This window comes from Streptomyces sp. SA15, from assembly GCF_002291145.1.
Taxonomy (GTDB): Bacteria; Actinomycetota; Actinomycetes; order Streptomycetales; family Streptomycetaceae; genus Streptomyces.
The window spans coordinates 1-54049 of record NZ_NTGE01000207.1 but is presented as its reverse complement, the minus strand read 5'-3'; the positions used below and the strand labels follow the sequence as shown (position 1 = coordinate 54049).

Sequence of the window (54049 nt, the reverse complement as noted above, 5' to 3'; positions counted from 1 at the left end):
GGACTCCGGCGAACAGCACGCGTTGCCGCCCGCGCTGCCCGCGGCTTCCGCCGCATCGGCCCAGGGTTCCGGCGACGACCCGCAGCAGCCGACCGGACGGCGTCGGCGTGCCCTCGCCGCAGCGTCGGAGCGCGCCGCCGCGCAGGAGGCGGCGCCTCGTACGGTGTTCGCTCTGCCGCCTGCCGAGGCGGACCGGTCGTCCGGTGACGGTGGTTCGGAAGAGGTCGCGGACGAGCAGGGGCCTGTGGCTGCTGCCGCGGGGCAGGTGCCGGTGCCTGGCCAGGGGGTTCCCGGCCAGGGCGTTCCCGGTGAGGGACTCGTCGACGACGGTCGGCACGACGCCGTACCGCACAGCCAGGCCGACGACCACACTCCGCCGCAGCCGCATCCGTCGAGTGCGCCGACGGGCCGCCGTCGGCGGGCGGTGGGGCAGCAGCGTGTGGAGGCGGAGGCCGGTGGGGCGCCTGCGCAAGGGGCTCCGGTGCAGCAGGCTCCTGCGCAAGGGGCTCCGGCTCAAAGGGCTTCGGTTCCGCAGGGGACTCCGGTGCAGGAGGTTCCTGCGCAGAGGGCTCCGGTTCAGGCGAGCGTGCCTCAAGCCCAGGGCAATGCGCCGGGTCAGCCCGTTCCGTCCGGGCAGCCGGTACAGCCGGGTGCTCCCGTACCCGCCCACGGTGCCGTCGCTCCTGGCGTCCAGGCCGCGCCCGGCCAGCCGGTTCCGGCGCCGGGCCAGGGCGTCGTCGCAATGCCGAACCCGGCTGCGCAGAACGGGACGGCGCAGAACGTATCCACACAGAACGCGCCCGGTCAGATCGGCCTGCCCGCCGAGGCCGCACCGGGCCACCCCCAGCCCCACCCGGGTCACCAGAATCCCCAGGGCATGCCCGCTCCCGCCCCGACCGGCGCCGGTCAGCCGCTTCCGGCCGAGGCCGCTCCCGGTCAGGGCACCCCGCCGCAGGGCACGCCCGCACCGGGCACCCCCGCCCCGCAGCCGTGGCCCACCGCCGACGACACGCCCGGCGCCGGTACGGCCGTATCGGCGAACGGTGCCGCAACCCCCGTACCTCCGCACACGGCCGCGGCACCCGCTCAGCCGAACGGCGTCGCCAGCCCCGTACCGCCGAACCCGGGCACCCCGCAGAACCCGCATGCCGCCCAGGCACCGCAGCCCCCACAGGCCTCTCAACCACAGGCCCCGCAGCTGCCACAAGCCTCTCAAGGCCCACAGGCCCCGCAGAGCACCACGCCCCCCGGCGCCCCCCTCCCCCCGGAGGCCGCCGCCACGCAGCCCCGGGCCGCTCAGCCGTTGCCTGCCGAGGCCGCCGCCGCGCCGGTCGATCCCAACTCCACGCAGGGTCGGGCGATCAGCGTGCGGACGCTGGGACAGGGTGTGCCGTTCACGCGGCAGGCGGCTCAGGTGCAGCAGCCGACGACGGCGAACGGCCCGCTTCCGTCGGCCACGCCCGCCCCGCATCAGCCGGGCGGTTCCGGCCGTCGCCGCAAGCTGGGTACGCGGCCCGATCCGGCCGCCGCGCCCGCCGAGCAGGCGGCCCGGCCGCATCCGCCGACCGAGCAGGCCCCCGCGCAGCCGCAGCCCTCGCTGGCCGGGCAGTCCCGGCTGGCGCAGGCGACCGAGGGGAGCGGGCGGTCGTACGCCATAGGGGCGCCGGACGAGAACGCCGCCGAGGGGCCCGAGCCGTTGGACGGGCCGGGCGGTGCCGTCGAGGTGTCGGACTCCCCGAGGCCGCAGCCGATGGACGACGAGCTGCCGCCGGAGCCGCTGGACAACCCGCGTCGGCTGCTGGTGTGGCCCGCGCCGGATGTGACGACCCAGCAGGCGCTGAGCGACCGTGGTTACCGGCCGGTCATCGTGCACTCGCGCGAGGAGGTCGACGCGCAGATCGCGGCCTTCCCCGCGGCGCTGTTCGTCGACCCGCTGACCGGGCCGATCACGCGTACCGCGCTGCAGTCGCTGCGGCAGGCGGCGGTCGCGGCCGAGGTGCCGGTGATGGTGACGGCCGGGCTCGGGCAGGCCTCGCGCGAGGCGGCGTACGGCGCCGACCCCGCCGTACTGCTGAAGGCGCTCGCGCCGCGCGACAGCGAGCAGCACCCGCCGCGCGTGCTGCTCATCGAGGAGCACGCCGAGATCGCGCTGGCGCTGACCGCGACGCTGGAGCGGCGCGGGATGCAGGTGGCGCGGGCCGCGAGTGATGCCGACGCGGTGACGCTGGCGGGGCAGTTCCGGCCGAACCTGGTCGTGATGGACCTGATGCAGGTGCACCGGCGCCGGGCCGGGATCGTCGACTGGCTGCGCGCGAACGGGCAGCTCAACCGCACCCCGCTCGTCGTCTACACCGCCGCGGTCGACCAGGCCGACCTGCCGCGGCTGGCCTCCGGCGAGACGGTGCTGTTCCTCGCGGAGCGGTCTACGAGCAGTGAGGTGCAGTCGCGGATCGTGGATCTGCTGGCGCGGATCGGGACGAACTAGCCGGCCTGGCCGGCTGGGGGCGCGCCGGGCGGGATCCTGGGAGTCCTGCCCGGCGCGCCCTTCTTGTACGTCTTGTACGGGCCTGGGTCAGAGCTGGGTGACGTCCAGCTCTCCCTCCGCGTACTTCCTGCGCAGCACCTTCTTGTCGAACTTGCCCACGCTCGTCTTCGGCACCGCCTCGATGATCGTCCAGCGCTCCGGGAGCTGCCACTTGGCGATCCCGCCCTCGTCGGCGAGGAAGGCGCGCAGGGACTCGAAGTCGGCGGTGGCGCCCTCCTTGAGGACGACGGTGGCCAGCGGGCGCTCGCCCCACTTCTCGTCGGGGACGGCGACCACGGCCGCTTCGGCGACGTCGGGGTGGGACATGAGCGCGTTCTCCAGCTCGACCGAGGAGATCCACTCGCCGCCGGACTTGATGACGTCCTTGGCGCGGTCGGTGAGAGTGAGGTAGCCGTCGGGGGAGATCGTCCCCACGTCGCCGGTCTTCAGCCAGCCGTCCTCGCTGAACTTGTCGACGGGGCGCAGGGGTTCGGCGTCGGGGCCGTTGTAGTAGGCGCCCGCGATCCACGGGCCGCGCACCTCCAGCTCGCCGGCGGACTCGCCGTCCCAGGGGAGGCGTTCGCCGCCGGGGCCGGTGAGGCGGGCCTCGACGCTCGTCGGGAAGCGGCCCTGGGTGAGGCGGTAGGCGAACTCCTCCTGCGTGCCGACCGCATGGGCCGGCGGGCGGGCGACCGTGCCGAGCGGGGAGGTCTCCGTCATGCCCCAGGCGTGACAGACCCGCATGCCCAGCTTGTCGAACGCCTCCATGAGGGAGGGCGGGCAGGCCGAGCCGCCGATGGTGACCTGAGTGAGGGAGGAAACGTCGCGCGGCTTGGCGTTCAGCTCCGAGAGCAAGCCCTGCCAGATGGTGGGCACGGCGGCCGCGTGGGTCGGCTTCTCGCGCTCGATCATCTCGGCGAGCGGGGCGGGTTGGAGGAAGCGGTCCGGCATCAGCATGTTCACGCCGGTCATGAAGGTGGCGTGCGGCAGGCCCCAGGCGTTGACGTGGAACTGGGGCACTACGACCAGCGAGGTGTCCTGGTCGGTCAGGCCCATCGACTGGGCCATGTTGACCTGCATCGAGTGCAGGTAGATCGAACGGTGGCTGTACACCACGCCCTTGGGGTCGCCGGTGGTGCCGGAGGTGTAGCACATGGCGGCGGCCTGGCGTTCGTCCAGCTCCGGCCAGTCGTACGTGGCCGGCTTGGCGGCGATCAGGTCCTCGTACTCGTGCACCTGGACGGAGACGTCGGCGCTCGCCAGCAGGGAGCGGTCGCCCGGGCCCGACACGACGACGTGCTCGACCGTCTTGAGGTGCGGGAGCAGGGGGGCGAGCAGGGGGAGCAGCGAACCGTTGACGAGCACCACCTTGTCCGCCGCGTGGCCCACGATCCAGGCCAGCTGCTCGGGCGGGAGACGGAGGTTGAGCGTGTGCAGGACCGCGCCCATGGAGGGGATCGCGAAGTAGGCCTCGACATGCTCGGCGTTGTTCCACATCAGGGTCGCCACCCGGTCGTCGTCGACGACCCCGAGGTCCTCGCGCAGGGCGTGCGCCAGCTGGGCGGCGCGGGCGCCGACCTCGGCGAAGGAACGGCGGTGCGGCTCGTCCTCACCGGTCCAGGTGGTCACCTGCGACTCGCCATGGATGGTCGAGCCATGCGTCAAGATCCGTGACACAAGCAGCGGGACGTCCTGCATCGTGCTCAGCACCGGGGGCCTCCTCGTTGAAGCGGCTACGCGAGGGTAGTGTCCCGCGATTGTGCTGGCATACCGGGCAGTATGTCACTAGGCGGCGGTGGATTCGTTCGCCGATGTCGCGACATGAGCCGGCGTGGCTCGGACGTCCGGGCCGAGCTGGCCGACCGGGCCTCAGCGACCTCGGTCGGCCCCACAGCGCGGCTGCCCGGGCGCGGGCGGGCTACATGAACGGAACGTTCACACAGGCGAGCCGCGCACCAGCCGTTCCGGCGTGGCCTTCATGTGTAGAGGTGGCCATCTCATGGATCACCACGGAACGGGCTCCTCCCTCACGGAAGCGCCAGTCCACCGTGGCTATCGAGCGGGCCGAGCCGTCCTTGTTGGTGGTCAGGTCCAGCCATACCTCGTTGTGCGGGTTGGCGAAGTCGGGGTCGACCGAGGGCTGCACGGGGTCCAGCTCGTTCTGGTAGTGCGGCCCGGCGTCCGCGGGCAGTTTGCCGCAGGGCTTGGTGTGGACATGGGCGCCGTAGACACGGTTCTCATCGAGGTCCCGCACGCGCAGCTCGATCCGCGTCCCGCCGCTGCGGCGCAGCTCCTCCTTGACCTGGACCCGGGCGGCCACCGGCACCAGGTCGGTGTTGTAGGTCACCGCCTGCGCGTAGGGCGCAAGGCTCACAGGGGCGAACACCGTCCCTACGACGATCTTCGGCACCGGCCCCTTCGCCTCCTGCGGTTCGGCGGCTCCGGCGGTCGCCATCAGACCGGCACCGGTCGCGACGGCGAGGACGCCCGCGGACAGCAGGACGCCCTTGTTCATGACGGTGAATTTGTGCCTGGGCATGGTCGGTCTCTCCAGTACGTGCGCGGTGGGGGGTCCGGGCGGGGCGGTCGCGGCGGCATCGGAGGCGCCGGTCGGCGACAAGGCACAAGTCCAGGCGTTTTACAGGAACTTGGTGAGCCCGGGTGTTTGGTCTGCACAGTACAACGAGGGACAAGCCATACCAGAACGCCTACCGACGGGTACTGGGGAGACCCCGTGGAGGGTTCGGCTCCGTCTCGGAAAGGCACGGCGCGCGCTGTGTCCGCACGCCGCGTACGGTTACCGCACCGGCTCCAGCTCCGGGTCCTCCCTCAGCTTGCCCAGCGCCCGGGAGACGGCCGACTTGACCGTCCCGACGGACACCCCGAGCACCTCGGCCGTCTGTACCTCGCTGAGGTCCTCGTAGTACCTGAGGACGACCATGGCCCGCTGTCGGGCGGGCAGCCTCATGATGGCCCGCCACATGGCGTCATGGAGCGCTTGCTGCTCCGCCGGGTCGTCGCCGCCGGTCACGGGCTCCGGCTCGGGCAGCTCATCGCAGGCGAACTCGTCGACCCTGCGCTTGCGCCACTGCGACGTGCGGGTGTTCAACAGCGCCCGACGGACATAGCCGTCCAGCGCGCGGTGGTCCTCGATGCGCTCCCAGGCGACGTACGTCTTGGCGAGCGCGGTCTGCAGCAGGTCCTCCGCGTCGCTCGGGTTCGCGGTCAGCGACCGGGCGGTACGCAGCAGCACCGGCTGGCGGGCCTTCACGTACGACGAGAACGACGGGTACGGGAGGGTCTGCGTCGCCGGTGAGGCGGCCTTCGAAGCGCTGGTGCAGACGGGTGTGGTCATGGCTCCACGCTATGAGTGGGGATATCTCCGGCGGATCGGCCGCAGGTCCCGAAGACGGATCCGCCTCAGGTTGTAGGGGTGGGGCTTGCTGCACCTCCTGAAGGTGGACTGGGGGAGGACATGTACTGCGGGTTTACCCCTGGGGGCTCATCCGTCGGCTGTCCTTTCACCGATCTGAGGCGCCCTGGCGCCCATCCGTCGGCTGTCCTTTCACCGATCTGAGGCGCCATAGCGCTCATCCGTCGGCTGTCCTTTCACCGGTCCGGGGCGCCATGGCGTCCATCCGTCGGCTGTCCTTTCACCGGTCTGGGGCGCCGTGGCGCCCATCCGTCAGCGGTCCATTCACCGGTCCGGGGCGCATGGCGCTCATCCGTCGGCCGTCAGCACCAGGCCTGACGTCGGCACCCCCGTCCCCGCCGTCACCAGGACGCGCTCGGCCCCGGGTATCTGGTTCACCGCCGTGCCCCTGAGCTGCCGTACCCCCTCCGCGATGCCGTTCATACCGTGCAGATACGCCTCCCCGAGCTGTCCGCCGTGCGTGTTGAGGGGAAGCTCGGCGAGGCGTACGAACTCCGCCGCCTCCCCCTTGCCGCAGAACCCGAACTCCTCCAGCTGCATCAGCACGAACGGCGTGAAGTGGTCGTACAGGATCCCTACGTCGATGTCGGCGGCCGTGAACCCGGAGGTGCGCCACAGCTGGCGGGCCACGACGCCCATTTCCGGCAGGCCGGTCAGGTCGTCGCGGTAGAAGCTGGTCATCTGCTCCTGCGCCCGCCCCGCGCCTTGGGCGGCGGCCCTGACGACCGCGGGCGGGCGGGGCAGGTCGCGGGCCCGCTCCACGGACGTGACGACCATCGCCTGGCCGCCGTCCGTCTCCTGGCAGCAGTCCAGCAGCCGCAGCGGCTCGACGATCCAGCGCGAGGCCGCGTGCTCGGCGAGGGTGACGGGCCGACCGTGGAAGTACGCCGCCGGGTTGGTCGCCGCGTACGCGCGGTCCATCACCGCCACGTGTCCGAACGCCTCCGGGGTCAGGCCGTACGTGTGCAGATACCGCTGCGCCGCCATCGCCACCCAGGAGGCCGGGGTGAGCAGCCCGAACGGCAGGGACCAGCCGAGCGCGACCCCCTCGGCCGACGGCTCCCGGTGCTGCACACCCGAGCCGAATCTCCGCCCCGACCGCTCGTTGAAGGCGCGGTAGCAGACCACCACCTCGGCCACCCCTGTGGCTATGGCGAGCGCGGCCTGCTGGACGGTGGCGCAGGCCGCCCCGCCGCCGTAGTGGACGCGGGAGAAGAAGGACAGCTCTCCCATCCCGCAGGCCTGGGCCACCGTGATCTCCGGGCTGGTGTCCATCGTGAACGTCACCATCCCGTCCACGTCCGCCGGCGTCAGACCCGCGTCGTCGAGTGCCGCCCGCACCGCCTCCACGGCCAGCCGCAACTCGCTGCGGCCGGAGTCCTTGGAGAACTCCGTGGCCCCGATGCCGGCGATCGCCGCCCGTCCGCCGAGGGTGTCCCGCGTGCGTACGCTCATCCCGCGCCCCCCGTCGGGAGGGTGACCGTCACCGTGCCGGTCACGTGTCTGCCGGTCGCGTTGGCTCCGATCACCCGGACGATGACGGTGTCGCCGTCGACCTCCTCGATCGTGCCCGTCAACACCATCGTGTCTCCGGGGTAGTTGGGCGCGCCCAGTCTGATGGCCACCTTGCGGAGTACGGCCCGGGGACCGAAGTGGTCTGTGACATACCGGCCGACCAGGCCGTTCGTTGTCAGGATGTTCATGAAGATGTCGGGGGAGCCCTTCTCCCGGGCCAGTTCCGCGTCGTGGTGCACGTCCTGGTAGTCACGTGAGGCGATCGCCCCGGCGACGATCAGCGTGCGGGTGACCGGGATCTCCAGCGGGGGCAGCACGTCACCAGCCCTCAGCCCGTCTGCGTCGGCCCTCAGCCGGTCTCCGTCCGCCTTCATACGGCCGCCTCCCTTCCGGCGCGGAAGACCGGCAGCACCAACTCCTTGTCGTACGCCTGGAACTCGATGGTGACCGGCAGGCCGATCCGCACCTTGTCGTGCGGCACCCCGGTCACGTTGCTGATCATCCGCACGCCCTCGGCCAGCTCGATCAGGGCGACCGCGTACGGAGGGTCGAAGGCGGGGAAGGGCGGGTGGTGCATGACGACGTACGAATAAACCGTGCCCTCGCCGCTCGCCTCCACCGTGTCCCACTCAGGGCCGCCGCAGGTGTTGCAGCCGGGCAGCCAGGGGAAGCGCAGGGTCCCGCAGCCGGTGCACCGCTGGATCAGCAGCCTGTGTTCCTGGACGCCCTCCCAGAAACCGGCGTTGTCCCGGTTGACGACCGGGCTGGGGCGCGGGGGTTTCTCGCGTCGGCGGGCGGGGGCGTACTTGAGGATGCGGAAGCGGTGGGTGCCGGCGAGGTCCGCGCCCACCCGGACGTCGGTGCGGGTCGTGACGAAGTACCCCGTGCCCAGTTTGGTGGTCTTCCGCTCCGACACCGCCTCGATCACCGTGTCGAAGGTGATCTCGTCGCCGGGCCGGAGCGGTCTCAGATACTCCTGCTCGCAGTCGGTGGCGACGACCGAGGTGCAGCCCGCCTCGTCGAGGAGGGTGAGGAGATCGTCGTACGCCTCCGTCCGGCCGGAGCGGCCAGTCCGGTCGGTGTAGCCAGTCCGGTCGGTCTGGTCGGTGTAGCCAGTCCGGTCGGTGTAGCCAGTCCGGTCGGTCTGGTCGGTAGGGCCGCGGTGGCCCGAGAGGCCGCCCATGGTCCACGCCTGGAGCATGGTGGGCGGGGCGATGGCGTCCGGGCCGGTGTACGCCTCGTTCGTGTCGCCCATCGCCTCGCACCAGTGCCGGATCATGGGTGCGTTGACGGGGTCCTTGCCGACACCTGCGACGGTCGCGGGCCGTCCCTCGAAGGCCTTCAACCGCGTCCCCAGCTCGTCCCTCACCGTCGTCCCCCTGGTCATCCCGTGCCGCATCGTCTTGACATTTCTGGTACACCGCAGCCGCCGGTCCGGTTCCCACTTGTCCTCACGAAGATTTCTGACTGTCCGTCAGATAGGGCGAGGTGTCAAGGTCGACGAGCCGCACGAGAAAACGCCTGCGCGGCGATGCCGTAGCACCGCCGCGCAGGCGCGTTGTCACCCCAAAGCACCCCATGCACAGAAACCCGGAAGACCGATGCCGGAGCACCGGCCCCCTCAGATCACCACCACAGCGGGGTGAAGTTGACGGCCGTGTTGTCGTTCCCCTGCTGGACGGACGTGAACGCGGAGCCGTTGACCTGGGCGGTGTTGCTCTGGTTCGAGGCACCCGAGCCGGTCGCCTGCTGCTGCGTGGTGGACGAGTTGCCGTAGTTGTCACCGCCGACGCCGCTGCCGACGACAGCCGCGGTGGCGTCCGTCGCCGTCGCGCTCGATCCGTTGTCCGCGATCGCGCCGCTGTCCGCCGTCGCGACACCGGTGAACAGCGCGGCTGCCAGCGGAAGGGCGGATACGGCGGCGATGACACGGGCGGTACGGATGCTTGCCATGTTGTTCCTCCAGGAACGAAGTACGCACCGGCTGTACTGCCGGATACACGTGAAGTACGGCTGCTACCAGGGAAGTTGGCCGACCACCCCGGCGATTGGTGCACGACGTCGCGAATCCAGAGTTGCCCACCGAATCCCCGGCGAACCACCCCGGAAGCCGTGATTCGCACTGAAGTGTGATGACAAGTCGATAAACCCCTTTCGTTACTCCAGTCCCAGCTCAGAGCGTGTACGGACACCTCCATCCCAAGCGGCACAAGAGAGGAAGCGTTCCGGCATATTTCCAGCCAATCCACCCAGCCCGGCGAGTCGCACCCGCCCCCCTTCCCTTTTTCGAACATACGTACGAACATGGAGGTATGGCCACCACCGACCGGCAGGCCACGACGCTGGCCCTCGCACACGCCCTGTCAGCCGCCGAACGCGGACTGGCCGTCATTCCCCTGTCCCGGACGAAGCTCCCGGCCCTGCGCTCCCCGCACCGCGACGACCCCTCCGCCCCGCCCTGCCACGGCGAGTGCGGGCGCTTCGGCCACGGGATCTACGACGCGGCCACCGACCCGGCGCGCATCCGCGAACTGTTCGCCGCCGCGCCCTGGGCGACCGGCTACGGCATCGCGTGCGGCCTCCCGCCCCACCACCTCATCGGCATCGACCTCGACACGAAGTCCGGCACGGACTCCTCGGCCGCCCTGCGCGAACTCGCCCTGCGCCACCTGTTCACGATCCCCGACACGGTCGTCGTGCTCACCCCGAGCGGCGGCCGCCACCTCTGGCTGAGCGGCCCGCCCGACGTCGTCGTCCCCAACTCGGCCGGCCGCCTCGCCCCCGGCATCGACATCCGAGGCGCCGGCGGCTACCTCGTCGGCCCCGGCTCCCGTACGGAGCACGGCCTCTACACCACGGCTCCCGGCACCGCCCACCTGGCGCCCGCGGCCTGCCCACCCGCACTGCTCCGCCTCCTGCTGCCCCCGCCCCGCTCCCACCACCCCACGCCCCCTTCCACGGGCGGACACGGCCAGGGCCTCGTCCAGTTCGTCCTCGCCGCGCACGAAGGCCAGCGCAACACCCGCCTGTTCTGGGCGGCCTGCCGCGCCTACGAGGACGGCATCGGCCCCGCCCTCGTCGACGCCCTGGTCGACGCGGCCCTGAACACGGGGCTCAGCGAACGCGAGGCCCGCGCGACGATCGCGTCGGCGGCGCGGATGACAGGGCATCGGCCCTGAAGACCTGGCCGGCATCGGCCGTACGAAGCGCCACCGGGACACCGCCGGCAAGACCCAGAGGAAGACCATGCACCACCGCTCCAGAGTGCCGACCATGTCCCTGACCCGCGTGGTCCTCGCGTCCGGCCGCTCGCTCGACCTCAGGGACCTTCGGCTGTCGTCCACGTACGGCGGGACGCTGGAGGGCTATCCGTGCAAGCCCGTCAACGAAGTGCGGATCAAGAGCCTGCTGCGGAGTGCCGAACAGGCCTTCCCCATCGCCCCGGTGCACCTCGTCCCGCCCCCGCGCGAGTATCCCGACCAGTACGCTGGCGGGTTCGGCCCGGTCGAGGTGCTGCCGGCCGTGGCGTGCTTCGGCGTCTTCCGCTCCACGGCACTCGACCCCGCCCACGATCCGGTGCTGTACCGCTCGGCCCTGACCATCGTCTGGTTCCAGCCCACGGCCCAGGTGCCCTCGGGCTGCGACACGGAACCCGCGCTTCGTGATGTTCCCTGGGAGGAACTGGCCCGAGACTACGAGCTGTAGCCCCGAGACCCCTTCCACCACAGCCCCGGAAATCCCGTTTCCGGGACGCGGACGGGTGTGCCAGGGTCGCACGGTGACCGTTTCCCGATCCGATCTTCTGCGCCGGCAATTCGACCTGACCTGGTCGCTGTTCGAATACCACCTCGCCCGGCTCGAACCCGACGACTTCCTGTGGGAACCGGCACCCCACTGCTGGACGGTACGCCGGGCCGCCGACGGCACATGGACACCGGACTGGTCGGACACCGAGCCCGATCCCGTCCCCGTCCCGACCATCGCCTGGCTGAGCTGGCACATCGGCTGGTGGTGGAGCGTCACCCTCGACCACATGGCCGGCCGCCCACCCCGCGAGCGCACCGACATCACCTGGCCCGGCGCCGGCCAGCCCACCGTGGAGTGGCTACGCGGCTTACGCACGGACTGGCTGGCAGCCCTGGTCCGCCTCACCGACGCCGACCTGGACACCACGGCCCCGTTCCCCTGGCCGGACGATCCGGAGTACACGGTCGCCGACATGGTGGCCTGGGTGAACGCCGAGCTGATGAAGAATGTTGCGGAGATTGGGCAGTTGCGGTTGTTGCGGGTGGCGTCGGCCCCCCAACAGACCTAGTCGGCACGTGATCCTCAATGCAACAACCCCTGACCGTCTTGCCTGGTCAGGGGTTGTTTCATGCGCGGAGGCGGTGAGATTCGAACTCACGGTGACATCGCTGCCACGACGGTTTTCAAGACCGGCCGGATCCGCGCGGTCAGATGCGGCTTGACCTGCGCATACTTCCTCTCACTGAGCACCACCTACGCCTGGGTGGCCGGAGGTTGGCCGTGCCGCCGCTGGTTGGCGCGTGTGGATCCACGCCGTAGCCATCCCTATGGGGCACGACCTCTTCGTCCCGAAGCAACCCGGGCGGGCGTGCTGCCTTGCACTCGTGCGGCTCTCACCTGCGTTGATAGTCCGCAGGTGTACGTGGCCGTCCGCCAATGTACGTCGGCGTTGTCACGCAGTTAGACACTCAGACGAGTTCGGTTGTGCCACAGCGCAGGCGTCATAGCCGTGGTGGTGGGACGAAGCTCGCATCTCGTCGTACCAGCTCCATTCCAACTGGCGTCCAAACCCTCCAGCGGGAGCACCAGAGGTGAGCAACGCGCCACCTTCCGGCACGACATCGACCAGACGCCGCTTTCCCGCCTGGACAACCTCGATCTTCAACCACCATGAGCACCTGACGCTCTCCGCTCGGCCAGTGATAAGCAGAGACTGTGACTCTCCGGGGGAGAGCGTGATGACGTTGTCATCGAAGTATGGGCGATTACCGGACCGCGTCAGGTCCCCGATCGAGTCCTCGTAGGCGGCTTCCCAAGCTTCGGGGATGGGCTCGTCAAGAAGGAAGTCCAAGACGACAGCTCCCGCCGCGCCGGCAGGCGGGTACCTGACCCATACAGCGCTGAAGGGCTCGCCTACCTGTTCCTTGTGGACTTTGATGTTGGTGATCGTGAGTTGCTGCTCTGTCCGGTTCTCCACCAACAGTCTGGCTGTCGTCGCTTTGAAGTCGGCTGCGCCCCGGTGGCGCAGCAGCCTGTACATGGGCACGTAAGTGCGCTTGTCCTGAGGTACGTGCTGGGGCAACGCATCGTCTGACGGCAAGGCCATCTCCCAGGCCTTGGGCACGAGTACCTCTCCCGTGACAGCTAGTGGATCACCACGTTTCAGCCAGCGTCGAAGGCACACGCCAGCACCGATGATCATTGCAACAACCAAGGAACCAACGATGCCTTCGATCACGGTAGCGCTCCTCACAGGCCAGCCCTTCGGCGCACCATATGTCGCTGTGGGCGAGGCTAGGGTTACGGCTGCGGCCAGTCTGTCACCGTCGGTCGTAGTCGCGCGCTTCGGAAGGACGGCGCAGCAACGGCCTAAGACGTCATCTCATTTGGTGAGTCTGCGGTAGCAGATCAGAGTGCAGGCGATGCTGGTGAAGGCGAGGAAGTGGTCGGCCTTGCGTTCGTAGCGGCGGTGCAGGCGTCGGCATCCGGCGAGCCAGGCCATGGTGCGTTCGATGGTCCAGCGGTGACGGCCGAGTCGTTGCGAGGTCTCGATGCCTTTGCGGGCGATGCGGTGCCGGATGCCTCGGCCGGCTAACCAACGCCGCAGGTGGTTGTAGTCGTAGCCCTTGTCGGCGTGGAGTTTGTGAGGTCTGCGCCGCCGGCGTCCCCGGCGGGAGCGGATCGGCGGTATGCCCTTCACCAGCGGGATCAGTGCCTGGCTGTCGTGCGTGTTCGCGGCCGAGATGCCGACGGACAGGGGCAGGCCGGTCCGCTCCGTGATCAAGTGGATTTTCGACCCGTACTTGCCCCGGTCTACAGGATTCGGGCCTGTCAGCTCCCCCTTTTCAAGGCGCGCATGTTGACCGAGTCGATCGCGCACCGGGACCAGTCCAGCTCGCCGCGGGATCCCAGTTCGTCGAGGACCAGGCGGTGGAGTTTGGCCCACACACGGGCCTTCGTCCATTCAGTGAATCGCCGGTGGGCCGTCGCACCGGACGGCCCGAACGAGGCGGTCGGCAACTGCTGCCACGTGCAGCCCGATGTCGCCACGAAGACGATCGCGGCCAGCACTTCGCGGTCGCCGTGCCGACGCCGGCCACCGCCCTGAGGCCGCGACGGCGCCTCCGGCACCACCCGCTGGAACAGTTCCCACAACTCGTCCGGCACCAGCCGCGCAACGATCCCTGCCACGACCGGCAGCTTACCCAGCCAAATGAGATGACGTCTAAGGGTGACCACCACGTGCAGTCGCGATCCCCGCCTTAGGAGTTCGATCCGAGCCCGCTCCGGCTGCTGTCGTCGACTGGAGCGACGGCCGGACAGAGTCACTGGTGTGCGCCCCCGTCCGGGGTCGTTGATGTCAGCCTTGGATGTCAGAAGCCTTCTGATCCGTAGCTCTAGCCGGATCGGTCACCGACGGTCATTCCGGTCGCTGCGAGTCCCGTAGGGACGCTACCGGACGGGGGCGGTTGCTGGGTTGCGGTACGGGGGTGCTGTACATCCCGGCCGATCGTTCCCGGCTTACGTGCGGCTGCCGCGGCTGGCGGGGCGCTCCCATTGCCGGGCGGCCTGCCCCGCAGCCACCGCGATCATTCGCCGCAACACCGTGCAAGCGCTGACTCGTCCGGCGTAGCTATCAATGCTCAGGAGAGGACCTACGCGGAGACTGGAGTCGGCGAATTAGGGCCACCGTCAACGCCTCCACGCGCAGGGAGCGGGGTGCTGCTACCTGGCCTAACAATTGTGCGATTTCGTGCAAATGAGGAAACACAGCCGACGGTCGGAGACATGCGAGGTATCCGTGATCCCTTCAGCGAATCGGGACTCCGAACATAGTCCCCGCCGAGGTGGGCGCATAATTACACCTGAGCGAGCCACCATCATTGCGGCGTTGATCGCGTTTATAGGCACACTAGCAGCCATCCTGTTGACGCATGTTCTCGAACCTGCGGAACCGCCCCCGGAGCCGACACCTCACACCGCAAGCCCGGAGGCAGATACAAGCGGATTGTCGAAGCTAGAACTTGTGGACGTCAGCACAGAAGAGCGCGGAGTGGAGGCCGTGTTCCTGGACGTGAAGATTCGAAACATCGGCAAAAAAACATCCGTACTAAAGAGGGTGATCGCGCAGGTAAGTGACTGGCGAAAAATCGACCCCTGCCTCGAGGGAGCCCCCCTTCCGGTATCGAGCACGTACAAGATGACCTTTCCAACATCTCCCAAGAAGTCGAGATTTGAAATATCGACGGAAATGCACGACTATCTGAAGCCGAACGAAGCGACCCGCGTCAGGATTGAAGCCGGATTGGACACTGAAAACCCATACGCCGACGGAGTCATCTTTCGGTTCACGCTTGAGCTGCATTTTGATGCGAAAGCGTCAGTCAGATCAGATGTGATTCTCATCTCGCTTCCAGGGGAACTATCTCCTCCGGGCCATTGGGAGACTCTACGGGAAGATCCCGAAGTGAGGGAATGCGCCGAGGTCAACCTAAAGAATTTGAGATATATGCTCGGCCTGCCCGGAAGGCGCAGTAAGGACCTTCAAGCGATCACTGATGCTCTTTAATGCTTGATATCGCGAGGTCTGGCCCCTCGCGCTGGCTGCTGACCCCCGTACCCCTGCCCACCGCCTTCCCCAAGCTGCTATCCCGTGTGCCGTCGACCCACACGTACGTGGAGCGGGCGCGGGTCCTGGCGTCCAGGTGGAGCGCGCCACTGTACGAACGACCTGGACGCCAGGACCCGTGTCTGCTCGGCTTCGCCTGGGTCGACGACACACGGGATAGCAGCTCCCCACGCCCGCCACGACGTGCCCGCACCCGCCTGCAGCCCCCGTCCATCCCGGCGTCGTTGCGCCCCCGCCGGAGGCATCGTTCTGACGTGCACGGAACTCGCCGCCCGCGCCCCCGCGGGGTTCACCCCCGCCACACCCACCGCTGAGCGCGTGGCCGACTGCCGGGCCGGAGCGGGGCGAAGACAGGAGCGGCGGCCAGGACGACGGGCCGCGCGCCGCCGCGCCGCGCGCGGCAGGAGCGCCTTGATGAAGTAGGGAGAGTCTTACCGCGCGCGGACAGGGTGGCCTCTAAGACCAGCCGGTTCTCCACACCAGAACCTTGCTTGACCTGCGCCTATCGCTCTGCAGAGCGCGCGTGGCACCCCATGCTGGCCAGGAGGTGGCCACAGCGCGCACCACAGGCTCACTCGACGCCGTCATTTCCGTTCTGCGGTGTCCGGCACGAGTCGGCTCGTGAAACCGGCGTCGCGCAGGCGCTCGTACGCTGCGGCCACGTCATCGGGAATGTGCTGCTCGATCATGAATCCCTGCTGCGGGTAGATCATGAGCCGCTGCTGCGCGCCGACCAACATGTCGATCACTAGACGCGCGTCCCCGATGGAATCGACGTACTCAGTCAGGGTCATGCGGGTGGACGCGCTGAGCCACTCGACTCCAGGCCACAGCTTGCGCGCGGTCGCATAAGCCCGTCGTTCCTCGTACGGCTTGCTGATCAGCAGGACGGATGACACAGGGGCCTGGCGCTCTTCGAGTAGCGCGCGGGAGAAGCGGATGTTCTCCCCCGTGTTCCGGGCCCGCGGCTCAACGAGGATCGCATCGGCCGGCACCCCCAGCTCCATTGCACGCTTGCGGTAGTGCTCGGCCTCTCCACGAGGCATGCGCTCGCGCGTGGTGCGGCTGGTCGCCCCGGTGAAGACGATCAGCGGCACCATGCCGCGGTGGTAGAGATCAGCGGTTGTGTCTGCGACTCCGAGGTCATGACTGCCGAGTCCGATCGCGACAGAGCATGGGCGCACGTCGTGGCCCATCTGCTGGAAGTCCCAGAGCCGTTGAGCGTCGACCCATGCCTGTGCTGAGATCACTTGCTCTCGTCCTCCACTTTCGCTGAGTCGGGAACCTTGAAGTCGTACGTCCATGCGAAGCGTGTCGCCGCGTGAACGCCGATCGCGAATTCCACCACGGTGCCGTCGGCCGTGTAGGTCGTCCGGTGGAGCTCCACCACCCATTCGCCCGGCGCGAGCTGAAGGAGCTGGGCTTCATCCGCCGTGGGGATCCGCGCGAACAGCGTTTCCTGCATGTGGTCGATCTCGTATCCGGCGTCGTACAGGACACGGAAGCCACCGCCCCGGCCGGCGGGCCCCGGTGTCGGGTCGACGATGCGCGTCCCTTCCACGTGCTCAAGACGGTAGTAGCTGGTCAGCGTGTGCGTCGGCTGCGAGCCTTCCTTGACCACGCGCGCACGTGCGTAGACCTCCGCACCTTCCGGCAGACCGTGCGCCTGAGCGACGGCGGCCGACGCCGGCACACGGCTGACGGTCTGAGTCTGTTCGTTCCGCTTGTATGTACGTCCGGACGCCACGCGGTCCGCGATGAACGCCACTTCATCGCCGTCCCGCCACTTGGCCTTGTCGTATCGCGCGATACCGAGCCGCTTGAGCGGGGCCCGCTCACGGACGACCGTGCCGTGTCCACGCGACGACGTGACCAGCCCTTCGGCTTCCAACGCCTTGTAGGCCGCATGGACCGTGGACTTCGAGCCTTCGCCCGCTTCCACTAGGTCCCTGATCTGCGGCAACTGGGCACCGGGCGCGTACTCGCCATTCCTGATCTGTTCGGCCAGTCGGTCCGCAAGCTCTCGCCACTTAGGCGCCATGCAGCACTCCTCTCGACTTCGACCAGTGAAGCACAGTCCCAGGACTGTTGACAGTCCTGGGACTGTGCGGCATGGTCTTACTCAACAGCCCGCAGTCCTAGGACAGCGAGCCCGGAGCGTCCCTATTGGGCTGCTCCTATGTCGACCGGAGGGCTCCGTGAAACGGGCTCGAAGGAAGCGCAAGCGCCTTGAGAACTTCACACAGGGAACTGCCGGTAACCCGTGGTCCGCCTGCCCGAAGGGGTCGGAAACAAGGCGGAGAAGACCGGCGTGCCCCGTACGGCAACCCGATCGGTTCGAGTCCGGTCCGGGGCACTTCGGCCGCTGCTCAGTGGCCGCACCGCGTGTGACACGCGGCTTTCTCCAAGAACGGCGCGCACCCCCCGGAGGGGCAACTCCGGGGGGGTGCTGTTCGGGCCGTTCCACCTGAGAGGAACACGACCCAATGAGCCACATCGTCACTGTTCAGGACGCTGTTACCGCGTTCGCCGACTTCATGGAGCCGACGAATGCGGAGCTGGACGCGATCGAGCGGGAGATGCCCGTGATCCTTGCGGACGTTGACCTGCTGGACGCGCAGATCATCACGCTTGACCGCACCCCCACGGAGCTGGACATCCGGCGTATCCGCCGGGCCCGCCGTCGGCTCCTCACCGCGCTGGCGAACCAGGCCACCGAGGCGCACCGGGGCGGCGCGGCGTGAGCGGACAGAAGAGCGCGCGGGAGTTCACCGCGCAGATGTCCGTTCGTGAGGGCCGCTGGCGTCTGTACGTGGTGCTGATGAACACCACCGAGAGGTGGCCGGAGCACCGGTTCGGGCGCACGGTGCCGACGTTCACGGACCGCACGGACGCGCTCAGCGTGCTCGGGTTCGAGCCGGTACCGGGCGCTGAGTGGACGTGGACCGAGGACAGCGAGAACCCCGACGACCCCGCCTCCCCGGTCGTGCTGATCGCCGCGATCCGGGTCCGTTCATGGTCGGAGGTGAGCGCATGAACGCCGTTCAGATCCGTTCAGCGGAGCGGGCGCTGTCGGCTGGCACGTGGCTGATCGTGGCGGGCGCGATGCTCTACTCGATCCTCACCGTCACTCCCCTCGCGGCCGAGCACACCCCCGACAAGTGGGACTGGACCGCGCCCATCCTTCCCCTCGTGGTGGATGCCGCCGTGGTCATCGTGGTCCGGCTGGATGCGGTGCTCGCCCGGCTGGGGGGCAACGGCGGACGGTGGCCCATCGCCCTGCGGTGGATGACCGGCTGCATGACGCTCGCCCTCAACGTCGCCGACTCCGCACTGAAAAACGACCTGGTGGGCGTGGCTGTGCACGCGGTCGCGCCGCTGCTGCTGATCGTCACGGCAGAGACCGGACTCGCCTACCGGCGCGCGATCACCGCCGCCGTGGTGGCGCTGGAGGCCAAGCAGCAAGCCGAGCGGGAAGCCCGCGAACGCGCGGCTGCCGAGCGGCGTGACGAGGCCGCGCGGCGGGCCCGCGAGGAACGCGAGCACACTGCGGCGCTGGCGCGTGAACAGCGTGAGCACGAAGCGCTCATGGCCCGTGAACAGGCCGAGCGGGAAGCTGCCGCACGGCGCGAGGAACGCGAGCGCGAGCAGGCTCGCGAGCGTGCCGAGCGCGAGGAGCGTGAACGCCTGGAGCGCGAGCGTGAACAGCGTGAGCGGGAGCGTGAACGCCGTGAGCGGGAGGCCGCCGAACGCGCTGAGCGGGAGCGGGCCGAGCGTCTGGAGCGGGAGCGTCGTGAGCAGGCTGAGCGGGAGCAGCGGGCCGCGCGTGAACGGGCCGCGCTGCTGTCCGGCGGCCCCGCCACGGAGAAGCTGCCCGAGGACGACGCGCGCGCCATCGTGGCCGCCGCCCATGCCGAGGGCCTGTCGGTGCGGACCGCTGCCGAGCTGTGCGGCTGGTCGGTCGGGTGGGTCTCTTCCCGGTACGCCGAACTCCGTGGGCCCGTCAACGGCGTTCCGGTTGATCTGGCCGGCACGGGTCGCTGATGACCACGGCATCGGCCAGTGGGTCTCTTCCTGTGTACCGGTGGCGGCTCGCCCCTGACGGTCTGGCTACCCGTCGGCAGCTCCGCGCGATGGGGCTGCGTCCGGGTGGTCAGGACGTGGCCGCCGAACTCCAGCGTCCCCGCCGACGGCGGGGCCCGCTGGTCGCCTACCTCTACCGCATCGACGCGGCCAAGCCCGTCCGGCCGATGACGCCGGGACGGTGGGCCGCGCTCGCCCGCGCCAACCGTGCGCGGCGGATCTGCCCTTCCTGTCGGCGCGATGCCGGATACGTCATCCCCACCTCGCTCGGTGCCTGTGTCCCCTGCGCCGACTCCAACTGATCCCGAGGGAGAGCCCTGATGGCCCACCGTGACCCGCCGGGGATCGTCGCCCCGCACATACCCGCCGACGCCTACCGCCGCGCCGAGGCCACCGGACAACCCGTCGTCATCGTCGTTCACGCCACCGACCCGACCGGACGCGCGCTGCGCCACTACCTGTTCCCGGTCGTCGTCGCCGGGGCAGCCGCCATGGGCGGCTGGGGACTGGTCGCCGCGCTGTGTGCGCTGCTCGACGCCGCCGCACACACGGTCACCGTCATCGCCCAGACCGCCGGGCCGATCGGCATCGGCGGCATCACCCTCAAACTCGCCCGCTCGAAGAGCAACTGATCCATGCCCGAGCGTCCGCCTACGGCTTCCGCCCGCCCTGGAACGGGGGCGGGAGCCGTAGGCGGCGCGTAGAGCGCCTGACACCCCTTCCGTATGGGTTGACACCCCCCGAAGCGTGCCGGGCCGCGAGAGACCCCGTAGCGACGCTGCGTGACGGAAGTTTCCGTCCTCGCGCGCACGCGCTTAGGGGCCGCCTCGGAAACCGAGGAAACCGGAAACACGCTCACTCCGCGTAACGCGCGCGTGTGGTGACGGGCCGTCGCAGGGCCCGTCACCACCGACCCACCATCCCGGAAATGAGGAACCCGTGAGCCACTCCCAAGTCTGGCGGACCCACCGCCAGTACGCAGCAACCGCCGCCCGCTGGACGGCCGATCACTGGCGCAAGGAAGCCGAGCGCCGCCGCGCCCTGCGCGCCGACCGCAAGCCCCTGGTGCGCGACGCCAAGCGCGCGCTCGCCACCGCACGCGCCATCGACCCCGAGGGCGTCACCCCCATCCGCCACCGCGCGGAACGGGAGCTGCGCAGCGCCAAGCGGCGGGTGCCCGACCCGCTGTGGCTGTTCGCGTCCAAGACCGCGATCGGTGCGGCCGTCGCCGGATACATCTGGCTGCCGTCCGTACCGGCTCGGGTGTGGCTGTGGTCAGCCGTCGCCGTGGCCGCCGCCATCACGGCCGCGATCGTGTGGGCCATCGTGCGCGACCGCGACGACGACGGGCTCAAGCCCAACGCGGAAGAGGCCGCGCTGCTCAAGCGACTCCAGCCGCAGCACTGGAAGGAGCACGCCGAACAGCGCGGCCTCACCGGCACGCTGACCGGACGGCCGACACTGACCGAGTCGGGCATCGTGTGCGCCGTCCGCCTCGAAGGCCAGTGGACCCCCAGCAAGCTCCGCAGTGCCGAGGAGCACGTGCGGGCGCTGCTCGGGGCCCGCACCACCCTGCGCATGCAGATCAAGGCAGGCAAGCGCGGCGGGTGGGCGGAACTGATCCTGCGCACCCGCAGCGCGGCCGACGGCGACGACCTGGCGTGGACGCCCGAACGACGCTCCCTCGGAGTCGACACCGTCACCGGCGACGCGGTCACGGTGCCGCTCGGGGAACGACTGCTGATCGCCGGACGCTCCGGCGCCGGTAAGTCGGTCGCCTCCCGGCCCCTGCTGTTCGACGCTTCCGAGGGGGAGGCGAACGCGCTGGCCATCATCGACCTCAAGCGGGTGGAGGGCCGGTTGTGGGACCACCGTGCCCGCGTCGCCTCCACGCCCCGTGACGTCGTCGACCTGGTTGACGAGCTGGAGACGGAGATGCTGGAACGGCTCAGCATCCTGCCCAAGGGCCAGGACACGTGGACCCCCACGGCGGACCGGCCGCGCATCACGGTCGTCGTCGACGAGGGTGCCGAGGTCATGACGGCCGCCGACAAGGTCCCGTACGAGACCGAGACCAGTGACGGCAAGACCCGCACCGTGAACCGGTCGGCTCTGCCGGGGCTGGAGTCCATCGCGCGGATGGGCCGCGCGGCGTGCATCGATCTGTGGTGGATGACGCAGAAGCCGACCATCGGTGACGGCATCCCCAAGCAGATCGCCCCGCAGATCGGCATTGCCATCTGCCTCTCGGTGCGCACGCCGGCCGAAGCCCGCGTGGTGCTCGGGGAGGACGCACAGGCCAAGGGCTGGAACGCCGACGAACTCCCAGTGCCGGGTGTGGCGTTGATCCGGGACGGCAAGCGCAAGCCCGACCCGGTCAAGGTCCGCTACATGGACAAGGCCGTCGTCATCGCCCTGCCCGACCGCACCCCCTGGTCCCGCACGGTCGCTCCCACAGTGAAAGCCGCGGGCGCCCCGACGCTCACCCTCGTCAAGACCACGGCGCCGGATGAGCCCGCCACGGACAGCGCCGTCGCCCGCGTCCTCAAGGCCATCGAGACCGCCAACGAACCGGTCCTCCAGAAGGACCTGGCCACGATCACGGGCCTGTCCAAGGGCTCCGTGTCCAAGGCCGTCAAAACCCTCACCACCGGCGGCATGGCCGTCCGCGCCCAGGACGGCCGACTGACCACCACGCGCGGCGACGACACCGCCGCCGCCTGAACTCCCCGACGCACGACAACGGCGGCCCCCTTCCGCCAAGAACCGGGGCCGCCGCCAATCCAGCACGCTCAATCGAACTGGAGACATCCAGCATGCCCCAACCCGGCACCTTCATGACCGCAGATCCGGCCCGTCTGCCCTTACTCGCCTCCGCGCTGACCGCCGCTGAGCGCGACTGGCCCGTCATCCCCCTGCACCCGTGGGCGAAGCGTCCGGCCGGACACCCCGAGCGCGCATGCCCGCGCACCGGGCGTTGTGCGAACGGGCACCGCAAGCCCGAGCAGCGCGCCACGACCAACCCTGAGTTGATCCACGCCACATGGGGCGCCCGCCCCTACAACGTGGGCATCGCCACGGGACCGGCCGGACTGCTCGTCATCGACCTGGACGTACTCAAGCCCGAAGAGCCAAAAGGAGCGCCTGACGGCGCAACTTCCCTTGCGGCGCTCTGCGAGCGCACCGGGCAGACCGTCCCCACCACCTACCGGGTGCGGACCGCACGCGGAGGATCGCACCTGTACTTCACCGCCCCCACCGGGGTGCGGCTGAAGAACAGCGCGAACCGGCTCGGGCCGCACATCGACACCCGCGCCTGGGGCGGCTACGTCGTCGCCCCCGGCAGCACCACCCCCGACGGGACGTACGAGGTCACCGACGACGCTCCGGTCGCACCGCTCCCGGCGTGGCTGGCCGCGCTGCTCACCGAGCCACCCAAGCCCACCGTCGTGGACCTGGCCCCTCTGCGGGACGGCACGCGAGCCGCTCGCGTGGCGCTGGAACGGGAATGCGCGGTCATCGCCGCGACGACCGAGGGCGGGCCGAACGGCCGCAACAACACCCTGCACCGCAGCGCCTGCAAGGTGGCCCGCTTCGTCGCGTGGGGCGACCTCCCGCGCGATGTGGCAGAGCAGGCAATCCAGGGGGCGGGGGAGGCGAGCGGACTGCCGCCGGCCGAGTGCCGCACGACCATCCGCAGCGCCATGGACTGGGTCATCTCCCACGCCACACCACGGCAGGCAGCCTCATGACCGCCCCCGACTCCCCCCGCCTGGATTGCCCCACCGACACCACCCACCGGCCGCCGGTCGCTCCACAGCCTGTGGACGCATCGGCCGTGGGCGAGCCGAAAGGCGCCGCCCGCAAGGGCGTCGTCACTGCACTTCGTTCGAACCGGTCCCCGGTGCGACCGGCCGCCGACCCGACACCGGACACCCCCGGTATCCGGATCTTCGCCCCGCCGGTCTACCGGCACCACTACGACGGCGCCCGCTGGTCCACCCGCCCCGGCGCCCTGCCCACCGCCGCCTACGCCTGCGCCTGCGGGCAGACCGGCACCGCCACCGGCCCTGACTCTGTGGCCGCGCTGGTCGCCGAGTACGACGCCCACCGATCCGCCTGCACGGGAGTTCTCGCCGCACCCACCGAAGGGAGGGCCGCCGCATGACCGCCCCCATCGACGGCGCCGCGCTGCTCAACGAGGTGGAAGCCTTCCATCGCCGCTTCAACGTCTTCCCCACCGAGGCCGCCTACGTGGCCGTGGCGTTGTGGGACGCGCACGCCCACCTGCTCGACTGCTTCGACTCCACCCCCCGGATCGCCTTCCTCTCCCCCGAGCCGGGGTCGGGCAAGACGCGGGCGCTGGAGATCGTGGAAACCCTCGTGCCACAGCCCATGACCGCCGTCAACGCCTCCGCCGCCGCGCTGTTCCGGTCCGTCTCCGGGGGCAACGGCAAGCCGACGATCCTGTTCGATGAGATTGACACCGTCTTCGGCCCGAAGGCGGGGGACAACGAGGAACTGCGCGGGTTCCTCAACGCCGGACACCGCCGTACCGGGGTCACCTACCGGTGCATCGGAGACGGCGGACAGCAGACCGTGCAAGCCTTCCCCTCCTACTGCGGCGTGGCCGTCGCCGGTCTCGGATCGCTGCCCGACACGATTCTGAGCCGCTCCGTCATCATCCGCATGCGACGCCGGGCACGGAACGAGAAGGTAGAGCCCTTCCGGGCCCGCATCCACGAAGCCGAGGGGCACAAGCTCCGTGACCGACTCGCCGAATGGGCGGAGCAGGCACGCGGGTTCGTCATGGGCGCATGGCCGGACATGCCCGACGGGGTGACCGACCGGCCAGCGGACGTGTGGGAACCCCTGCTCGCCGTCGCCGACGCCGCTGGCGGCCAGTGGCCCGAGCGGGCGCGCGCAGCATGCGTGGCCCTGGTGACCGCATCCAAGGTCAACGACAAGGGCAGCCTGGGTGTCCGGCTGCTGACCGACCTGCGCGATCACGTCATGGTCGGCATCGACCGCCTGCCCACCGTCGCCATCCTGGACAGGCTCAACGCCCTGGACGACGCCCCATGGGCCGACCTCCACGGCAAGCCGCTCGACAACCGGCGCCTGTCGAAGATGCTCGCGGAGTACATGACGGCCGACAACGAGCCCATCACCTCCCGCAACATCAAGACCGCCGGAAGCGTCCTCAAGGGCTACTACGCCGCCGATCTCTGGGACGCGTGGGCCCGCTACTGCCCCCCACCCCCGGAAAGTCCGCTACCTCCGCTACCCGGCACGGAAAACATGGCCTGACCAGCAACGGGGGGGTAGCGGCAACCGGCATCGCCAGCCGCTACCCCGCCGCTACCCATCCGCTACCGCTACCCCTTCCCGCTACCTCAAACAGGCCCCTGACCTGCACGGTAGCGGCGGTAGCGGACGTAGCGGCCCCTGAGAGAGGCCCCCGGGACAGCTCCCCCTGAGAAGGAGTCACGACCTTGCCGAGCACCGAGAAGCTCGAACTCCGCGAAGTCCTCAAGGAGATCAAGATGAGCCGAGCCGCGTTCTACCGCATGCGCGCCCGTGGTGAGGCTCCCAAGCTCATCAAACTGCCGAACGGGCAGCTCCGTTGTCGACGCAGTGACCTGGATGCGTGGTGGGCGAAGCACGAGATGAGCGCCTGAACGTTGCCCGACCCCGAGGGACCCCGCTGTACTGCGGGGTCCCTCTCTCATGAGGAGACCAATGCACAGCTACGACGTGCGCGTCTGGAGCATCCGCAAGCGTCCCAGCAAGGCCGCTCCGTTCCAACTTCGCTGGCAGGTGGACGGGACAGAGCACCAGGAGAAGTTCGCAACCAAGACCCTCGCGGACGCCCGGCGGGCAGAGCTGCTGACGGCGACCCGTAAGGGCGAGCCGTTCGACACGGAGACAGGTCTCCCGGTCTCGGAGGTGCGCGAGCGGAACCGTACGAGCTGGTACGCCCACGCTCGCGCGCACGCCGCACGCAAGTGGCCGACTGCGGCGGCCAAGCACCGGGCGAGCATCGCGGAGAGCCTGACCATCGCAACGATGGCTCTGTGTCCGGCAGGAAAAGGGCGCCCGGCAGACGATCTCTTGCGCCGCTCCCTCTACCAGTGGGCTTTCAACGCTGGCCGCCACGATCAGGAGGTGCCGGGAGCGGAGGCCAAGGCCCTGGCGTGGGTGGAACGGAACGCGCCGGCCGTGGTCGACCTGGACAACGCCAAGCGCGTGCGCACGGTGCTGGAACACCTGGCCAAGCGGCAGGACGGGAAGCCAGCCGCCGCGAACACGTTCCGGCGTCGCCGCGCGGTGTTCAGCAACTGCCTGCGCCTGGCCGTCGAGCACGAGTTGTTGCCCGGGAACCCCCTGCTCCGCGTGCATTGGGAGACGCCCAAGGCGGTGGAGGAACTGGACGTGCGCAGCGTCGCCACGCCTGCACAGGCACGGGCGCTGCTGGACGCGGTCCGTGCGCAGGGACCGCGCGGTGCTCACCTGGTCGCGTTCTTCGGGTGCATCTACTACGCGGCGATGCGCCCGGAAGAGGTGTCCATGCTGAGCGCTGACCAGTGCGAACTACCCAACGAAGGGTGGGGGCGGCTCATGCTCGCCGGCGCCCGTCCGCAGGTGGGCTCCGCGTGGACCGACGACGGGAAACCGTACGAGGAACGGCAGTTGAAGCACCGTGCCCACCGCGCAGTGCGGCCCGTGCCGATTCCGCCTGTCCTGGTCGCCATACTGCGGGCCCACCTCGAAGCGTTCGGGACCACGCCCGAGGGGCGACTGTTCAGTGCCGTACGCGGCGGCCCGGTCCGGTCGCAGGAGTACGGCGCCGTGTGGAAGGAAGCCCGCCGTAAGGCGCTCACCCCCGCACAGGTGACCTCTCCGCTGGCAGCCATCCCGTACGACCTGCGGCACGCCTGCGTGTCGTTCTGGCTCCGCTCAGGGGTGAGCCTCGCCGAGACCGCCCGGCGAGCCGGTCAGAGCGTGGCCGTTCTCCAGCGCTACTACGCCAAGGTGCTGGACGGCGAGGAAGCGAAGATGAACGCGCTGATCGAGCAGGGGTTGGCAGAGCACGAGGGGGAAGCCGAGACGCCGTGAATCCTGGCCGCAGGTTGGCCGCACGCACTGGTCAGAGGTGGGATACCGCCGAATCAGGGTGAGACAGGGTGCATGCAGAAGGGGTGCCGCTCCGGAGAGTGGCACCCCTTCTGACCTGCATGCTTCTGACCTGCTGCGGAGGCGGTGAGATTCGAACTCACGGTGACATCGCTGCCACGACGGTTTTCAAGACCTTTCGGCGATCAAGGGCGCCGTGGTCTCCACCGCAGGTCAGACGGGTACGAGCGCCCCCGCCGGGCCGTCGTCATCGTCGTCGTGCCCGCTACGTGCCCCATGGTCCCTCCGGTCGAGATCGTGCCCGTTGAACCAGGAGTCCGACGCTGCGGCCACCTGATCATCACGACCGGCGACCGGCCGGGCGTAGTGGCGCGTGGTCACGCTCGCGTTCGAGTGGCCGAGCCGATGAGCGGCCGTCATTACGCCGTACCGGTCGGCGACCCAAGTTCCGTGCGAGGCGCGGAGATCGTGCGGGGTCACGTCGGACAGACCGGCCGCCGACACCGCCGGATCGAAGTACGCCTTGCGCCACTGGTTGTAGCGCAGGGGCTTGCCCGCAGGCGTGGTGAACAGCAGCGCGTCACCCCCGCCGGGCAATGTCTCCACGTGCTTCCCCAACCGCTTCGCGAGCGACGGTGCGATGCGCAAGAGCCGCTTCTGATGAGACTTGGGGGTGTCGAAGACCAGGGCGCCGTTCGCCTCGGCAAGGTTCTCATCCACGAGAACGAGGCCGCCCGGCACGTCGATGTCCGTGCGCCGCAGGGCGAAGGCCTCACCTACGCGCAGGCCCGCGAAGGCAAGAAGAGCGATCAGCAGGTCATGCGGTTTCTCGGCGCTCCGTACGAGCCGAGAGGCTTCGAGCGGCGTGAGGATGTGCGGCTCTGTCTGCGGCATCCGGGGCAGCTTCACACCCCGGCAAGGGGTCTGCGCGATCATGTCGTTGTCGGCTGCGGACTGCATGATCTGGGACAGGACTCGGTACGCCTGCCGGATACGCGACGGGCTGAGTCCCTTGGTCCGCATGCCGGCGACCCACTCAGTCACAGTGATCGGCCGGAGGCTCGACAGCTCACGGTCACCCAGTGCGGGATTGACCAGCGAGTTGATCAGCGACCGATATGACGCTTGCGTCTTGTGCTTGAGCTGAGGAGAGACCGCAGCCAGCCAGCGAGCCGCCCAGTCTCGTACGGTCGTCTGACCTTCAAGGGGGTCCAGCCAGCGGCCTTCCTCGATCTCCATCCGCTTCTTCGCGAGCCAGCGATCAGCGTCCGTCGACGTGGCAAACGTCCGGTCGGCGGGACGGAGCACGCCGTCAGGCCCCGGATAGCGAGCCTGGAAGCGACCAGAGGGGAGCTTGCGAATCCTGCCGAAGTTCCGACGGGACTTGCGCTTGCCAGCCATCAGGCGACCCTCCTGAGCCCCGTCGGCCGCAGTACGACCGGTTCCACCGTGTTGGCGTCCACGAACGCGTCTACAGCCTGCTCAGGGATGCGGACGTGTCGGCCGACCTTCACGAAGGTGATCCGTCGTTCCTCGATGAGACGCCGCGGGAAACGGACGCCCGTGCCAAGCCGTTCGGCAACCTGCTGCACGGTGAGCAAACGGTCCATGGTCACCACTCCCCCTCGACAGGTAGGGCCGCGAGTGCTTCGCGGGCGGTTTCGCGGTTGGTCTGCAGATTCCGGGCGATGGTCGCGGCGAGGGCGGATTCACCGGGGGTGTGGCCGTGGCCGACGTACTGCCAGTCGGCGAGGACGAGCACGGTGTCCGGTTCGCGGTCCTCCAGGCCGAGGGCTTCACGCTCCTGGGCGGCGCGGAAGTCGGCGCGGGCCTGGCGGAGTTCGCCGAGGGTGGTCGAGTAGCGGCGGGATTTGGAGCTGAAGTGGCCCCGGAAGCCAAGCATGTGGGCCCAGGCCCAGAGGCGGCGGTCTGGATAGAGCGCATCGAGCGCCTTGCAGGCTTCGATCAGGCGGCGGGTGTGGTCGGGGACCTGGTGGCGGTCGAGTTCGGAGAGTTCGCCGATGCGGCGGTCGAGGGTGCCGGTGTTCTCGGCCGCCTTGGTGGCGTACTTGGCGACGTAGGAGGCCACGGCTTGTTCGGTGATGTCGGAGCCGTCACCGAAGGCCTTGACCGGTCGAACGTCCAGCTGCGCACCCCAGCGGAAGGTGCGGGTGGGCTGGTCGTCGGCGGCCGGAGTGGAGACCGATGTGTACGAGTGCGTTGCGGCTGCCCGGATCGCGTCGGCGAGGAGGTCGACCGTTGCCCAGGCGGGCGGAGGGGTGTCGGGGCCTTCCGGGCCGTCGAGGCGAATGACGGCGTGGAAGTGCAGGGCGCCGCGCTTCTGGAACTCGGCGACCTTGCCGTACGAGACGCGGGCGTGGTCGGCGAGTTCGCGGCGGGTGAGTCCGGCGCGGGCGGCGATCTCGCGACGCAGGCGGGTGGTGAAGCGCTGCCACAGATCGCCCGCGTGGTTGTTGAAGAGGACCGCGCCCGCGTAGTCGTACGACGCCGGGTCCAGGGCGGTGCCGAGTGCGGGGTCGTCGGCGGGGTGGTGGGTGCCGCAGCGGCAGGTGCCATGGTCGGGGCGATTGTGGACCGGGCCGAAGGAGGGGGCGGTAAGGGTGGCGAAGACGCGGGGGTGATCGCGGACCGTGGCGGGAATGTCGCGGCGGTCGTCTCCGCCCAGGCCTGCGCGGATCAGGTGGTAGGTATCGCCCGCGTACGTCCAGGCGCAAGCCGGGCAGCGGGAGGCCCGGCGGTTGCCGCAGGCGACGCGGAGACGGCCGCCCGGCTCGTTCTCGGTGGAGTAGTGGTGCAGGGTCTCGCCGGTGGTCTTGTCCTTGTGCAGGGTCCAGCCGGTCAGGTGGATCGGGTCGGAGCAGCCGCCGGTGCGGCGGATCTGGTCTTCCCAGCGGGCGTAGTCGTCGGCCGAAGCTACCCTCAGCAGGTCGCCGAGGGTGGTCGGGTCGAGCAGCGTGTCAGGCACGGGCGCCCTCCCACGTGCGGCGGGTGCGGGTGATGCCGGTGCCGTGGCAGGCCGGGCAGTGCGCGGCGATGGTGCGCACGTGGCCGTGCCGGTCGCGGCCGCCGAGGGTGACGGCGGCGGAGGCGAAACCGTCGCAGTGGGGGCAGATGAGGGGCAGCGGTGTGGTGCGGTCGGTCATGCTGGGGGTTCCTTCGGTTCCACGGGATCGGAGTGGGCACGGCTCCCGGGCGGTGGATGCTTGGCGGTATCGAGGCCGCCCGGGGGCCGGTCAGCGGTGCTTGTTCTCGGTCGCGAGCATCGAGCGGAGGACGACGGCGCATACGGCGACCGAGGCGCCGGTGATGGCGACCGCGAGGAGCATGGAGACGAGTACGGCGCCGACGACCAGGACGACGGCGGTGCCGCTGCCGACGAGGGCGATCACGGCTCCGGGGGTGAGCTGCACCGTGGGACGGGGCGACGCGGGCACGGCCGGAGCGGGGGCCGGTGTCGGCGCCACCGGGGCGGACTGATCGGTGACCGGTGCGGGCGGTGTGACGAGGCCGGTCGGTTCAGGCATGGTCGGGATCTTGGGGCGGAGCATGGTTGAACTCCCTTCTGAGGCGGGCTACTTGACGAGGCTGTTGATGGCGGGGGCAAGGATGCTGTCGGCGAGCAGGAAGCCGCCGAGGAGAAGCACCGCGATAAGCCACGCGGGCGGGCGGATGAGCTTGACGCCGAGGTAGCCGATGACGAGCAGGGCGAGCCAGAGCGGGACGTCCATGACGGTGGTCTCCTAGCGGACGCGGCAGCGGTGGGTGCGGGCAGCGAGCTGGGCGGCGGTCTGGCTGGTGTAGTCGGCGGACCAGCCGCAGCGGTCGGCGGTGCACACGGCGGCGTGCTTGGTCTGGCCGTTGCGGTCGCGGTGGGTGCCGATCTGCACGGGGCCGATCTGCATCAGCGAGTGGAAGTGGTCGCGGGCAGGCATGGCGGGTGGTTCTCCTTCCTGTCAGGTGAGTTGGGCGGCGATGGCGTCGGCGAGCTGTGGCGGGACGCCGAGGCGGGCACGCAGGGTGTCGGTGTCGATCGGGGCGCCGGTGCGGTCGCGGTACTCGGCGGCGACCTTGCGGGCGTGCTCGACGAGGACAGGGGGAACCGCGGGGGCAGGCGCCCGTGCGGCGGCCGGGAGGGCCGGGGCTTCCTCGGACGGAGCGGGTGCGGGCTCCGGCTCAGGGTTCGGCTCGGGGTCCGCGATGGCGTCGGGTTCCGGGGCCGGGGCAGATGCCGGCGGATCCGGCACCCGGTGTTCGGCGGAGTGGGCCAGGAGCGTTCCGCCCAGGAAGGCCAGGGCGGGCCATCCGGCGACGCCGAGGCGCAGCAGGGCAGGCGGGTCGGCCAGGTCGAGGAATCCGGCGGTGGCGACGTTGGCACCGAGTGAGGCGAACAGGGCGATCAGGAACCAGCACCAGGCCAGCCGGGACGGCCCCTCCGAGCGCAGCCGTCGCCAGGCGGCGACCAGGAGCAGGTCGACCGAGACCGGGTAGGCCCAGGCTTTCCAGCCGTCCTGTCCGGCAGCGGCGGCCAGGTCGTGCAGGTGGGCGAAGGACAGGGCCCCGGCGATGACCGCCTGGACCAGGACGGCATCCACGCGCAGACCATGACGGGCGGCCATCAGGAGCCCTCGCCCGGGTAGCCGGGGCCGTCGTTGGGGTCGTAGCCGGGCGGGAAGGTGCCGGGCGGCGGCTCGGGCAGCGAGACGGCCAGGGACGTGCTGACGGCTTCGACGAAGTCGAGGTCTGCGCCGGTCATGTCGGCGTACAGGGCGAGTTGACCGAGCAGCAGCACGGTGCGGGCGAAGTCCTCGCAGTCGGGGCACATGGCGGGTGCTCTCCCTTCATCGGGCATGGCGGAGGTAGGGACCTGGCGAAAAGCGGTCGCGCCGACCGTGGAGCGGGGAAGGTCAGGCCGTGGCGGGAGCCGTCTTGGACAGCGGCACCGGGGCCTCGGAAATGCTGGTCAACGCGGGCCGGAAGGGCGCCAGTTCGGGCAGGTCCGGAGTGCGGTCGGCGTGCCGGTTGCAGACGTTCACGGCCTGCCGGAGCGAGGTGTGCGGGGCGCGGATGCGGTGCCAGCCGCCGGTGGAGTCGCCCGCGATGGCGACGCCGCGCATGTCGGCCGGGATCTGGACGGCGGCCAGGACGGCGTCCGGGGAGATGTCGCCGAAGGCCATGTTGGCGGATGTCTCGTCATTGACGCGGTGCGCGGTGCGGCCGGTGAGCTGGGCGCGGAGCATGGTGATGCTCTTGCCGAGTTCGGAGCCGAAGCGCTGGCCGCAGATCTCCAGGTAGATCCCAGCGGCACGGCCGAGCTGGGCGAGGCGGGCGAGCGCGGTGATGATGCGGTCCCGCCGCTTCTCCTGCTCCTTGCTGGCGAACAGGGCGAGTTCGGCGACCTCGGCGACCAGGACCACGATCGGCACCGGCCGCAGGTGTTCGGGCAGGTCCCAGATGTCGGCGGCGATCTTCGCGTCTGGGACGTCGGAGGTGATGCGCTGTTCGGCGCGGATGAGCTGGTAGACGCCTTCCATGTGGGACACCAGCGCGTCCAGCAGGTCGGCGGCGGTGTCGGGGTTGTCGGCGAGCGCGGAGAAGCGGCGGGCCAGCGGGAACAGTTCGACACCCTGCTTGCAGTCGATGCCGACCAGGGCGACATCCTGAGCGGCGAGACCGGCCACCAGGTTGCGCTGGTAGACGGACTTGCCGGACTCGGTGGCGCCGACGGTGAGCGCGTGAGGTATCGCCCGGTAGTCGCGGTAGTGGACTGAGCCATCCTCGCGCAGGGCGACCGGTACCCGCATCGGGCGGGCGTCGGTCTTGGCCGGCATCTGCACCCGCTTCAGCACGTCGTAGCCGGTCATCCGCACCTCGACGACGCCGGAGCGCACCTCACGCGAGGTGACGCCGTACATCAAGAACGAGTGGCGCAGCCGGTCCGAGGCGGCGGCGATGTCGAAGGCGTCCTGTCCGGGCCGCAGTCCCAGCCGCAGGACCAGGCCGGTTCGGGTCGGCCGGAGCCGCAGGATGCGCGGCGGGCGGGACTCCGGCGCGGGCCGGTTGGTGATCCGGGCGAGGGTGAGGCGCCAGCGCGAGGGCGGGACGGTCAGCCCGCAGGCGTCCATGACCGAGCCGTAGCGGACCAGGACGCGCAGCGTGGCGAGGGTGACCCCGAAGGTCATCCAGTACCAGGCGGGGCGCCGCCACCGCAGGAGACCCGCAGTGGCGACGACCAGCACCAGCGCGACCATGAACCAGGTCATGATCAGGCCGCCTTGGACTTCGGTGCGGCGTCGGCGAGCGAGGTGACGGCGACCGCGCGGAACGCGATGCCGTGCCGCTTCTGCCCGTTGAACTCGTTCTCCCACGGCCGGGCGATCAGGCCGGTGAGGGCGGCGGGCGTGCCCATGGTCAGCTCGCCGGAGATGCCGGTCTCCGGGACGGTGATGGACAGGATCTCGACCTCGTCGTTCGCCGCGAACATCACGTCGACGGTCATCAGCTTCGCGCCGGTCTCGGCGTCGGTGGCGATCTCGCCGGTACGGCGGTCCTTGACCTTGGGCTGCGGGGTCTTGGCGACCATCACGGTCGCGGCGGAGGTGTCGACGGGAATCTGACGCACAGCGGATCACTCCTCTATAGAGGCTGGACTCTGTCACTCATGTATATGAGTTACATGAAGAAGAGTGCCTGACTCCTATACATGAGTCAACCCGCCGCGATGAAGAACTTGCGACGGGCTGAGGGAAGTTGAGTGTGCGTCAGTCGGCGGCGGGGATCCGGTACTCAAAAACGAACTGGTCAGCGGCCATGAGGGTGTCGCAGACCTCGACGACGAGACCCTCGGTCGTACGGGCCTCACGGATCAGGTGAACCACCGGCGCACCCGGGCTGAGCGCCAGCTCGGACGCCTCCGCCTTGGAGGCCGGACGCGCTTGCAGCGTCTCGACGAACTCGGCGAACTCGTGCCCGTGGTCTTCGAGTCGGGCGTAGATGCCACCGCCGCCGGGGTTCTCAGCGAACAGCTCCGGGATCTCCTTCACGACGTCCCAGGGGAGGTACGACGTCGCCGTCTCGACAGGCGTGCCGTTGCGGAAGTAGAGGCGTCGCCGGGCGAGCACCTGAGTGCCGGCGGGGACGCCCAACCGCTGGGCGGCATCCGCGGGGGCCTCCATCGGCCCGATGTAGAGGACGCTCACCTTGGCGGTGGCGCCAGACTGCGCGGACTCGGCGAGGTACGCGGCCTTGCCGCCCTGGCGGAGCGAGCGCCGGAAGCGGTCGGAGGAGCGGTGCCGTACCGGCGGCCGATCCTTCACGATCGAGCCCTTGCCGTGCCGGGTCTCGACGAGCCCGCTCGCGCGTACCTCGACCATGGCCTTGCGGATCGTGCCGCCCGAGACGCCGTAGCGGTCGACCAGCTCCGACTCACTTGGCACCATGTCACCAGGCTTGAGAACCCCGGCCCGGATCTGCTGCACGATCTCGTCGGCGATCTGTACGTACCGAGGTACGGACCTCTCTCCTCCTACTGCGGTTCCCATAGTCCTTCTCTGCCTCCTATGCTCCTGTACATGAGTACATCACGGGAAGCAAGGTCGTCGATGCCACTGCACTCGGTCTCTGTGGCCGGAGTAGTGGTGCGTGACGATGGCCGCCTCCTGGCGATCCGCCGCGCGGACAACGGCACCTGGGAGCTTCCCGGCGGCGTACTCGAACTCGACGAAGCCCCCGAGGCGGGCGTCGCCCGGGAGGTCCTGGAGGAGACAGGCATCCACGTCGAGGTGGACGAACTCACCGGCGTCTACAAGAACACGACCCGGGGCATCGTGGCCCTGGTCTTCCGCTGCAAGCCCAGCGGCGGCACCGAGCGCACGTCGAGTGAGTCGACAGCCGTCGCGTGGCTTACGCCCGACGAGGTCGCGGAGCGTATGTCCGAGGTCTACGCGATCAGGCTCTTGGATGCCCTGGACGGCAACGGCCCGCACGTTCGGAGCCACGACGGCAAGCGCCTCATCCCAGCGGGATAGAACTTTCCCTACTTCATCAAGGCCCGCGCACGGCGCGGGCGCGCGCCGCCTCTGCGGCGCGGCCTGCCTCCTGTCTGCGCCCCGGCTGGCCGCGCCCGGCGGCGCGCCCGGCGGCTGCGGGCATGAAGTGGGAGACACCCTCTATGGCTGGGGCGGTCGGCTCCACGGCTTTAGGCAGCCACTTTGGGGCGAGCCTCTAAGATCTTGGCCCCAACGTCGTGCTTTAACGGGCAGGTCCACAGACTGCCCGACTCGCCATCAGCTTACGGGGCCAAGATCACTCGCCCCAAAGCAGCTCCAGCCCAAAGCCGCTACGCCGACCTTCACTTCAAGGTTTCCACACACCAACAGCAACTAGGGAGGCACCTGCGGCCGCAAGCGCATACAGAGCGGTAAGCAGATGAGGTGCCCAGATTTCACGCGACGTGGAAGAGCGATACACCTTAGGGTTCTGGCCCCGCTCTAGAGCCTCCCACTCGGAGTAGAAGATTGCCGCAGGCAGAAACCGCTCAAGTCGGTTGATTACCGCGAATTTCCCTGTATTGAGTTGCCCAAATGAGACGATAAGGCTCTTCCAGGCGTGGGCGAGGATCAGCCCCGTCAGGGCGATCACGAGAACTCCAACGGACTTGAGTATCTGGCTTCCACCCGCCTTAATGAAGAATCCTAGCCCTGTCAGCATCACACCATTTGCGGTGATGAAGAAGGTATTTACGCCTTGACGGCGACCTACTAGCCCTTCTGAGCTTTGCACCATGAGTTTGTACAGTTCAAAAAGTCGCTCCTTGTCCTCTTCCGTCGTTGGAGGGCCATACGGAACCAACGCCTGAGTGACCCGATCCTGGCTCGTCAACCGCTCGGCCACTTTACGAATGGCCAGTACATAAACAGCGTCCTGCTGTTGCACTGATGAGGGAAGCTGGTCGTACGGAAGCAGATGGACATGGGAAGGGTCATGCTTCATCTGCCATGCGCTCCAAACATCATGTACGTCTGAAGCTGTTACATCAACGCCTTTCGCAAAAGCGAGAGCCGCATACATGTTGAGCAAGTCATCCACGTTGCCGTGAGGTAAGACGGAGGCTGGAATCTCAGCCCGAATATCAGCGGCCACCTGCTCAAGATAGTTCATCCATCACACCCAGGTCGAGAGCCGTGAAGAAATTTGAGTGAAGTCCCATCGAATTACACTCTCCGGGGGGATACCCTTCGGGAGTGGATGAGTTTCTCCATCATTCACCTGAATCCCAAAAATTTTATGACCTTGCTCAAGAGTTTCTTTGATCTCCCACTCTACCGGCTCTGACTGGTATGTAGTCGCCCCAATCAGAACGATGGTTCCCTTCGTCTCGGCAATCCTGAGCTTGCACTGATTCTTCCATGATGAGTCGAAAGGATCCTGAATGGAGTAGTCGATGAACTCCACCTCATCTTTTGCGTTCCGCGCGTGTTCCTTCAGAAAGTCCCGAGCCCAGCGATCTTCCATGCGGAAACTGATAAAGGCCCTCGGGCGCTCCATGTCCATACCTCGCCTCTCCTAGCGGCAGGTATCGTAACACTCAGTGCAAATATGGGCACGGGGGAGCCAGCGGGAGGATTCTAGCGCTAGACAGGGCGCAAGGTAGCCACGTTTTCCCTTTCCTCTCCGTCCAGCCCTTTCCACTTGACTGTGCAGTTGAATCGGCTCGGGCTACCCATGGTTAGCGCAAGCGGGAACCGAATTTCCGAATCGGGAGCAATCACATCGATCACCTGGTCGTCGTCACGTAGGATCATGCCATCGTCTGGCTCGATGGAAAAAGTCACATTCATTGCTGGGGTGCGCCCTTTGTTCGTGAGGACGATGTAGTGAGATCGGCGAGTACGCACCCTCCCCTTGGAATCCGTTTCTACCCTCTCTCTGAAGTCCACACTCGGCCAAACTCCGGGGTCTTCCTCTGGTGTATGCGTTTTCGCGCCAGAGGCTTTCGCCATGAACAATGTTGCCTGTCTGCTCAGCAGATTGTCGACCCTGCTCACCAGTTCAGCCTCGTTGGCGTAAGTCATCACCAAGGCGTTCGGTTCGAGACTTCTAAGGTAGTTGCGCAATGCGATTTGCTGCTCAAGGTCGCCGTTGGAAACCGGTCGAGTGCAATGCAAAATGGTCACGGTTTTGCCAGCGCGTGCCATACGTTCAATCTCTTCAGATGTTCCGGAGACTGCCCGATCTGAACTCGTTCCCAGACGGGCCCAGAAGATGGCAAGGGCCATATCAGCACCGTCAACAAGTTGCCTGTTGATGATGTCTTGAGGGTGCTCGCCGAATTCTCCAGAAGCATGCTCCCCCCACCAAATAGGCAAGACTGTTAGCTGGAATTGCTGTCCGTAGTTGAAATTCCATCGATTCACTGATCGATGGATCACTTCCCGATCCTCCTTGGTGATATCCCCCGGGCAGGAGATCAGCAAATGCAGCGTCGTGGCCTGGTATGCCATGGGCTACCCCCTCACTCTGGCGCACGAGGCAGACTGCCACAGCTGAGGTCAGCGAGGCATCCAGTCGGACATGCCGTTACGGGCAGTCGAAGCCTGATCCGTAGTCGCGCCCCCGCCTGCGGCCCGGCCGCTTGGGTCACCCCTGGGCCGTCCAAGGCCAGCCGACGCTGACCAACAACGACAGAGGCCCACGGCATTTGAACTGGTCAGAGCCACGGGCCGCTTCAGTCCCGCTGGTCAGCAGAACCGGTGATCAGTAGACGGGCATGTCAGGCTGTCCACGACGACGCATCCGACGGCAGTGACGGCAGCGCTGACGGCAACGACGGCAGACGACAGCGGCATTCAGCAATCCAACACGGTGCCGACGTAGGCCGATCGGGTCGACCTGCCAAGGGTTGCCCGCATCTTCTAAGCACATGGTCAACGACTGGCCGCAACCGACCGAGGCCCACGTGCCGCGTGCGTGCCAGATCGTGCGGGGAACCGCGGGGAATGGCGGGTACCAGGTCGACGGTCAGGCAGGCCCTCCTTGCCACTTCGCCGCAGGTCAGCGCAGCAGCCGTCACCAAGAAACCCAAGCTTCCCAAGCTGAGGTCGGAGGCCGTCCCACTTCCATCGCCTATTCACGGTTGCGGCGAGCGCGGGCGCACCAGCGACGTAGGCGTCGCAGCGGCCTGCTCCAAGCGTCTAGGAACGCTTCAAGTTCGCCGGCAAGCTTCTCTCCCATGCCTAGCAACAGGCTGCTCAGGCCGAAAGCCGCGAGGATCCACAGGGTGAGCTGGTCCAACGTCCGATACCTCTCCAATGAGGGTCGGACAGCAGGCACGCTCAGTCCGACCACCGTGCTACACGTGGACAAGGACTGAGTTCGTGCCGACGCAACGACTCAGGTCGATTCAGTTGTTATCTCTGGTCGGGTTTCGGGAGCGTGTGGAACCAGTTCCGCTCGCCAAGCGGTCCGCGTGCCGCGTCGGGGACGTGCGTCGACACCGCCCTACCAACGGCGTGCTGCCCGGAGTTTTCCGCGCAACCGCGACTGGACGGCCCCAAGTCGCTATGACTGGCGCCAGAAGTGATGCTAGCGCTCTCTCCACCAGTAGCCGGACGGTCTCCGAAGATCTGCGGCACCATCTCAGTTTCCGTCTCATTCAGGCTCGTTCATCGCGTTCAGCCGGGACCGCAGCCTGGGCTTGCCATGGGGCCCGTCCGCTCACGAACGCAGGTGAACGCCCCTGTACGCAGCTCACCTCTGCACCACCACAGTTGGAAAGCGTGCGCGCAGCGCCGAGAGCGCGCCGGTGGCGCGGGGCCTCAGTACCGCTGTCAGTCCTGGCCTGTACGGTCCCGCTCATGGCTGAGAGACCGACTACGAGCTGGCGGCACGGCATAGCTGAGGAAGCCGAGGAGCTCGCCGCAGGCACCCTGGACCCCCAGTGCGCCTGCATGGCAGTGCTATATCCCGAGGAGCTGCTGACGGCGACCGACGCAGTCCTCGACGCCTTTGAGGGCGAGCTCCCTGGACTTGGCGAGGCCAGCGACGAACAGGTCTTTGCTGTGTTGGAACGCGTCGTCCTAGCCCTCAACGCGGTGGACGACGCCGACAACGGCGGCGCCTTCGAAACCGACGAACGCGAAGCCTTGTGCGACTACATCGACGAGTCACTCACCGAGCACGGCGTCAATGTGGTCGCCTTGACCGCACGTCACGGCCTCGGTCCGTACCAGCTCACGAACAAGTGGCGGAAGTGGTAAGGCTGCTCAGGAACGCGATCCGCCGGGCATCGCACGACTCCGCACCACAAGCGCACCAGATCGAGCGGGGAACAGCGGGGAATCACGGTGAAAGCGGCCAGGCCTGACGAGGCCGCTCACCGGCTGTCCGACCAGGTCAGCGACCGAACCGATCCCAAATGACGCAGCTTCCCAAGCTGAGGGCTTGGATATCAGACTCACCTGAACTGCGAAGGCCTCTGGCCTCGTCAGCAGCAGTTCGCTGAGGTACAAACTACGGTGCGAAGCAAGGGGGATCAGTGGGCGACATTGTCAGATACGGCAGCGGGAACGACGCAGTGCTGCGATTTGTCTTGTACGACGTATGGGGAAAGCGCTGTTACTGGTGCCATAGGCCGACGGACTTCAACGCGATCCAGATCGACCATCTCTTGCCTCAACAGGCTGGCCGGGACCGCCTGGAGGAGCTTAAGACTACCTACGGCCTGCCGGATGACTTCGACATCCACGATCCCGCCAATCTCGCACCGATCTGTATCGACTGCAACGGGCGACGAGGAAAAAGCAACGACGAGTACGGGCCCGTGCCCGCCTTCCTGTCCCAGCTGGACAAGGCCCGCCAGCGCCGGGACACGGTAATCAAGCAGGTAAAGAACATAGGTCTCTCAACAAAGATCACCGAGCACCTGCTCGCTGCAAGCACGGCCAACCTCCACGACGCGCGGATCAGGGAAGCGTTCGAAGAGCATGCGCCCGCCATCGTCCAACGGCTCGCGCTCTTGGACGAGAAGAAAGTCGACTTCCTGACCATGTGGTACGTCGACACCACGATCGAGGACGACAAGCCGCTATCGGTCGGCCTCTCCCTCAACGCCCGAGGCCGGGCAACTGCGGAGATCCTCGAGGGCATGTGCAGGATCAGCCTCGAAGACGTGCTACAGGAACGCGTCGCCGAGCTGGAGCGCCAGATCCGAAAGTACGTACACGCCGACCTGGAAACGATCGAAGCGCCTGCCGGACCTCCGACTGCAGGCCCGCCCGTAACAACCTTCATTCGCATTGACATCGACTTACTCGACTACCAAAACACAGGACCCGCTCTTGAGTTCACCTTCCACGGCAACTTCGAAGCGAGCATGTCAGCGTCCCTTTCACAATGCGGCCCCGACGGCGGTGAGCTGTTGGAGCTCCAGGGGGACACAGTCGTCTTTGGGACCTTCTCCTTCGTCGTCAGCTGGCACTTCTCCGCCGACCACGCAGACGTAGATAGGGGCGAGTGCGTTATCGGAACCTGGGAGTCGGACACTCACACGTCGTGATGAACCTGGCTGGAGCCGGATCTGACGGTCTGCCCCGGCCCCGCCGGTTGCCACCCAAGACTGGGCCTTAGGCACGATGCTGCGTTTCTGGCCACAGACATCGAAAAAAGGGCGGCTCAAGAGGTTCTTTCCTCTTGAGCCGCCCTTCTTGCAGGAGCAGAGCTACTCAGGCACTGCCAGGCGGTGACCACGGCTGACCGCGACGCGGAGCGTGTCCCTCAGAGCTCCCGTCAGGTCCTTCGCCAGAAGTCGTACATCGTCTGGCTCCGTATCGACGTCAGCGAGCATGTCTAACGCCTGCTCCAGAAGTTCGGTTGCTCTGCCGAGTTGTACCGATTCCATGTTGTCGGCCAGGCGGGACATGGGACCGTCACTGTCATCGGTGCTGAGAAAGCAGGGCTTGCCGTCGGGCCCCGTCCATGGGAGGAGCCGCAGTTCGTTTGACGTGGTCATTCTTCCGCCGTCCTCTCGTCGGTCACGTAGTGAGTGGTGAACACCGCTTCGGCGCGGTCCCCCGGCAGCACCAGGAGCGCAGCCTCGACCACGCGTCCACCGGTGTCAGTCATCTGGCGTGTGATGGCGAGGACCCCCAAGGCAGAGCTGATCCGAAGGGTGGATGCCTCCTCCCGTGTCGGGAGTCGAACGCTGACCTTCTCCCGGACTTCAGCCAGCGGCGGGCGGAGCCGCAGCAGGCACGTCATCACCCCCTCGTACGGGAGCGACTCGCGGAGCGCGGCGGCCGGCACCAGGTCGCAAGGAACGTAGATGCGCGTCAAGCTGTGCGGTCTCTCGCCCTCATGGCTGAGACAGAGGAACTCGGTCAGAGGGCTAGTGGGCGACACTTTCAGCAAGGTCGCCAGATGCCCGCGGGCCTGAATCCTGGTGGTGTGGACGGTGACGCTGAGAGCGGCGTGAGCAGCGTGCTGTCCGTCGCGAGTGGTGCGGCCCCCTCCGACGTACGTGATCCTTTGGAGGGGGCGGCGAACGAAGTTCCCCTTGCCGTGGACCTTTTCGACGAGGCCTTCCGCTTGGAGTACGGCGAGAGCGCTCCGCAGCGTCGGTGTGCTGACCCTGTACTCGGAGGCGAGGTGGGCCTCAGCAGGTAGACGCTCGCCGGGTTTGATCCGGCCGGTGGCGATCCGGTCCCGGAGGTCATCGGCGATGGTGTCGCGGCGAGAGGGCACGGGCTGGATCACCGCCTCGCACTCTCCGGAGCCGCAGGGCGTCGAGCCGAGTGCCCATGTGCATGGTCAGCAACTCGCCCGAGTCGAACACAAGTCGCTTGGCTCCACCGGGCAGTTGAAAGAGGTCGATCACTCGGCAGTGCTGGCCTCCGACTTGGATGACGTCGCCGCGCTGCACGCTGGCCGAGGTGATCTCGACGGGGGAGAGCACGACGGCACCGGGTGCGTGTCCCCTCATCTCGCCACCTCCGCCGGCACTTCCTGAGGGGCGAACGTGTGACATTGGCACTCACAGGCTTCGTAGATCACCGGTACGTCGACCGGTGCTGCACTCGGGGAGGACTCCGCGCAGGCGTAGTGCGTACCGATCCGGCACGAGATCGAGCGGTAGGAGTCGGCTTCCGCCCGTCTGGTGTGGGGCGGTTGGCGAGGCATCAGCGGTCCCCCACCGAGGCGAGCCAGGGACCGGCAAAAGGAGGGCAGAGGGCGGCCGTTGAGCGGTGCCGCGCACTCTCCTCGCTGGTCAGCACGTACGGGCGGATGAGCACGTTCTCCTCGCCCCTGAGAACGCTCGTGTGTTCTCGATGCCGACGCATGAACAGCGGTGGCCCGTAGGCGAATGCGGGGGACGCGGCCAACGGCCGTGCGGGCGTTGTGGCGCGGCGGTGCCGGCCCTTGGGGCGGTACCGTGCACTGACGCACGAGACGGTACGGCGGATGCGATTGAACACGCTGCTCAGCTCCTATCGCTGATGGCCCGGTCCCCCGACATCGCCCGTCGCGGGGACCGCTTTGCCTACGACCGCCCAGAGGGTGCGGTCGTTCGAGCTGGTGGCGAGAAGCCCGAATCGGTCGGCCTCGGCCACCGCTTCCAGGACCTCCCGCCATGACTCGGCGGAGAGTGGTTCCGGTACCTCCGCTTCGATGGCCGTGCAGTCGTCGCGCTCCTCCACACGTGTGGTGAGCCCGACGGCCGATAACCGGGCTGCGATGGCCTCCGCGCTCACTTCGTAAGCAGGCACAGGGCATCCTCCGGTCACCGGCGATCACTTTGAGTGAAGCTAGTTAACTAGATTAGAGCTAGTGGACTAGATTTTCCATATGCCTGAGCAGCCGCCCTATCTCCGCATCGCCGACGAACTCCGGCGGCGGATCGCGGAGCACGAGTGGACGCCGGGGGACCGACTTCCTTCCCGGGCCCAGATCGCCCATGAGTGCCAAGTGGGCGAGAACGTGGTCCGCCGAGCCCAGGAACTGCTGATCTCCCAGGGTGTGCTGGAAGGCCGCGCCGGTTCCGGTACCTACGTCGCCGAGCCCCGGCAGCGGGTCCGGGTCGTCCGTTCGTCGGCGCGCGAACAGCCCGAGGGCTCCCCGTTCCGTGCGGACATGAGGGCCGTGGGCAGGCAAGGCGACTGGGAGAGCCGCAGCGAGGCGAAGGTCCCGGCACCAGCGGAGATCGCTGCACGTCTCGGCATCGCCGAGGGTGATCCGTGCGTCCGCACCGCATACGAGTTCCTCGCCGACGGCAGGCCGGTGCAGCTGTCGACGAGTTGGGAGCCGTACGACCTCACCGCCGGCACGCTCGTCGTGCTCCCCGAGGGAGGGCCGTACGCCGGGGCGGGTGTCGTGAACCGCATGGCGGAGATCGGCATCACCGTCAGCCACGCCGTGGAGCAGCCCGAGCCGCGCCAGGCGACCGCCGAGGAGGCGTCACTCCTGGGCATCCAAAAGGGCTCGCTGGTCACCCACATCCGGCGGACGTACTACAGCGACCAGGGACGGCCTGTGGAGACCGCGGACATCGTGGTGCCCGCCGCTCTCTGCGAGATCGTCTACGAGATTCCGATCACTCGGTAGTCAGCCGCCCCGGTGTCCGTTGCCGATGTCCTCAAGCAGTGGTTTGCGCGTGCCCCGGCCGTGCCCCTTCCGTGCCCGATCGAGCGGGAAACCACGGGGAGACACGGCGATGAGCGGGCAGCGGACAGCACAACGGCCCCTGACCGTATGTCCTGGTCAGAGGCCGTTCTCAGTGCTCATCGTGCGGAGGCGGTGAGATTCGAACTCACGGTGACATCGCTGCCACGACGGTTTTCAAGACCGTTCCCTTAGGCCGCTCGGGCACGCCTCCCCGCGCCGTCGGCACCGGCGGCGCGGGGACAAGAGTAACGGGTTGGGACGGGCGCGCGGGGTTGGGATCTCGGGGAGTTCGGTCGGGGGTGCGTGGGGTCAGCTGTCGCCGACTCGGGACCCCAGGGTGAGTTCGACCGTGCGGGTCTTGCCGTCGCGCTCGTAGGTGACCGTGACCTTGTCGCCGGGCTTGTGGGTCCAGATCTCGCCGATCAGGGTGGGGCCGGAGTCGATCACCCTGTCGTCCAGCTTGGTGATGACGTCGCCGGGCTTGAGGCCGGCCTTCGCGGCGGGGCCTCCGGCCTCGACCGGCTCGGAGCCGCTCGCACCCTGCTCGGTGATCTGCGCGCCGTCCGTGGAGTCGTCCAGGGAGACGGACGCGCCGATCTTGGCGTAGACCGGCTTGCCGGTCTTGATCAGTTGCTGGGCGACGTACTTGGCCTGGTTGATCGGGATGGCGAAACCCAGGCCGATCGAGCCGGACTGGCTGGTTCCGCCCAGCCCGCCGTTGCTGGTGGACTGGATCGCGGAGTTGATGCCGATGACGTTGCCCTGGGCGTCCAGGAGCGGGCCGCCGGAGTTGCCCGGGTTGATCGACGCGTCGGTCTGCAGGGCGCTCATGTACGACGCGCTGCTGCCGGTGGCGTCGCTGGAGGCCACCGGGCGGTTCTTGGCGCTGATGATGCCCGTCGTGACCGTGTTGGACAGGCCGAAGGGGGCGCCGATCGCGATCGTGGAGTCGCCGACCGCCACCTTGTCCGAGTCGCCGAGTGTCAGCGGCTTGAGGTCGTTCGGGGCGTTCTTGAGCTTGATGACCGCGACGTCGTAGCCCTGCGCGTTGCCGACGACCTCCGCGTCGTACTTCTTGCCGTTCGGGAACGTCGCCGTGAGCTTGCCGCCGTCGACGGCGTCGGCCACCACGTGGTTGTTGGTGACGATGTGGCCTTGGGTGTCGAAGACGAAGCCGGTGCCGGTGCCGCCCTCGCCGGCGCTGCTCTCGGCCTCGATGGTGACGGTGCTCGGCAGCGCCTTGGCGGCCACGCCCGCGACCGTGCCCGCGTCGCGCTTGACGGAGCCGCCGCTGTCGGAGGCGGAGACGGTGGTCGAGGAGGTGTTGTCCTCGTTCTTGGCCAGGGTGTAGCCGAGCCCGCCGCCCAGGCCGCCCGCGACCAGCGCGGCCACCAGGAGCCCGGCGACCAGGCCGCCGCGTCCGCGGCCGGGCTTGGGGGCCGGGGGCTGGTAGAAGGCGCCCCAGCCGGAGCCCGCGCCCGCGCCGCCGTCGCCGTACGCATGGGTGGGCGGCGCCGGGGGCGGCCAGCCGCCTTCCGGACCGGAGCCTTCGGGACCGCTGCCTTGCGGGGGGCCGAAGCCCTGAGGTGCGTTGTGGCTCTGAGGGGCGCCGCTGCCCTGAGGAGCCTCGTGCCCCTGAGGTCCGCCGTGTCCCTGAGGGGACCCTTGACCCTGAGCGGCACCGCCGTGGTCCGTCGAGGCGTAGGCGGGGGCCTGGCCCGCGTGCACCAGATCCTGCTGCTGGGCGCCGGGGGCGCTCGGCGGCGTCGGCGGGATCGGGGTCGTCGGGGCACCCTGGTCGGGAGCGGGGTGCTCCTGGGGCGCCGAAGCAGCGGGAGCATCCACCGGCACGGGGGGTGCGGACGGGGCCGGGGGTACCGCGGTGCCCTCGTTCTCGGTGCTCACAGCTTTTCTCCTCGATCCACGGCTGTTGTTGTCGGTCGCACTCGGTCACGCCCGTTCACGCTGGTCGACGGTCGTCGACGGTCCTGCGTGAGTCAGCTGTGCATGTCTGTTTGTATGCCGTCAGCTTTTCCCACGGGCCGTCAGAGCACCATAAGCGGTGCCTGTGGGTCCACGGCCATTCTTTATATAGGGCATGTATGACAAACAGGGCGCAATCCAGAAGCCTCCGTTCGCACGCGTACCCGCGCGCGGTGGCACCATGACGCGGTGACCCACGCACGGCAGCCCCGGATTCAAGTCGTCGCCCACCGCGGAGCCTCGGAAGAGGCCCCCGAGCACACCCTGGCCGCGTACAAGAAGGCGATCGAGGACGGCGCCGACGCACTCGAGTGCGATGTACGGCTGACCGCGGACGGCCATCTCGTCTGCGTCCACGACCGACGCGTCAACCGGACGTCCAACGGCCGCGGCGCGGTCTCGGCCCTGGAGCTCGCCGACCTCGCCGCCCTGGACTTCGGCTCCCGGAAGACGCGGGACATCTGGCGCACGCGCGACGAGGAGCCCGACTGGGAGCACCGCCCCGAGGACCGCGAGGACACCTCCGTGCTCACCCTGGAGCGGCTGCTCGAACTCGTCGCCGACGCGGGGCGCCGGGTGGAGCTGGCCATCGAGACCAAGCACCCCACGCGCTGGGCCGGACAGGTCGAGGAGCGGCTGCTGATGCTGCTGAAGCGGTTCGGGCTCGACGCCCCTGCCGCGGCCGCCGACTCCCCGGTGCGTGTGATGAGTTTCTCAGCACGCTCGCTGCACCGGGTGCGGGCGGCCTCGCCGACGCTGCCCACGGTCTATCTGATGCAGTTCGTCTCGCCCCGGCTGCGCGACGGGCGGCTGCCCGCGGGTGTCCGGATCGCGGGCCCCTCGATCCGTATCGTGCGCAACCACCCCGCGTTCATCGAGCGCCTGAAGCTGGCCGGCCACCAGGTGCACGTGTGGACGGTGAACGAGCCGGAGGACATCGACCTCTGCGTCGACCTGGGCATCGACGCCATCATCACCAACCGCCCGCGCGCGGTGCTGGACCGTCTCGGTCGCTGAGCGCGTCCGCCCCCTTGACCCGGCGGCCGGACTGACGCCATCCTCCGGTCTCGGCCCACCGTCGAAATCCAGCCATACGGCTACAGGGAGTGCTCCGGCGCGTTCGGTCCGTATTCGATCGTTGCGAATGCGTCACCGTAAGGGGATTGGCCGGTTTCCGGTACAGGCCAATGGGGCATCCACACCGTGGCGTGGGGCAAAGGAGGTCTCGGGGGTGGCGTTGGTGGTGGCACAGGAGGTGCCCACGTCGTCGAGCATGGCCGTACCCCATGGCCCTGCGGGCGTGGGGGATGCGAGACGCCGTATGCGCGATCAGTTGCGCAGCGGCGGAGTGTCGGAATCGGTCATCGACGACGCCGTATTGATTCTTTCCGAACTCTTGAGCAATGCGTGCAAGCACGGCCGGCCGCTGGGCGACGCCCTGGCCGGGGACGGCGATGTCCGGGCCGCATGGCGCGTGGACGCCCGCGGCAGACTCACGGTCGAGGTGACGGACGGCGGTGGGCCCACCCGCCCGGCTCCGGCCACGCCCTCGGTCACCGCACACGGCGGCCGTGGGCTGAACATCATCACCGCGCTGGCCGACGACTGGGGCGTACGCGACGACGCCCGCGGCGAGGTCACGGTGTGGGTCGTCGTCCACTCCGACGTACACGATCCCGACGCCGGTCACCGCCGCGACGACTTCGCTACGCGCATCACGGCCCCGTCGGTCTCGGCGATACCCCACCAGCTGGACTTCGCGGACGCCTTCGACGACATGGACTGAGACGGCCCGGGCTGAGGCCGTCCAGGCAGAGGCCATCCAGGCTGAGGCCGCCCGGGCAGAGGCCGTCCCGACTGAAGCCCGGCCGGGCTGAAGCCGCCCCGACTCGCAGCCGCCTGGACTGACACGGCCCGGACTGACGCGCCGCTCGCCACGGCGGCCCGCTTCCCCGATCCGACACATGGCCCAGGGCTCGGCACCGCCGCCCGTTTCCCGCTCCGCCGGGTCGTCCACAGCTCGCCACGCAGACCCGCCGTTATCCACAGGCCCGGTCGTTCCCGGCGCAAACGGCTAGGCTCGCGCCGTACGAGACGAGCCGTAACCGGGAGACACCCACGATGGCCAAGAAGCGACCCCAGACCAAGGCCAAGCGCCCGCAGCTCAGCGACAGCGAGATCCCGGTCGTCGGCGCCCGCGAGCCCTGCCCCTGCGGCAGCGGCCGCCGTTACAAGGCCTGCCACGGGCGGGCCGCCGCGCAGGCCGCCACCGAGCTGGTGCACCGCCCCTTCGAGGGACTGCCCGGCGAGTGCGACTGGGTGGCGCTGCGCGAACTGGTGCCGGCCGCCACGGTCGAGCTGACCCTGAAGAAGGGCCTCCCTGAAGGCGTCCCGTCGGTCACGCTGGCCACAGTCCTGCCGATGGCCTGGCCGGCCCTGCGTCGCGACGACGGCTCTGTCCTGCTCGGCCTGCAGAACGACACGGCGTCGGGCGACATCAGCCGCGACCTCGCCGACACCCTCCTGCGCGCGCTGGAAGCGAAGCCCGGCACGCCGGTGCAGAGTCGGCGCGCCCCGGCCGACGGTCCACGGCTGCAGGAACTGCTCGACCCCGAAGGCGCGTTCGAGCCAGTTGTGCACCCGGGCTTCGAGTTCTGGGTCCCGGACCCGGAGAACGCCACACCCGAGGTCACCGCATCCCTGGAGCGAGCCAACGCCGCGGCCATCCCGACCGTGCGGCTGACCGGTGTGGACGCCGCGTACTGGTGCGAGACCCCGGAGAAGAACCACCTGCGCTGGGTCATGCCGCACCCGGAGGAGCAGCTTCTGGACGCTCTCGCGCGGCTGCACGCGGCGGGCGGCTCCAGCCTCGGCGAGGGCACCCGTCTGGTGGGCTCCTTCCGCGCTCACGGGCTCACCGTGCCGGTCTGGGACCTGCCGAGCGGGGTCGGCGCGCAGGACGTGGAGAAGCCGGCCGCCGAGTTCGCCGAGCGCCTCGCCGGGGCGCTGGCCGTGGACGCGCCGCTGACCGCCGACGAGCGCCGCGCGCGCGGCGGCCTGACCAACCGGCAGGTCACGCTCAGTTGACGAAGTCCGTGCGGCTGACCCGTCGGTCAGCCGCACGGCGTCTCGCGGAACGGCCGACTCCGCCCCGCAACTCCCGTTCGGGACAAGCCAGATCGGTGTCCGAATAGCCAAGGATGAAGCGAGACGGAATTTGCGAACGGCCGATCTCTTGTTACCGTTCCATTAGCCCGGTTGCTGGTGCATCCCCCGTCGCCAGCAACCGGGTCTTTTTCATGTGCGGGCGCCTTTACGGAACGATGTCGCCCGTCAACTCCTTGTAGGCGCCCCGGAGTTGCTCCCGGAGTTGCTCCCGGACCGCAGCAGCAGTGGCCCGTCCCCGGCCCGCGCGAACTCCGCGACCGCGGTGTACCCGTCGAGATTCCCGCGGGTGCGTTCCCGAGGTGTCTCGCAGCTCCCCGGCTCGTCCTCGGCGCCCACCGCGCAGTGCATCTGGACGGTGCGGCCGCCGGGCCCCATGAGGCTCAGTACGGAGTCCAGGGCGTCGCCGGTGGCATTGCGGTAGTAGGTGCGCGCCCAGGTTTCCTCACCCTGCGTCAGCACACAGGTCTGCGCCTCGATGCCGTCGGGGGAAGTGAGGTCGGGTCCGCAGCGGGCCGCGGTGGCCAGGCCCAGGCCGAGGAGCAGCGGGGAGCGGGTGGGTTCGGCGGAGGGCGCCTTGGGGTCTCCGTGAGGCGAGGGACGTACGGACGGACGCACGGAATCACCCGCCGCGTCGCGCACAGTGGTACGTGCGGCCGTGCGCTCCGCGTCGCCCACCTGTCCCGCGGACGCCACGGCCAGCGGCAGCGCGACCGCGCACACCGCGACGCCCGCAAGGGCGAGCAGACGAAGGTTCATGGACGGAAGATAACGAGCGGGAACGGGCGCCCGGTTCCGCCCGCGCCCGACACCCCTACAACTCGGGCGCGCTCACACCCGTACGAGTGAGTGCCTTGACCACGGCGTCCACCACGGCCTCCACGTCCGGCACCCACGGCGAGGCCGAGCCGGGCAGTGGTGCGCGCTCCCAGCGGATCTCGCCCTGGGGAGTGTCGGACGGGGGCAGGGCCAGATAGCCGCCCTCGCCGTGGAAGCGGAGGGAGCCGGGGACGAAGTCCTGGGCGTACAGCAGTTCGCCCAGCTGTTCCATGGAGTACGGCTTCACGAGCAACGCCCAGCGCGTGGGCGAGGCGACGACCGGGCCGAGGCGCATGCCCTTGCGGTCGAGCGCGTCGAGGGCGCGGGCGGCCGGCAGGGCGGGCAGGCTGACCGCACAGGGAGCCTTGCCGCCGGTGGCCAGGATGATCGGCGCGGCGGGCCGGTTGGCCCACCACCAGCGCACCATGCGCTCGTCGGTGGTGGCCGCGAGGAGGCCGGGGTCGAAGGGGTGGGCACCGGGCACCGTGCACTCGGGGTCCGGGCACCCGCAACGGTCCCGCCCCTGCGGGTCCGCCGCCACACCCGGGAGTACGGGCCACTGCCATTCCGTCGCGAAGGTCAGGGCCGCGCTGATCAACTCAGGCCTCCCGTCGCTGCGCTGGGACAGGAGCCTGCGTCGCCTTCCGAGGATCTCGCGCATGAGCGCTCGTTCCTTTCCGTTGCACCGCTGGCAACACCGTGGACCACATCACACCATGTGTCGATCACTTCACTGTGCGTACCTGTTGGCGCATCACACCCCTGTCGGAGACAAGGGGAACCCCTATGGGCCGAACGTTGGCTGCGTCCGCGGCAGCCTCGCCCATACTGCGTCTGTCAAAAGCATGAGCGTGGCGTGGGGGTGGCGAAGTCTGGCGTTTGCCGTCGCGCGTATTTCTCTTCGCCTCCGCCACGGGAGGATGGGGCTCGGTCGTCGGTGGTTAAGACGCCCGGGTCCGTCGCCAGGTTCCGGGTGGTTCTCGACCACCCCTGGCCTTCTCCGAGTACGTACCCATCACGACCGCTGTGACGCTCTGTGGAGCAAGCCCAGTCGACCGCAATATGCCGTTCCCCGGGGCAGTTTTAAGCCAAGTTTGCCATATGACACTTCGTTCACGAATGCCCCACAGACACCAGGAATCCCAGCAGGACAATACTGGACATCCCCTCTCGAGTGCGTGTACATGTGGAGACACTGCTAGCGGCGCAGAATGACATGGGGGTTTGCGATGCTTTTGAGCAGTACGCACCGGTCGGAAAGCCGGACACCATGAACGCCCCTCACCCTCCGAAAGTGGCTGGAATCGATTCAACGGTTCCCTCGCCCGCACACACTGTCGCGCCCGCGCCGGCCGCCTCGGGCGCCTCTGCCGTCCTCTCACCGAACGCACCGGGCGCACTGCTTCAGGACCGTCTCGCCGGTTGGGTCTCGGACCTCACGACCCTCCACGAACTCACCGAACGCCTGGCCCGCACGGATGCGCTCCCCGACGCCCTCCACGAAGTCCTGAGCGCCGGAGCCGCCCTGGTGGGCGCCCGCCGCGGACTCGTCGTGCTGGAGCCGGGCGACGGACTCGGCCCCGACACCACCATCGGCCTGGGCCTGGCCCGCGCCGACCTCGGGCACATCGAGACCGTGCCGCGCAGCTCCATGTCGTACGGCCGCATCCTGGACGGTCTGCCGGGCGGCGACGGCGGGATCGCGCAGCCCGATCTCTTCGCCGAGGACGGGCTCGACCCCCGCCACCGCGCGGTGGCCGCCCGCCTCGGCTACGCCGCCAGCTACACGCTCCCCCTGTCCGCCGAGGCGGCCACCGAGGCCGCCGCCCGTCTGGGCGCGGCCGTATGGCTCTACGACGAGCCCGCCGAGCCCGCCGAGCGCCAGCGCCACCTCGTGGGGCTGTACGCCCGTTACGCCGGGGAGCATCTGGCCCGGCTGGTCGAGGTGGAGCGCACGCGCGCGTGCATGGCGACGATCGCCGAGGAACTGCTGCCGTCCCGGCTCCCCCGCGTGGGCGGAGTACGGCTCGCCGCCCGGCACCGCACGGGGCCTCACGGCGGCGGCGACTGGTACGACGCGCTGCCCCTGCCGGACGCGGCGCTGGGCCTCGCGGTGGGGTCGGTGACGGGCTCCGGGCCCAGCGCGATCGCGGCGATGGGACGGCTGAGGGCGTCCCTGCGGGCGTACACCGTGATGGAGGGCGAGGACCCGGTCGCCGTCCTGTCCGACCTGGAGCTGCTGCTCAGGCTCACCGAGCCCGCCCGCTCGGCCACCGCCCTGTTCGCCTACTGCGAACCCGCCCTGCGCAAGATCACGCTCGCCGGGGCCGGGCACAGTCCCCCGCTGCTGATCGGCGAGCGGCGCACGGAGTTCGTGGAGACCTCCGTGTCGGCGCCCCTGGGGATGCTCGCCTGCTGGGAGGCGCCGAGCGTGGAGCTCCAGGCGGAGCCGGGCGAGACGGTTCTGCTCTATACCGACGGGCTGCTGCACCGCACCGGCGACCCCACGGACCGCGCCTTCGCCCGGCTGCACGCGGCGGCGGCCGGCGTACCGAAGGCGCTGCGGCGCGACCCTGAGGCCATCGTCGACCACGTCCTGCGGACCGTGCTGCCGGGCGGGCTGGACGATGCGGACAGCGAGGAGGATGTCGTCCTGCTGGCGGCGTACTTCGAGTGAGTGCGCGGAGTGAGTGCCCGGTGACAGGTTCCCCGGGAACGGGTCGTTCTTCCCTGGGCCCCTTTACGTACGACCGTACGATGGAGGGGTCCAGTGCCGTATCGAGGAGGATGACCGTGGCCGAAGAGCTCACCCCGGCAGCATCTGATTCTGTTGCTGACGCAGCGGGCCCGGAGCCTGAGTCTGAGGAGCCGATCAAGAAGCGCAAGAACGGCCTGTACCCGGGCGTGTCCGACGAGCTGGCCGAGAACATGAAGTCCGGCTGGGCCGACACGGCACTGCGCGACCTGAAGCCGATCCCGCAGGCCGCCGAGACCGCCGCGCGCCGGGCCGCGCTGTCCGCGCGCTTCCCGGGCGAGCGCCTGGTCATCCCCGCGGGCAACCTGAAGACCCGCTCGAACGACACCGAGTACCCCTTCCGGGCCTCGGTCGAGTACGCGTACCTCACCGGCAACCAGACCGAGGACGGCGTGCTGGTCCTGGAGCCCAAGAACGAGGGGCATGACGCGACGATCTACCTCCTGCCGCGCTCCGACCGCGAGAACGGCGAGTTCTGGCTGTCCGGCCAGGGCGAGCTGTGGGTCGGCCGCCGGCATTCGCTCACCGAGTCCGAGGCGCTGTACGGCATCCCCGCCGCCGACGTACGGGAGCTGGCCGACAAGCTGCGCGAGGCCACCGGCCCGGTCCGGGTCGTGCGCGGGTACGACGCCGGCATCGAGGCCGCGCTGACCGACAAGGTCACCGCCGAGCGCGACGAGGAGCTGCGCGTCTTCCTGTCCGAGGCACGGCTGGTCAAGGACGAGTTCGAGATCGGCGAGCTGCAGAAGGCGGTCGACTCGACGGTCCGCGGCTTCGAGGACGTCGTACGCGTTCTGGACAAGGCCGAGGCCACCTCCGAGCGGTACATCGAGGGCACGTTCTTCCTCCGCGCGCGCGTGGAGGGCAACGACGTCGGCTACGGCTCCATCTGCGCGGCCGGTCCGCACGCCTGCACGCTGCACTGGGTGCGCAACGACGGGCCGGTGCGGTCGGGCGAGCTGCTGCTGCTCGACGCGGGTGTGGAGACGCACACGTACTACACCGCCGACGTCACGCGCACGCTGCCGATCAACGGCCGCTACAGCGAGATCCAGAAGAAGATCTACGACGCCGTGTACGACGCCCAGGAGGCCGGTATCGCGGCGGTGAAGCCGGGCGCGAAGTACCGGGACTTCCATGACGCCGCGCAGCGGGTGCTGGCCGAGCGGCTGGTCGAGTGGGGGCTGGTCGAGGGGCCGGTCGAGCGGGTGCTGGAGCTGGGGTTGCAGCGGCGGTGGACGCTGCATGGCACTGGGCACATGCTCGGGATGGATGTTCATGACTGTGCGGCCGCGCGGGTGGAGTCGTATGTCGACGGCACGCTGGAGCCCGGTATGTGCCTGACGGTTGAGCCGGGGTTGTACTTCCAGGCCGATGATCTGACGGTGCCGGAGGAGTACCGGGGGATTGGTGTGCGGATCGAGGACGACATTCTGGTGACGGAGGACGGGAACCGGAATCTGTCGGCGGGGCTGCCGCGCCGGTCTGACGAGGTCGAGGCATGGATGGCGGGCCTCAAGGAGAGCTGATCTTTCGTCTGCGGGTTCGCTGTGTCTGATCGCGCCCACGCGGCGGAGCCGCATATGTCACAGCCCCGCGCCCCTGAAGGCGTTGGTGTGGACCTGCACCTAGAGCTCACCGCTGCCGACGGGCGTCGTGCGGGGCTTGAGCGGGCCCTGCGCGACGCCGTTCGGAAGGGGCGGCCGGCCCCCGGGGCGCGGTTGCCCGCGACGCGCCGGGCCCACCGGCGGACGGACGTCAGGCGGCAGCCTGTCCTCGCGAACTGACCGGCACCGGCAGCGAGTCCAGGAACAGCGCCCCTGCGAGCAGCCCCGCACTCCCCCGTGGGCTCCACGCGCGCGCGTGCAGGTCGGCATCGAGGGCGGCCAGGGCCTCCCGGCCCGCCTCCGTCGCCGTACCGCCCGCCTCCAGGACCTCGCGGGCGCCCGCCTGGACGTGGCGCAGGCCGATCGGGCCCGCGGTGTGCAGGAGTTCGGTGTCCTGGAGCGTGGACATCACGGTGAGCAGGGCGTCCAGCCGGGCCTCGGCCTCCGTGGCGCCGGCCGAGCGCGCGGCGGCGAGCCT

The 54049-nt window shown here is 68.9% G+C and carries 57 protein-coding genes, 3 tRNA genes and 2 pseudogenes; 26 read left to right on the top strand and 36 right to left on the bottom strand.

All coding sequences use genetic code 11. From position 1 onward, the window contains the following. Nucleotides 1-2485: pseudogene (locus CLM62_RS52500) on the top strand (nickel transporter); the annotation flags it as partial. Nucleotides 2486-2572: 87 nt separating this feature from the next. Here CLM62_RS52500 and CLM62_RS44120 read toward each other — a convergent pair. The 7 genes from CLM62_RS44120 to CLM62_RS44085 all read right to left on the bottom strand — a co-directional run bounded on the left by CLM62_RS44120 (nt 2573) and on the right by CLM62_RS44085 (nt 9425). Beyond that, complete coding sequence (locus tag CLM62_RS44120) at nt 2573-4234, bottom strand: long-chain fatty acid--CoA ligase (RefSeq protein ID WP_179382478.1); 1662 nt, start codon at nt 4232-4234, stop codon at nt 2573-2575. Nucleotides 4235-4442: 208 nt separating this feature from the next. Further along, complete coding sequence (locus CLM62_RS44115; RefSeq protein WP_095755523.1) at nt 4443-5063, bottom strand: superoxide dismutase family protein; 621 nt, start codon at nt 5061-5063, stop codon at nt 4443-4445. 258 nt (nt 5064-5321) lie between these two features. Further along, the gene (locus CLM62_RS44110; RefSeq protein ID WP_095755522.1) at nt 5322-5879 is read right to left on the bottom strand and encodes a SigE family RNA polymerase sigma factor; all 558 of its coding nucleotides are present in this window, start codon (nt 5877-5879) and stop codon (nt 5322-5324) included. A 366-nt stretch (nt 5880-6245) separates the two neighbouring features. Further along, nucleotides 6246-7412 carry a lipid-transfer protein gene (locus CLM62_RS44100; RefSeq protein WP_095755521.1) on the bottom strand — a complete coding sequence of 389 codons (1167 nt, stop codon included), beginning with the start codon at nt 7410-7412 and terminating at the stop codon, nt 6246-6248. After that, nucleotides 7409-7804: a MaoC family dehydratase gene (locus tag CLM62_RS44095; RefSeq protein ID WP_179382480.1), complete on the bottom strand. Its 396-nt coding sequence runs from the start codon at nt 7802-7804 to the stop codon at nt 7409-7411. Before CLM62_RS44095 ends, CLM62_RS44100 begins: the two co-directional genes overlap by 4 nt. Before the next feature lie 38 nt (nt 7805-7842). Continuing rightward, nucleotides 7843-8859, bottom strand: coding sequence for a bifunctional MaoC family dehydratase N-terminal/OB-fold nucleic acid binding domain-containing protein (locus CLM62_RS44090; protein WP_095755519.1), 1017 nt, complete (start codon nt 8857-8859; stop codon nt 7843-7845). A 239-nt stretch (nt 8860-9098) separates the two neighbouring features. Beyond that, nucleotides 9099-9425: a hypothetical protein gene (locus tag CLM62_RS44085; protein WP_095755518.1), complete on the bottom strand. Its 327-nt coding sequence runs from the start codon at nt 9423-9425 to the stop codon at nt 9099-9101. Nucleotides 9426-9784: 359 nt separating this feature from the next. On the opposite strand from CLM62_RS44085, the gene CLM62_RS44080 reads away from it, so the two are divergent. From CLM62_RS44080 to CLM62_RS44070, 3 genes are all read left to right on the top strand, one after another. Then, nucleotides 9785-10651, top strand: coding sequence for a bifunctional DNA primase/polymerase (locus tag CLM62_RS44080; protein WP_095755517.1), 867 nt, complete (start codon nt 9785-9787; stop codon nt 10649-10651). A 94-nt stretch (nt 10652-10745) separates the two neighbouring features. After that, nucleotides 10746-11177, top strand: coding sequence for a hypothetical protein (locus CLM62_RS44075; protein WP_257004443.1), 432 nt, complete (start codon nt 10746-10748; stop codon nt 11175-11177). 73 nt (nt 11178-11250) lie between these two features. Further along, nucleotides 11251-11787 carry a DinB family protein gene (locus tag CLM62_RS44070; RefSeq protein WP_257004442.1) on the top strand — a complete coding sequence of 179 codons (537 nt, stop codon included), beginning with the start codon at nt 11251-11253 and terminating at the stop codon, nt 11785-11787. 65 nt (nt 11788-11852) lie between these two features. On the opposite strand, the gene CLM62_RS50525 is transcribed toward CLM62_RS44070, so the two are convergent. From CLM62_RS50525 to CLM62_RS44060, 3 genes are all read right to left on the bottom strand, one after another. After that, nucleotides 11853-11980 (bottom strand) — tRNA-Ser (locus CLM62_RS50525). A gap of 191 nt (nt 11981-12171) precedes the next feature. Next, on the bottom strand, nt 12172-12957 hold the full coding sequence (locus CLM62_RS44065) for a hypothetical protein (RefSeq protein ID WP_257004441.1): 786 nt from the start codon (nt 12955-12957) through the stop codon (nt 12172-12174). A gap of 144 nt (nt 12958-13101) precedes the next feature. Further along, nucleotides 13102-13901, bottom strand: a protein-coding gene (locus CLM62_RS44060; RefSeq protein ID WP_095755531.1) for an IS5 family transposase whose coding sequence is annotated in 2 segments (ribosomal slippage) — nt 13102-13553 and nt 13553-13901 — 801 coding nt in all. Because the reading frame shifts where the segments join, the coding sequence is not laid out codon by codon here. Nucleotides 13902-14610: 709 nt separating this feature from the next. Here CLM62_RS44060 and CLM62_RS49590 point away from each other — a divergent pair. Continuing rightward, entirely contained in the window at nt 14611-15288 is a 678-nt protein-coding gene (locus CLM62_RS49590; RefSeq protein WP_143659257.1) for a hypothetical protein, read from the top strand. 644 nt (nt 15289-15932) lie between these two features. Here CLM62_RS49590 and CLM62_RS44055 read toward each other — a convergent pair. Together CLM62_RS44055 and CLM62_RS44050 are read right to left on the bottom strand one after the other, a co-directional pair. After that, nucleotides 15933-16598 carry a YdcF family protein gene (locus tag CLM62_RS44055; protein ID WP_095755514.1) on the bottom strand — a complete coding sequence of 222 codons (666 nt, stop codon included), beginning with the start codon at nt 16596-16598 and terminating at the stop codon, nt 15933-15935. Continuing rightward, nucleotides 16595-17389, bottom strand: coding sequence for a GntR family transcriptional regulator (locus CLM62_RS44050; protein ID WP_095755513.1), 795 nt, complete (start codon nt 17387-17389; stop codon nt 16595-16597). The genes CLM62_RS44055 and CLM62_RS44050 overlap by 4 nt, the downstream gene beginning before the upstream one ends. A gap of 445 nt (nt 17390-17834) precedes the next feature. Between CLM62_RS44050 and CLM62_RS44045 the strand changes: the two genes are divergently transcribed. From CLM62_RS44045 to CLM62_RS43995, 11 genes are all read left to right on the top strand, one after another. Next, nucleotides 17835-18092 carry a DUF6284 family protein gene (locus CLM62_RS44045; protein WP_095755512.1) on the top strand — a complete coding sequence of 86 codons (258 nt, stop codon included), beginning with the start codon at nt 17835-17837 and terminating at the stop codon, nt 18090-18092. Continuing rightward, nucleotides 18089-18385, top strand: a complete 297-nt coding sequence (locus CLM62_RS44040) for a DUF6303 family protein (RefSeq protein ID WP_095755511.1) — start codon at nt 18089-18091, stop codon at nt 18383-18385. Before CLM62_RS44045 ends, CLM62_RS44040 begins: the two co-directional genes overlap by 4 nt. Next, nucleotides 18382-19392: a DUF2637 domain-containing protein gene (locus CLM62_RS44035; RefSeq protein ID WP_095755510.1), complete on the top strand. Its 1011-nt coding sequence runs from the start codon at nt 18382-18384 to the stop codon at nt 19390-19392. Before CLM62_RS44040 ends, CLM62_RS44035 begins: the two co-directional genes overlap by 4 nt. Beyond that, entirely contained in the window at nt 19392-19733 is a 342-nt protein-coding gene (locus CLM62_RS44030) for an RRQRL motif-containing zinc-binding protein (protein ID WP_095755509.1), read from the top strand. The genes CLM62_RS44035 and CLM62_RS44030 overlap by 1 nt, the downstream gene beginning before the upstream one ends. An 18-nt stretch (nt 19734-19751) precedes the next feature. Next, complete coding sequence (locus CLM62_RS44025) at nt 19752-20063, top strand: hypothetical protein (RefSeq protein ID WP_095755508.1); 312 nt, start codon at nt 19752-19754, stop codon at nt 20061-20063. Between the two features lie 307 nt (nt 20064-20370). Beyond that, a complete protein-coding gene (locus CLM62_RS44020; RefSeq protein ID WP_257004440.1) occupies nt 20371-22155 on the top strand; it encodes a MarR family transcriptional regulator in 1785 nt (594 codons plus the stop codon). Nucleotides 22156-22247: 92 nt separating this feature from the next. Beyond that, the gene (locus CLM62_RS44015; RefSeq protein ID WP_257004439.1) at nt 22248-23183 is read left to right on the top strand and encodes a bifunctional DNA primase/polymerase; all 936 of its coding nucleotides are present in this window, start codon (nt 22248-22250) and stop codon (nt 23181-23183) included. Between the two features lie 86 nt (nt 23184-23269). Next, the gene (locus CLM62_RS44010) at nt 23270-23599 is read left to right on the top strand and encodes a hypothetical protein (protein WP_095755507.1); all 330 of its coding nucleotides are present in this window, start codon (nt 23270-23272) and stop codon (nt 23597-23599) included. After that, nucleotides 23596-24741, top strand: coding sequence for a DUF3631 domain-containing protein (locus CLM62_RS44005; RefSeq protein WP_095755506.1), 1146 nt, complete (start codon nt 23596-23598; stop codon nt 24739-24741). Before CLM62_RS44010 ends, CLM62_RS44005 begins: the two co-directional genes overlap by 4 nt. A 185-nt stretch (nt 24742-24926) precedes the next feature. Further along, complete coding sequence (locus CLM62_RS44000) at nt 24927-25112, top strand: AlpA family transcriptional regulator (protein ID WP_095755505.1); 186 nt, start codon at nt 24927-24929, stop codon at nt 25110-25112. 61 nt (nt 25113-25173) lie between these two features. Beyond that, nucleotides 25174-26550: a tyrosine-type recombinase/integrase gene (locus CLM62_RS43995; protein ID WP_095755504.1), complete on the top strand. Its 1377-nt coding sequence runs from the start codon at nt 25174-25176 to the stop codon at nt 26548-26550. A gap of 136 nt (nt 26551-26686) precedes the next feature. Here the strand turns inward: CLM62_RS43995 and CLM62_RS50520 are convergent. The 13 genes from CLM62_RS50520 to CLM62_RS43935 all read right to left on the bottom strand — a co-directional run bounded on the left by CLM62_RS50520 (nt 26687) and on the right by CLM62_RS43935 (nt 34127). Further along, a tRNA-OTHER gene (locus tag CLM62_RS50520) sits at nt 26687-26803 on the bottom strand. Next, nucleotides 26782-27969 (bottom strand): tyrosine-type recombinase/integrase, encoded by a 1188-nt coding sequence (locus CLM62_RS43990; RefSeq protein ID WP_095755503.1) that lies wholly within the window; start codon nt 27967-27969, stop codon nt 26782-26784. The genes CLM62_RS50520 and CLM62_RS43990 overlap by 22 nt, the downstream gene beginning before the upstream one ends. Further along, nucleotides 27969-28178, bottom strand: a complete 210-nt coding sequence (locus tag CLM62_RS43985) for a helix-turn-helix domain-containing protein (RefSeq protein ID WP_095755502.1) — start codon at nt 28176-28178, stop codon at nt 27969-27971. The genes CLM62_RS43990 and CLM62_RS43985 overlap by 1 nt, the downstream gene beginning before the upstream one ends. A gap of 2 nt (nt 28179-28180) precedes the next feature. Continuing rightward, nucleotides 28181-29554 carry a replication initiator protein RepSA gene (gene repSA, locus CLM62_RS43980; protein ID WP_095755501.1) on the bottom strand — a complete coding sequence of 458 codons (1374 nt, stop codon included), beginning with the start codon at nt 29552-29554 and terminating at the stop codon, nt 28181-28183. After that, the gene (locus tag CLM62_RS43975; RefSeq protein WP_095755500.1) at nt 29547-29732 is read right to left on the bottom strand and encodes a hypothetical protein; all 186 of its coding nucleotides are present in this window, start codon (nt 29730-29732) and stop codon (nt 29547-29549) included. The genes repSA and CLM62_RS43975 overlap by 8 nt, the downstream gene beginning before the upstream one ends. Before the next feature lie 90 nt (nt 29733-29822). After that, on the bottom strand, nt 29823-30137 hold the full coding sequence (locus CLM62_RS43970; protein ID WP_095755499.1) for a SpdD-like protein: 315 nt from the start codon (nt 30135-30137) through the stop codon (nt 29823-29825). Nucleotides 30138-30161: 24 nt separating this feature from the next. Next, nucleotides 30162-30317: a hypothetical protein gene (locus CLM62_RS43965; protein WP_095755498.1), complete on the bottom strand. Its 156-nt coding sequence runs from the start codon at nt 30315-30317 to the stop codon at nt 30162-30164. Nucleotides 30318-30329: 12 nt separating this feature from the next. Beyond that, nucleotides 30330-30521 carry a mobile element transfer protein gene (locus CLM62_RS43960; protein WP_095755497.1) on the bottom strand — a complete coding sequence of 64 codons (192 nt, stop codon included), beginning with the start codon at nt 30519-30521 and terminating at the stop codon, nt 30330-30332. A gap of 21 nt (nt 30522-30542) precedes the next feature. Beyond that, complete coding sequence (locus CLM62_RS43955; RefSeq protein WP_095755496.1) at nt 30543-31205, bottom strand: DUF2637 domain-containing protein; 663 nt, start codon at nt 31203-31205, stop codon at nt 30543-30545. After that, nucleotides 31205-31411, bottom strand: a complete 207-nt coding sequence (locus CLM62_RS43950; protein ID WP_095755495.1) for a hypothetical protein — start codon at nt 31409-31411, stop codon at nt 31205-31207. Before CLM62_RS43950 ends, CLM62_RS43955 begins: the two co-directional genes overlap by 1 nt. A gap of 82 nt (nt 31412-31493) precedes the next feature. Continuing rightward, a complete protein-coding gene (locus CLM62_RS43945; RefSeq protein WP_095755494.1) occupies nt 31494-32849 on the bottom strand; it encodes an FtsK/SpoIIIE domain-containing protein in 1356 nt (451 codons plus the stop codon). A 2-nt stretch (nt 32850-32851) separates the two neighbouring features. Next, on the bottom strand, nt 32852-33208 hold the full coding sequence (locus tag CLM62_RS43940) for a hypothetical protein (protein WP_095755493.1): 357 nt from the start codon (nt 33206-33208) through the stop codon (nt 32852-32854). A 139-nt stretch (nt 33209-33347) separates the two neighbouring features. Further along, the gene (locus tag CLM62_RS43935) at nt 33348-34127 is read right to left on the bottom strand and encodes a GntR family transcriptional regulator (RefSeq protein WP_095755492.1); all 780 of its coding nucleotides are present in this window, start codon (nt 34125-34127) and stop codon (nt 33348-33350) included. A gap of 18 nt (nt 34128-34145) precedes the next feature. On the opposite strand from CLM62_RS43935, the gene CLM62_RS43930 reads away from it, so the two are divergent. Beyond that, nucleotides 34146-34613, top strand: a complete 468-nt coding sequence (locus tag CLM62_RS43930) for an NUDIX hydrolase (RefSeq protein ID WP_179382477.1) — start codon at nt 34146-34148, stop codon at nt 34611-34613. A gap of 328 nt (nt 34614-34941) precedes the next feature. Here CLM62_RS43930 and CLM62_RS43925 read toward each other — a convergent pair whose 3' ends face one another. From CLM62_RS43925 to CLM62_RS49585, 3 genes are all read right to left on the bottom strand, one after another. Next, nucleotides 34942-35745, bottom strand: a complete 804-nt coding sequence (locus CLM62_RS43925) for a hypothetical protein (protein WP_218835674.1) — start codon at nt 35743-35745, stop codon at nt 34942-34944. A gap of 3 nt (nt 35746-35748) precedes the next feature. Further along, the gene (locus tag CLM62_RS43920) at nt 35749-36138 is read right to left on the bottom strand and encodes a TIR domain-containing protein (RefSeq protein ID WP_218835673.1); all 390 of its coding nucleotides are present in this window, start codon (nt 36136-36138) and stop codon (nt 35749-35751) included. Between the two features lie 80 nt (nt 36139-36218). After that, entirely contained in the window at nt 36219-37088 is an 870-nt protein-coding gene (locus tag CLM62_RS49585) for a hypothetical protein (RefSeq protein WP_143659256.1), read from the bottom strand. Nucleotides 37089-38441: 1353 nt separating this feature from the next. On the opposite strand from CLM62_RS49585, the gene CLM62_RS43915 reads away from it, so the two are divergent. Together CLM62_RS43915 and CLM62_RS43910 are read left to right on the top strand one after the other, a co-directional pair. Continuing rightward, the gene (locus tag CLM62_RS43915) at nt 38442-38843 is read left to right on the top strand and encodes a hypothetical protein (protein ID WP_095755490.1); all 402 of its coding nucleotides are present in this window, start codon (nt 38442-38444) and stop codon (nt 38841-38843) included. Nucleotides 38844-39121: 278 nt separating this feature from the next. Continuing rightward, nucleotides 39122-40141 carry a hypothetical protein gene (locus tag CLM62_RS43910; protein ID WP_143659254.1) on the top strand — a complete coding sequence of 340 codons (1020 nt, stop codon included), beginning with the start codon at nt 39122-39124 and terminating at the stop codon, nt 40139-40141. Nucleotides 40142-40303: 162 nt separating this feature from the next. Here CLM62_RS43910 and CLM62_RS52495 read toward each other — a convergent pair whose 3' ends face one another. From CLM62_RS52495 to CLM62_RS43880, 3 genes are all read right to left on the bottom strand, one after another. Then, entirely contained in the window at nt 40304-40594 is a 291-nt protein-coding gene (locus CLM62_RS52495) for a hypothetical protein (RefSeq protein ID WP_095755488.1), read from the bottom strand. Further along, nucleotides 40591-41337, bottom strand: a complete 747-nt coding sequence (locus tag CLM62_RS43900; RefSeq protein WP_257004438.1) for a GntR family transcriptional regulator — start codon at nt 41335-41337, stop codon at nt 40591-40593. Before CLM62_RS43900 ends, CLM62_RS52495 begins: the two co-directional genes overlap by 4 nt. 731 nt (nt 41338-42068) lie before the next feature. Further along, entirely contained in the window at nt 42069-42347 is a 279-nt protein-coding gene (locus CLM62_RS43880) for a hypothetical protein (protein ID WP_095755484.1), read from the bottom strand. A 79-nt stretch (nt 42348-42426) separates the two neighbouring features. Here CLM62_RS43880 and CLM62_RS43875 point away from each other — a divergent pair, with 79 nt between their 5' ends. Continuing rightward, complete coding sequence (locus CLM62_RS43875) at nt 42427-43182, top strand: GntR family transcriptional regulator (protein ID WP_095755483.1); 756 nt, start codon at nt 42427-42429, stop codon at nt 43180-43182. Between the two features lie 184 nt (nt 43183-43366). On the opposite strand, the gene CLM62_RS43870 is transcribed toward CLM62_RS43875, so the two are convergent. Next, nucleotides 43367-43453: transfer RNA gene (locus CLM62_RS43870), tRNA-Ser, on the bottom strand. Nucleotides 43454-43551: 98 nt separating this feature from the next. After that, nucleotides 43552-45147 (bottom strand): S1C family serine protease, encoded by a 1596-nt coding sequence (locus tag CLM62_RS43865; protein ID WP_095755482.1) that lies wholly within the window; start codon nt 45145-45147, stop codon nt 43552-43554. A gap of 267 nt (nt 45148-45414) precedes the next feature. Between CLM62_RS43865 and CLM62_RS43855 the strand changes: the two genes are divergently transcribed. The 3 genes from CLM62_RS43855 (at nt 45415) to CLM62_RS43845 (ending at nt 48312) form a co-directional block, all read left to right on the top strand. Then, the gene (locus CLM62_RS43855) at nt 45415-46242 is read left to right on the top strand and encodes a glycerophosphodiester phosphodiesterase (protein ID WP_095755481.1); all 828 of its coding nucleotides are present in this window, start codon (nt 45415-45417) and stop codon (nt 46240-46242) included. A 127-nt stretch (nt 46243-46369) separates the two neighbouring features. Continuing rightward, nucleotides 46370-47011 (top strand): ATP-binding protein, encoded by a 642-nt coding sequence (locus tag CLM62_RS43850; RefSeq protein ID WP_095755480.1) that lies wholly within the window; start codon nt 46370-46372, stop codon nt 47009-47011. A gap of 335 nt (nt 47012-47346) precedes the next feature. Further along, on the top strand, nt 47347-48312 hold the full coding sequence (locus CLM62_RS43845; protein ID WP_095755479.1) for a DUF5926 family protein: 966 nt from the start codon (nt 47347-47349) through the stop codon (nt 48310-48312). A gap of 246 nt (nt 48313-48558) precedes the next feature. Here the strand turns inward: CLM62_RS43845 and CLM62_RS43840 are convergent, their stop codons facing one another. Next, complete coding sequence (locus CLM62_RS43840; protein ID WP_095755478.1) at nt 48559-49149, bottom strand: hypothetical protein; 591 nt, start codon at nt 49147-49149, stop codon at nt 48559-48561. Between the two features lie 55 nt (nt 49150-49204). Continuing rightward, complete coding sequence (locus tag CLM62_RS43835) at nt 49205-49870, bottom strand: bifunctional DNA primase/polymerase (RefSeq protein ID WP_095755477.1); 666 nt, start codon at nt 49868-49870, stop codon at nt 49205-49207. A gap of 492 nt (nt 49871-50362) precedes the next feature. On the opposite strand from CLM62_RS43835, the gene CLM62_RS43830 reads away from it, so the two are divergent. From CLM62_RS43830 to CLM62_RS52485, 3 genes and pseudogenes are all read left to right on the top strand, one after another. Next, complete coding sequence (locus CLM62_RS43830; protein ID WP_179382479.1) at nt 50363-51886, top strand: PP2C family protein-serine/threonine phosphatase; 1524 nt, start codon at nt 50363-50365, stop codon at nt 51884-51886. Between the two features lie 110 nt (nt 51887-51996). Then, the gene (locus CLM62_RS43825; RefSeq protein ID WP_179382476.1) at nt 51997-53493 is read left to right on the top strand and encodes an aminopeptidase P family protein; all 1497 of its coding nucleotides are present in this window, start codon (nt 51997-51999) and stop codon (nt 53491-53493) included. Between the two features lie 54 nt (nt 53494-53547). Continuing rightward, a pseudogene (locus tag CLM62_RS52485) lies at nt 53548-53707 on the top strand (PLP-dependent aminotransferase family protein); the annotation flags it as partial. 15 nt (nt 53708-53722) lie between these two features. On the opposite strand, the gene CLM62_RS43815 reads toward CLM62_RS52485, so the two are convergent. Then, on the bottom strand, nt 53723-54049 hold a 327-nt coding region (locus CLM62_RS43815), incomplete at its 5' end, for a triphosphoribosyl-dephospho-CoA synthase (protein WP_179382475.1).

Bases quoted from the DNA above. Each gene is read 5' to 3' on its own strand.
- CLM62_RS44115 (WP_095755523.1), bottom strand. From the start codon at position 5,063: ATGCCCAGGCACAAATTCACCGTCATGAACAAGGGCGTCCTGCTGTCC.
- CLM62_RS44110 (WP_095755522.1), bottom strand. From the start codon at position 5,879: ATGACCACACCCGTCTGCACCAGCGCTTCGAAGGCCGCCTCACCGGCG.
- CLM62_RS44100 (WP_095755521.1), bottom strand. From the start codon at position 7,412: ATGAGCGTACGCACGCGGGACACCCTCGGCGGACGGGCGGCGATCGCC.
- CLM62_RS44090 (WP_095755519.1), bottom strand. From the start codon at position 8,859: ATGACCAGGGGGACGACGGTGAGGGACGAGCTGGGGACGCGGTTGAAG.
- CLM62_RS44085 (WP_095755518.1), bottom strand. From the start codon at position 9,425: ATGGCAAGCATCCGTACCGCCCGTGTCATCGCCGCCGTATCCGCCCTT.
- CLM62_RS44080 (WP_095755517.1), top strand. From the start codon at position 9,785: ATGGCCACCACCGACCGGCAGGCCACGACGCTGGCCCTCGCACACGCC.
- CLM62_RS44075 (WP_257004443.1), top strand. From the start codon at position 10,746: ATGTCCCTGACCCGCGTGGTCCTCGCGTCCGGCCGCTCGCTCGACCTC.
- CLM62_RS44050 (WP_095755513.1), bottom strand. From the start codon at position 17,389: ATGGCGCCTAAGTGGCGAGAGCTTGCGGACCGACTGGCCGAACAGATC.
- CLM62_RS44045 (WP_095755512.1), top strand. From the start codon at position 17,835: ATGAGCCACATCGTCACTGTTCAGGACGCTGTTACCGCGTTCGCCGAC.
- CLM62_RS44035 (WP_095755510.1), top strand. From the start codon at position 18,382: ATGAACGCCGTTCAGATCCGTTCAGCGGAGCGGGCGCTGTCGGCTGGC.
- CLM62_RS44030 (WP_095755509.1), top strand. From the start codon at position 19,392: ATGACCACGGCATCGGCCAGTGGGTCTCTTCCTGTGTACCGGTGGCGG.
- CLM62_RS44025 (WP_095755508.1), top strand. From the start codon at position 19,752: ATGGCCCACCGTGACCCGCCGGGGATCGTCGCCCCGCACATACCCGCC.
- CLM62_RS44015 (WP_257004439.1), top strand. From the start codon at position 22,248: ATGCCCCAACCCGGCACCTTCATGACCGCAGATCCGGCCCGTCTGCCC.
- CLM62_RS44005 (WP_095755506.1), top strand. From the start codon at position 23,596: ATGACCGCCCCCATCGACGGCGCCGCGCTGCTCAACGAGGTGGAAGCC.
- CLM62_RS43995 (WP_095755504.1), top strand. From the start codon at position 25,174: ATGCACAGCTACGACGTGCGCGTCTGGAGCATCCGCAAGCGTCCCAGC.
- CLM62_RS43990 (WP_095755503.1), bottom strand. From the start codon at position 27,969: ATGGCTGGCAAGCGCAAGTCCCGTCGGAACTTCGGCAGGATTCGCAAG.
- CLM62_RS43985 (WP_095755502.1), bottom strand. From the start codon at position 28,178: ATGGACCGTTTGCTCACCGTGCAGCAGGTTGCCGAACGGCTTGGCACG.
- CLM62_RS43975 (WP_095755500.1), bottom strand. From the start codon at position 29,732: ATGACCGACCGCACCACACCGCTGCCCCTCATCTGCCCCCACTGCGAC.
- CLM62_RS43970 (WP_095755499.1), bottom strand. From the start codon at position 30,137: ATGCTCCGCCCCAAGATCCCGACCATGCCTGAACCGACCGGCCTCGTC.
- CLM62_RS43965 (WP_095755498.1), bottom strand. From the start codon at position 30,317: ATGGACGTCCCGCTCTGGCTCGCCCTGCTCGTCATCGGCTACCTCGGC.
- CLM62_RS43960 (WP_095755497.1), bottom strand. From the start codon at position 30,521: ATGCCTGCCCGCGACCACTTCCACTCGCTGATGCAGATCGGCCCCGTG.
- CLM62_RS43955 (WP_095755496.1), bottom strand. From the start codon at position 31,205: ATGGCCGCCCGTCATGGTCTGCGCGTGGATGCCGTCCTGGTCCAGGCG.
- CLM62_RS43950 (WP_095755495.1), bottom strand. From the start codon at position 31,411: ATGTGCCCCGACTGCGAGGACTTCGCCCGCACCGTGCTGCTGCTCGGT.
- CLM62_RS43945 (WP_095755494.1), bottom strand. From the start codon at position 32,849: ATGACCTGGTTCATGGTCGCGCTGGTGCTGGTCGTCGCCACTGCGGGT.
- CLM62_RS43935 (WP_095755492.1), bottom strand. From the start codon at position 34,127: ATGGGAACCGCAGTAGGAGGAGAGAGGTCCGTACCTCGGTACGTACAG.
- CLM62_RS43930 (WP_179382477.1), top strand. From the start codon at position 34,146: ATGCTCCTGTACATGAGTACATCACGGGAAGCAAGGTCGTCGATGCCA.
- CLM62_RS43925 (WP_218835674.1), bottom strand. From the start codon at position 35,745: ATGAACTATCTTGAGCAGGTGGCCGCTGATATTCGGGCTGAGATTCCA.
- CLM62_RS43920 (WP_218835673.1), bottom strand. From the start codon at position 36,138: ATGGACATGGAGCGCCCGAGGGCCTTTATCAGTTTCCGCATGGAAGAT.
- CLM62_RS49585 (WP_143659256.1), bottom strand. From the start codon at position 37,088: ATGGCATACCAGGCCACGACGCTGCATTTGCTGATCTCCTGCCCGGGG.
- CLM62_RS43915 (WP_095755490.1), top strand. From the start codon at position 38,442: ATGGCTGAGAGACCGACTACGAGCTGGCGGCACGGCATAGCTGAGGAA.
- CLM62_RS52495 (WP_095755488.1), bottom strand. From the start codon at position 40,594: ATGACCACGTCAAACGAACTGCGGCTCCTCCCATGGACGGGGCCCGAC.
- CLM62_RS43875 (WP_095755483.1), top strand. From the start codon at position 42,427: ATGCCTGAGCAGCCGCCCTATCTCCGCATCGCCGACGAACTCCGGCGG.
- CLM62_RS43850 (WP_095755480.1), top strand. From the start codon at position 46,370: ATGCGTCACCGTAAGGGGATTGGCCGGTTTCCGGTACAGGCCAATGGG.
- CLM62_RS43845 (WP_095755479.1), top strand. From the start codon at position 47,347: ATGGCCAAGAAGCGACCCCAGACCAAGGCCAAGCGCCCGCAGCTCAGC.
- CLM62_RS43840 (WP_095755478.1), bottom strand. From the start codon at position 49,149: ATGAACCTTCGTCTGCTCGCCCTTGCGGGCGTCGCGGTGTGCGCGGTC.
- CLM62_RS43835 (WP_095755477.1), bottom strand. From the start codon at position 49,870: ATGCGCGAGATCCTCGGAAGGCGACGCAGGCTCCTGTCCCAGCGCAGC.
- CLM62_RS43825 (WP_179382476.1), top strand. From the start codon at position 51,997: ATGACCGTGGCCGAAGAGCTCACCCCGGCAGCATCTGATTCTGTTGCT.